Below are 57,671 nucleotides of genomic sequence, written 5' to 3' on the forward strand. Positions count from 1 at the left end.
CTTATATCCTGTAAAGTATCACTGTATGGAAACATACCGTCTTTTACTTGGTTGTGCGAATCACCAACGCATTACTCAGTAGTGAGATGACTACTTAAAGAAGAGGTGAAAAACATGGCAATGTCTAAAGAAAAGAAAAACGAAATCATTAAAGAGTATGCTCGTCATGAAGGAGATACTGGTTCACCAGAAGTACAAATCGCTGTATTGACTGCTGACATCAACCACCTTAACGAACATGCACGTGTTCACAAAAAAGATCATCATTCTTACCGTGGACTAATGAAAAAAATTGGACACCGTCGTAACTTGTTAGCTTACTTACGTAAAACTGACATCCAACGTTACCGCGAATTGATCCAACGCTTAGGATTACGTCGTTAATCATTGAGAGGCTGAGCCAGAAGCGTCTAACTCTGAGAAATTAGGAAGGAATTCACGAAAATTTTTACAAATTCTTGTGTAGTTCATTTTATTTTCAAAAGAGTTGCTTCTGACTCGCCATTTTTGGCTTTTTAGTCTATTTAAAAAGGTTCAGTATCCTTGAAAATACTAAAATAATCGGATCTTTGGAAAGGTTACATAAATCTACTAACCAAATAAAAGGACTCAAATTTTTGAATCTTTTCATTTGTTTAGTAGCTGTCTGACTTTTCCAAAGAATAAAGGAGAATCGATACATGTCAGAAAAACAAGTATTCAAAACAACATGGGGCGGACGACCGCTACAAGTCGAGATCGGTCAATTAGCTAAACAAGCGAATGGTGCTGTTTTAGTTCGTTATGGCGACACTGTTGTCTTAACTGCAGCAGTTGCTTCGAAAGACGCAAGAGACTTTGATTTTTTCCCATTAACAGTCAACTATGAAGAGAAAATGTATGCCGTAGGTAAAATCCCTGGCGGCTTTATCAAACGTGAAGGACGTCCAAGTGAACGTGCAACGTTAACTGCTCGTTTGATCGACCGTCCAATTCGTCCAATGTTTGCAGAAGGATTCCGTAATGAAGTACAAATCACGAATACAGTAATGAGCGTAGATCAAGATTGCACCCCTGAAATGGCGGCAATGTTTGGTTCGTCTCTTGCTTTAGCGATTTCGGATATTCCATTTGACGGACCAATCGCAGGTGTTGATGTGGGTCGTGTAGATGGCGAATATATCTTGAATCCAACAGTGGAACAAGCGGAAAAAACAGATATCGAATTAACAGTTGCCGGTACGAAAAAAGCAATCAACATGGTTGAAAGCGGCGCAAAAGAAGTATCAGAAGAAGATATGTTAGGAGCTTTGCTGTTCGGTTTTGACGCAATCAAAGAATTAGTGGCTTTCCAAGAAGAAATCGTTGCTGCTGTCGGCAAAGAAAAAATGGAAATCAAGCTATTACAAGTAAATCCAGAATTAAAAAAAGAAATCTTCGATGCGTATTACGGTACAATGAAAGAAGCCGTAATGACAGAAGAAAAATTAGCGCGTGAAGTCAATATCGATGCGATCAAAGATCAAGTCAAAGAAGCGTATGCAGAGAAATTTGCAGGTCATGACGATGAGGATCAAATCGCTAAAGAAGTGAAGCAAATCGCAGAAGATCTTGAAAAAGATGTTGTACGTGAATTGATCACGATCGATAAAATCCGTCCTGACGGTCGTAAATTAGACGAAATTCGTCCACTGGCTTCAGAAGTCGGTATTTTACCGCGTGTTCATGGTTCAGGTTTATTCACTCGTGGACAAACACAAGCGTTGTCTGTTGTAACCTTGGCGCCGCTTGGTGAACACCAAATCATTGATGGATTAGGTGTAGAGGATAGTAAACGTTTCATTCATCATTATAACTTCCCGCAATTCTCTGTTGGTTCAACAGGACGTGCAGGTTCACCTGGTCGTCGTGAAATCGGTCATGGAGCTTTAGGCGAACGTGCGATGGCGCAAGTTATTCCTGATGAAGTAGATTTCCCATATATGATCCGTGTCGTTTCAGAAGTATTAGAATCAAATGGTTCCTCTTCTCAAGCAAGTATCTGTGCAGGAATCTTAGCATTGATGGATGCAGGTGTGCCGATCAAAGCGCCTGTTGCCGGTATTGCGATGGGACTTGTCAGCGATGGCGAGAACTATACGATTTTAACCGATATTCAAGGATTAGAAGATCACCTTGGTGATATGGACTTTAAAGTAGCCGGTACCGAAAAAGGAATCACAGCTCTACAAATGGACATCAAGATCCAAGGAATCACTGAACAAATCTTAACAGAAGCTTTGACGCAAGCGAAAAAAGCTCGTATGGAAATCTTAGCAGAGTTGACTTCTACTTTAGCTGCACCACGTCCAGAATTAAGCCAATATGCGCCTAAGATCGAAATGATCCAAATCGCTCCTGCTAAAATCAAGGATGTGATCGGTAAAGGTGGAGAAACGATCAATGGCATCATCGACGAAACAGGAGTCAAAATCGATATCGATCAAGAAGGTAATGTAAGCATTGCTTCTGCTGATGCAGACATGATCAAAAAAGCGATCAAAATCATCGAAGAATTAACGAAAGAAGTTGAAGTTGGACAAGTTTACTTAGGTAAAGTAGTTCGTGTTGAAAAATTCGGCGCTTTTGTTAACCTGATCAAAGGAAAAGATGGCTTGATCCATATTTCTCAATTAGCGAATGAACGTGTAAACAATGTCGAAGATGTTGTTAAACTTGGTGATGAAGTACTTGTTAAAGTAACTGAGATCGACAAACAAGGCCGTGTGAACGTGTCACGTAAAGCATTACTAAACGAAGAGAAAAAAGAAAAATAAACAAATCGACAAACAATAAAACAATGATCAAAGCAGAGTGAGGCTTATGCCTGCTCTGTTTTTTTGTCTAAAGCAAGAGATATTTAGTAAAAAAGTGTAAAGTCGTACCACAGCTCTTTTGTTTGTCTGGATTTAGTGGTAAAATTATTGCTATCAGTCTAAAGATTATTCGAGGTGTCGATGTGAAAAAGTTTAATCCAAATAAAAATATAATCATTACGTTGATTGTTGTGATCATCGTAGTAACGATCATCAGTTTGACCGCTGCCAACCGGGCAAATAAAGGGAAAACAAATTTAGGTCAATCTGCTGTGAATGATAGTGTAGGATTTATTGATAAAGTAATCTCTTTTCCCGCGAAAGCAATTGGTGGCGGAATTTCATCAATCAGCACTCTTTTCAACACGTATGATGAGAACGAACGCTTGAAAGAAAGAATCGATAGTTACGGTGAATTGTCGATTCAAAATGATAACTTGAAGAAAGAAAATGAAGCACTGAAAAAAGAGCTAGGGCTAAATGAAACGTTAGGCAACTATGAAAGAGTAACAGCTACAGTTGTCACACGGACACCTGATATGTGGCAGGATATTTTGATCGTTGATCGGGGATCAAAAGACGGAATCGAACCTAATATGGCTGTATTATCTCAAAAAGGATTGATCGGCCGTGTCATCGAAGTTAGTGCAGCTACTTCGAAGGTAGAATTATTGACTTCAAAAAATCAAAATTCAAATCACTTTCCTGTTCAGATCAATTCAGCAAACGGCGACTCATATGGTCTTTTGAAAACGTACGATGATAAAGAAAACACCTTGATCGTAAGCCAGATCGTAGGAGACTTGGATATTAAAGAAGGAGATGTTGTCCAAACATCAGGTTTAGGTCAAAATTCTCCAGCTAATCTACCAGTCGGTGTAGTTGAAAAAGTGAAACCGGACAGCTATGGATTGGATCGGGAAGTATATGTAAAACCTTATGCTGAAATGTATAATATGCCTGTGGTTACGATCATTAAGAGATTAGCAGGAGCGGGGGAGTAACATGCAGATGATCAAAAAAGAAAATGTGAAATACTACGCGCCTGTAGTTTTCTTTTTACTGATGCTGATCGATGGACAGTTGACGCATGGCGTTGAAAATTTGATGGACAACATTTATTTTCCTAGTGCTCATATTTTATTGTTGGCTTTTCTAATGGCCGTACCAAATTTATCTAAACGTTATTTATTGATCACTTCGTTGGTTTTGGGTTTAGTTTGTGATAGCTATTATTTGGGTATCATCGGAATTTATACAGTGGCCTTAGCTGCAACAGTCATGATGATGTTCCGTTTTCAACGTGTGGTACATACAAACTTATTGACTGCATTTTTCGGGATGATCATTTTTGTGACAGCGTATGAATTAATAGCAGTTGGTCTGCAGGTTATTTTTTCAATATCAAAAGTAGCACCAATTTTATTTGTCACAAAAGTGTTAGGGCCAACATTGATTTTTAACATGCTGCTATTTGTTTTACTTTCATATCCATTAAAACGACTATTTGCTAATGAATAGTCGCTTTTTATTGGCACTGTTAGATAATAAAGCAAGATGGTCTTACGGTCATGAAACAATTTTGTAATATCTCTTTTATCTGCATGTCATACAGCTATGATACAATAATGCCATTGACTAAATAAAAATAATTTTGATTTATATAAACGAGTCCAGCACATACCGGAGGAATTAAAACGTGAAAAAAAGTCTATTATCAGCATTGATGGTTTGTTCAGTCACTCTTACAACAGTTGCCTTACCACTTGCAGCAGTTGCCGACGATTATGATACAAAGATCGAACAACAAGATAACATCATCAATGACCTAAAAACAAAAGAATCACAGGCCGCAGCTAAGTTAGCAGAGATCGAGTCAGATATGTTAGAAACGGCGACAAAGATCGATGAACTGACAGCTAAGAAAAAGACCCTTAAAAACGAAATCACAAAATTATATAACGAAATCTCTGATTTGAATGTTCGTATCCAAAAAAGAGAAGTTCAAATGCGTAATCAAGCACGTGATGTTCAGGTCAGCGGATCTAGCACTAGTTATTTTGATGTGATCCTAAACTCAGAATCTATCGGAGATGCGATCAGCCGTGTTCAAGGTATCACGACATTGGTCAATGCAAATAACGATTTATTAGAACAACAAACAAATGATAAAGAAGATGTTGAGAAAAAATCTAAAAAGGTTGAAACTCAAATTTCTGTTTTAGAAACATCGACTAAAGAGTTGAATGCAAAACAGGCATCTTTAGATACGCTAAAATTAGAACAAGAAATCGCTAAAAATGAGTTGGAAGCACAACGTACGACAGAAGAAAATAAAAAATCAGAATACGTTGAACAAAAAGCAGCCGCTCAGAAAAAATTAGAGCAAGAACAAGCAAGAATAGCCAAAGAACAAGAAGCACAAAGAAAAGCAGAGGCAGAAGCAGCTGTTAAGCTAGCGGAAGCACAAGCAGCGAACCCCGGTCTTGTTAAAACCAATGTTGTAGAGAGCAATGGAACAACTACTGCACCATCCACTCCAGTTTCTGAAACGCCAACAGGTAATACAAATAGTATCGGTAGCGGTAAAGTATCAGAAGCGAAGAAAAAAGCAGCACAAATTGCTTTGAGCTCAGTGGGTCAAACAAATCCGACTGGTTGGGGACAAAGCGGTGAATGTATCGTTGCTGTTCAAAACTGGCTGAATGCTGCTGGAATCAGATTTACACCAGGTGGTCCTCACAGTGGATATACACAATCCGGTGCGGTTCAAGTTTCTTGGTCTGATGTTCAGGTAGGTGACGTTGTCCAATATGAAAACGCGCTTAGTCCTGATTCATGGCTAGATGGTGTTCATACAGTCCTAGTAGTAGGAGTCAAAGGAGACCAAGTTCAAATCGTTGAGTCAAACAATCCGGCAGGTTCTGGATATGTTTCAACAACGACAGGCTGGACACCAAGTCCGTACGCTGCAAACTTTAGAGCTGTCGTATGGCGCTTTCCAGGCTAAATAAGTAAATGCTGAATCCCAGAGAAAACCTTCTCTGGGATTTTTTTTGAAGAAAGGACATTATAATAGAGTAGAAACTATAGGTTTTAATTCTTGATGATCATCCTTTTTTGTTGATAGAGCCCCCTGAAATAATTGCTGATATTTTGAAGGATTCTCTAAATAAAAAAGACATTATTAGGAAATGACCAGAAATGTTATTCTACAGCCGTTTCAGGAGCTAAAACAATGTGTTTTCATTTGTTATACGTGCCTTTCAAAAATGAAATACTCCTGTAACATTATTATTATATGTATGACATGTGACTATGATACAATGATTTCGTTGTTAATAAAAGAATGTAAAATACTCATACGATGAAGATTATATTATAAGTAAAATTTCGGAGGAATGAATAGTGAAGAAAAGCTTATTACCATTACTAATGATTTGCTCATTAACCCTTTCAGCTGTAGCATTACCAGCAATTTCTAATGCAGATGAAGTGGATTCAAAGATTCAACAAAAAGACCAAACAATTAGCGGATTAAAATCTCAAGAAGCTGATGCTCAAAATCAATTAGCATCTGTACAAAACGAAGTGGCTTCTATTAATGAAAAAGCACAAACTTTGATTGCTGAACAAGGTAAATTAAGAAGTACATCTACAAAATTAGAAAAAGAAATCACTCAATTGACAAAACGTATCGACAAACGTGAAAAAGCGATCCAAAACCAAGCTCGTGACGTACAAGTTAACGGAAACAGCACAAGCTATATGGATGCAATCTTGAATGCAAAATCAGTTTCAGATGCGATCACTCGTGTAACAGCGATGTCTACGATCGTTAATGCAAACAACGACTTAGTGAAGCAACAACAAGAAGATAAAAAAGCCGTTGAAACAAAGAAAACTGAAAATGAACAAAAATTACAAGATTTACAAGATAACCAAGTAGCTCTTGAAGCTCAAAAAGGTGATTTAGTAAAAGCTGAAGCTGAGTTGAACGTATTACAAACAACTTTAGCCGCAGAAAGAGCAACAGCTGAAGACCAAAAAGCTGGCTTAGAAAAAGAAAAAGCAGATGCGATCGCAGAACGTGCACGTATTGCTGAACAAGAAAAAGTAGTAGCAGCGAATGCGAAGAAAGCAGCTGAAGAAGCAGCTGCAGCAAAAGAAACAGCGCCAAGCACTACAACAGCATCATCAACTGAACAATCTACAACAGGTTCAACAGAAAATCAAACAACACCAAGTACAGATAATGGTAACATTAATAATGGAGAAAATAACGTTACACCTCCAACTCCAGAGCCAGTTACACCTCCTAAAGAAGAAGAGGACAATACTCCAATACCAGAACCAACTGGTGGTTCTGCAATTGCAATCGCAGCTGCACAAGTTGGTAAACCATATGTATGGGGTGCTAAAGGACCAAACAGCTTTGACTGTTCAGGACTTGTCTATTATGCATTTATGCAATCAAGTGGCCGTAATGTCGGTGGATATACTGTAGCACAAGAAAGTGCTGGTACACGCATTTCTGTAGGTGAAGCTCAAGCAGGAGATTTATATTTCTGGGGTAGCCCAGGTGCTTCTTACCACGTAGCGATCGCTACAGGTGGCGGCGGTTATATCCATGCTGGTAACGAAAGTACAGGCGTTGAATACAGCAACGTTGGTTCATTCACACCAAGTTTTGCAGTACGTATGTAATCGTATAAACTTAACTATTTAAGAATCAGACAACTGTCTGATTCTTTTTTTACAAAAAAGGGACTGGGACATAACTCTATGAGTTACAACCCAGTCCCTTTAAGAAACGAATAAACGGTGAGAACAGAAGTAACCCCTTCGGAAATGAGCTGAAGTTCACAAAAATTTGAAGATCAATTTCTATGATTTCCTTCTTATTTCTCGGGGTTGAACACTTCTGTCTCAACCTCCTCTAATCGTTAATTAAAAGAGGGTATTTTTTTATTTATTGACGTATGGTTCAGTTAATGCCATAAACTCATTTACATCTTTTATGACTTGGTCGATTCCTGCTTGCCAGAAATCAGGTTTAGTCAAATCAACGTCGAGATGTTTCTTAGCTAGATCCTCTGATGTCATTGATGCAGTATCACGCAGTAATGCAATATATTGATCTTCAAAGTCACTACCTTGCTGATTCGCATAAGCATAAATACCCATGCTGAATAGGTAGCCGAAAGTATAAGGAAAATTATAAAATGGTACATCATCGATAAAGAAGTGCAGTTTACTTGCCCAAAAATGTGGATGGTAAGTACCAAGACTATTTTGATAGCTTTGTTTTTGTGCTTCAAGCATTAGTTCTGTGATGTCATCTTCACTTAGCAATCCTTCTTTTCGTGCTTCGTAGAAGTTTGTTTCAAAAATAAAACGGGCATGGATATTCATGAACATTGCAATGGCATTTTGCATTTTTGTATCTAGCAAATTAATTTTTTCTTCCGGTGTTTCAGCTTCTTTTAGTGTTGCATCTGCTACGATCAATTCAGCAAAGGTACTTGCCGTTTCAGCTACATTCATTGCGTATTCTCGATCAAGTGTAGGAAGATCCCACATGACACTGCTATGAAAAGCATGGCCTAATTCATGAGCTAAAGTAGCAACTTCATTGATCGAATTGCCAAAGGTCATAAATATTCTAGATTCTTTTGTTTCAGGTAGCTCGGTACAATAGCCGCCAGGACGTTTGCCGGGTCGGTCTTCTGCTTCGATCCAGCTTTTCTCAAACGCGGTCTTAGAGAATTGAGCCATTTTAGGACTAAATGTTTCAAAGTTTTTCAAAATAAATTCAGCGGCTTCGTCAAAGCTGAATGATTTTTCTTTAGAGTCGCCTAGAATGATCGGTGCATCCTGATCTTGCCAGTCCATTTTTTCTTTGCCGAATAGTTGAGCTTTACGTGTTAAATAGTCAATGAAAGGCTGTTTATTTTTCTGGATCGTTGCCCACATAACATCCAAGGTTTCTTTTTGCATACGATTATAATTTAGAGGTTCTTCAAGAAAATCAGTTACACCATGTAAATTGTACTGACTCAAGCGAAAACCATCTAAATGATTCAATGTATCGGCTAGCAAAGGAGCTTTTTCTTTCCACGCTTTTTCCCATGCAATGAATAACTCTTCTCGAACTGCTTTGTCAGGATCACTCATCATACGATTAAATGCTTGTCCAGCTGAAAGAACTGTTTCTTTGAACGGGATAGCAATGCTTGCGACGATCGTATCGTAATGGCTGCTCCAAGCGTTGAGTCCATCGAGTGATAAGGTATTGATGATGTGTTCTTCTTGTTCAGAAAGTAGTTTTTTTCCATCTCGGCGAATCTCATTCAAGCGAAAAGCAATTGCTTCAAATTCAGAAGAAGAAAGAAGTGTCGTCCAAACATCTTCTGAAATTTCTGTTAATTTTTTTGTAAAGATCGTTTCAGCTAATTGGATAGCTGGCAATAAAGCATAAAGATCACCTGAAAGTGTTTTTGCTTTTTTATCTGAAGTATCAGCGGATAAAAGTGCATTGATAAAACTATTGCATTGTCCAAAACCATCTGAGATAATGCCTTGTAATGATAAAATTTGTTTCAATTCTTGATAGTTAGTATCTTTTTCCGGTTCCCAACGGTCAATCAATTGATGGTAGTCGTTGCTTTGATTCTGCAGCTCAAGCATCCGTTGCTCTAATTGAGTCGATTGGCTACCTCCTGGGAAAATACTATCTAAATCCCAAATTAGTGAATATGTCATAAACGTCCCTTCTTTCTTTAAATTACTTCTATAGTATAGCATAAGAAAAAGAGTTGATGATTCGTTATGTTAGGGAAATAGAGCTATATAATAGAAGAAAAGAGGAGATATTTTGAAAAAACAATTAAAAAATAGCAATTTATACATAGCTTTTGCATTTCTGATCATGGCTATCTTGTTTTTTAGCTCATCACAGACTTATGAACAGCAATCTCAGGTTGGGCTATTAGATAATGTATTGAGCAGCAAGCCGTTCGCAGCACAATTAAAAGGAATTTCATTTAGCTATGCTGGCAGTGAAGTTAGTATCAAAGCGATGGGCTATGCTAAATTTATTGAATTCTTTATTCGCAAAGGCGCACATTTTGGGACATACTTTTTGTTGGGTGGAAGCTGGTTTATTGGGTTGAATATGAAGTTAAAACAGCCGCTTCTAGTGGGGGTGGTTTCTTGGTTGGCTGCAACAGGCTATGCTGGGCTAGATGAATATCACCAGATGCTGACAGGAGGGCGCAGCCCGTTGTTTCAGGATGTCATGCTGGATTCCTTTGGTGCGTTGAGTGCGGTATTTTTATGTTTGATCGTTCTTGGAATCAAGCGTTTATCTAAAAAGCGGTGATCATCACAGTGCTGAACAAGTTAGAATTAAAATATATTTATTTTATTGAAGAAAAGTGTATTTATTTTATAAATATGCTTTTCTTTTTTTGATACTTATTATTATTATCTTATTTCAATTTCATGTATGATAGATGCCATAAGAGGGTGGAGCGCATGATTAGAAATAATTTAGGACTGATACTTTTTGATAAAGAAGCAAGAACGAAAGTTCAGCTGATCAGTCACTTTGATCGGTCTAAGCAATGGTGGACGATGGAAGAACTTGTAGAAGAAACAGGTATGACCAAACGGACGATCGAAAAATATTTACTGCTTATACAAGAGGAATTAACAGTGTATGATCCAACAGGTGAGTCGCGATTGATCTATGATAAGCATTTTGGTTGTTCATTGCATTTTAAGGATTCTGGTGAGATAGAGTCATTCTTGTTGTTTATCATGCAAAACACCTTGTGTTACCAATTAACATATGCAATATTTTTTGAAAATATTAGTTCAGCTGTTCAATTTGCGCAGGAAAATTATACAAGTGAATCCACGATTTGGCGAATGATCCGAGATTTCAGAGAAATTCTACAGCAATATGATCTAGATATTCAAAAAGGAAGCTTTCAATTGATCGGTGATGAATACCAAATCAGAAAGTTTGCTCATTCAGTGATTTGGAATCTATTTAAAGGCAAGCAATGGCCATTTTCACAAGTAGCCATTCAGCGAGTAGATCAAATTCTCAATAGTGTTGAAGCTTTTTTTAAAGTCGAATTGTCTACCTTAAAACGTCAGAGTATGGCTTATTTTATCGCAACCTGCCTTACCAGAAATCAAAATGGCCATTCAGTAAAATGGTCTGTTGAGGTTAAGGAAAATACGGAGAATAATGAATTGTTTCAGGAATTTTCTGAATGCCTTAAAGAACATTTTGAAGAAAGCGTGTGGTCAACTGCGGAAGCGGCCTTTATGTTTTCAGCCGTTTTGACAGTAGATGATTGCTACCGTGATCCGGAAATCGAAAAAAGAATTTATGATTTTCATGAAATAAATAATACTGCATTGTATCAATCTATCGTCAGTCTAAGAAAAGTGGCGGAAGAGCATTTGGATAATATCGAACTATCAGAAATCGAAGTGAAGCATTTAACTCCATATGCGTTTAGCTCTCATATATTTTGCCAGATATTTAAAGGATTTGAGTTCAGTAATACCAGATACAATTATTGGAATCGTATACAACTTAAATATCCTGTACTGATCAGTAAATTAGCGAGTTTGATCGATTTACTTGCAGAGCAAACGGGTGAAATTGTATTTTTTCAAAAAAATTTTTTGATTCCACGCTATCTCTTGATGTATGCGTTCATTGGTAGATTATCACAATTTGAAAAGCAAATAAGGGTTGTGTTGATCACGAATTTGCCTGTATTGGAAGAAGAGCGTGTGATTGTTCGCTTAGATGAGACGTATAAAAATGACTACAACTTAGAAGTCATACAGGAATCAGCTCTCAACGATACAGAGTACCAATTGGTGCTATCGACAAGTAAAGTACCAAAAGAAAAAATCGGAGATGTGCCTAACCTTATCTTCAATACTGAACTGACAAAAGTCGACTATGCAGAACTTGATAAAGTATTATGGCAGATCGTTAAAGAAAGATAAGTTTTGGAAAAAGAAATAAAAAAGAAATGAAACTTCAAATTTTAACAAAAAAATAGACAAAAACTGACGGATGTTAAACGCTTTCTACTGCTACTATAAGGAAGCAATTTTAGAAGTGAACTAGGTTTCTAAAATCGATTATGGTTTAGGAGAGGATAAAGATGAAAAAATTTGTTCATGGTTTATTAACGATTGTACTACTATGGCAATTCGTAATGCCGCAAATTGTCATTGCTGAAACGTTGATCAATGGCGAAGAGCTACTTAGTCTTAAAAGTGCAACTCTAGACGCCGCTAGTAAAAAGGAAAGAGCTATCGTATCTTTAAAAGTAGGGGTAAAAACAGATGCTGAACAAAAAGCAGTGATTCAAGTATCCTCTGGACTAACTCTAACGCCTTCTTCTACCAAGGAACTAGTAGATGCAGCCGGAGATGTTAAAGGAACGTATCAAATCATTGATAATACTGTTCAATTAACGATAAATGGTGGAGTGAATGAAGAGTTATCATTGGTGGCAGAAGGTCAAGTGCCTGAAGCTAGTAGTGAACAGCAAGTGCAATTTTCTTTAGAAAATACTAGTCAAGTCGTTTCCTTACCTGAACAATGGTTTGTTGCGGAGGACACATCGCTTGAATCAACAACAAAAGAATCAAGTGAGCCAACTGAAACGACCTCCTCTTCTATAACAGAAACGATCCCTTCATCAGAAAATGAAGCGGTAAAAGATGTCAGTGCAAGAAGAGATCCAGCAAATATCCAAGATTTCTATGATGAGCTTGGATTGACAGAGGATTTTTTGACAAATATGAAACTGACTTATACAGATCAAGATGGTAACCCAGTCGAGAAACCAACGATCGATGATTTGATAAATTTTCATTTTGATTTCAAATTAGATGAAGCTGTTCGAGAAAAAATGCAGGCAGGGGACTATTATGAATTTGACCTTCCTGATTCAGTAAAAGTCACACAAAATCAAACATATCCCCTAAATGATGCTGAGGGTAATCATTATGCAGATGTAACGATCGGGACAGATGGTAAAGTCAAAATCGTTTTTACAGAAGAAATTGAACATGCTTCTGATATTGAAGGGGATTTTCATTTTACAGGAGAATTTGATAAAGACAATATTGACGGACCCGGAGAAATCGTGATCGTTCCTCCTGGTCACGAGGATATTGGCGAAACAGTGACGATCAAACCAAATTATACAGGCGATAATATCGATAAAAATGGGCATTTCGATAAAGAGCATAATCCAGATAAAATCATTTGGAATGTTGATGTCAATAAAGCTTTGGATACATTGGAAAATGCAACTGTGAAAGAGAATTTTCCCGCTGGCACAACATATGAGAGTGTCAAAGTATATCAAGTAAAAGTAGATTTTGAAGGAAATGTTGTGGAAGGTTCAGAAACATTAGCGGATCCTAGTACGTATACAGTAGATCCAGATGGAACGGTTCATTTCAACGAGACGATCGATGGTGCTTACCGTTTAGAATATACGACCAAAATCAATGAAGAGGCGAAGCCGGATGAAGGGGGGCTTACTTCTTTTCAAAATCAAGCAGTTTTATCTTCAAAAGGACTCGAAGATGCAACTGCAGAAGCATCTGTTTCAACAAAATATGGTATGAAGATCGAAAAAACAAGAGGAGATTATGACCCAGAAGATCAAACGATCAACTGGAAGATCCATTACAATTACGGAGAAAAAGATATTACGAACGGTTCGATAACAGATACCTTCCAAGATGAGCATATGTTTTTAGTGGATGGCTCTGTAAAATTATATGAAGTAAGCTTTGACACAAATGGACAACCGGTTCGCGGTAGAGAGTTAGTTGAGGGTGAAGATTATATACTAGACACTTCTTCTGAGCATGGGTTCCAAATCAAGTTCATCGGCACGATTGATACAGCAGTCGATGTATTATACCAAACAGGATATGATGGAATCATTGATGAAAATACAACGATCAAAAATGCAGTAAAAACAGAAACTGGAGAAGGTGACAGCGGGACAGGAATATTGACACCGCAAAATGTTATCAAGAAGCTAGGTAAGGTCGATTACACAAATCATACCGTCGGCTGGAATGTTGATGTCAATTTGAATCATTATAGTATGAATAACTGGCAAATGACAGATACTTTAAGTGAAGGATTAACATTGCTTGAGGACACTGTTGTCATCTATGATAAAGATGCGAAGAAAAACTTAGTCTTGGGTACAGATTATACATTGGATTATGATGAAGCGACCAATAAATTTAGAATCGTTTTTATTGGTGAATACGAAAAAACAAGTCACGCATTCAAAATCAGTTATACGACAACTTACGATCCAGAATTAGTGCCGGAAAATGATCCAGATAAATATTTCCGCAATACAGCTGAGGTCACTTGGACAACAGATGATGGTAAAACGATCACAGATGAAGACGATGCTACCTTTAAGCCGAATGAACCTACAAAGTATAATGGAGCAAAAGCTGGAACTTACAATGCACAGGAAAAAGAGATCACTTGGAGAATTGCCGTAAACTATGGTGATAAGGATATGGAAAATGCTCAGCTGACTGACCCTATTCCTTCTGATCAAAAGTATATTTTGAATTCGCTAAAAATCTATCATTACACAGTAGCGAGTGACGGAAGTGTGATCAAAGGATCAGAATTGACGCGTGCAGAATACCGGGAATTAGGAATCGAGCAACCGTCTACTGCGAATAATCAAACATTGATCGTTGAATTTCCTGATCATGAAGCAGGGCAATATTTGATCGAATTTAAAACAGATGTCACGAATGAACAAATCCATGCAGAATATACAAATGATGCCGTTTTTAGTAATGATAAATATGAAGATCACACATTACATGGGAAAGTGACTGTTAATCATGGAGATGAATTTGGTTCTAAAAGTGGAAAACAGGATGAAGACGGCTTTGTAAACTGGTCTGTCACGCTGAATGGCAGTCAGTCTAAATTATATGATGTAACTGTAGAAGATATCCCGTCAGCCAACCAGTCGATCGATTTAGACAGCTTGCATATTTTCGGTACCACTGTTGCGGTGGACGGGACGATCACGATCGATCGGACGAACGAGTTAGTCAAAGAACAGGACTATACGGTTGAATTAACGACAGATAATCAAACAGGACAACAAAAAATGACGCTTCACTTCATTAATGATTATCTAGAGTTTGATACTCCGCTGATCATGGAATACAAGAGCATGGTCTTTCTTGAAGGCAATAAAGGAACAGTTTCTAATCAAGTTCATATTACCAGTGAAGGAAAAACCGAAGTAGATGATACGTCTGACGGTAAAACCGATGTTACGGTAAGTGAAGGCGGCGGCTCCAGCTCAGGAAAACGGGGTCAGATGATTTTAAAAAAAGAAGACAGCAATGGCAACATCCTGCCTAAAGGAGCGACTTTTGAATTATGGGATAAAAATAAAACACAAATTCTACGTTCAGGGACAGTTGATGAAAATGGGTTGCTCACATTTGGCAGCTTACCGTTTGGCACATACATCTTAAAAGAAACGGGGACTTTGACAGATCAAGGCTATACGATCGATCAAAGTTTAGTAGATGGAAAAAAAGTAGAGATCACTCAGGAAACAACAGATGGTGAACCAATCGTGATCAAAAATCAGCTTGGAACGGTTCAGCTAGTGAAAAAAGGGGAACAAGGACAATTATTGTCTGGTGCGGAATTTAGGTTAGAAGTCTATGATGATGAAACAGGAATTTGGCTGCCTAAGTCTGTGAATCAGAACTTGATCACTGACAATAAGGGTGTATTGACGATTCAAGGCTTAGTTCCAGGAAAATACCGACTGATCGAAACAAAAGCACCAACAGGCTATATTCTAAATACAAATCCAGTACCATTTGAAGTCGCTGAAAATAGTGATCATCAACTGATACAGGTGGGGATGACAGATGCCTTTATCAATTATCAAGCAGCTATCCGTTTCATGAAGCTTGATGAAGCAGGCAATCCTCTAGCAGGTGCAGTCTTTGGCTTATATAGAAAAGGGAATGAAACAACTCCGATAGCAACAGCTACATCTAAATCGGACGGACGTGTCGAGTTTTCAAATGTTGGACCAGGCACATACGTGATCAAAGAAATCAGCAATCCCAATGATTATGTCTTAAATACGCAGGTTCTTGACAATATCGTAGTTCCGGAAAGCTCTAATAAGCCGTTAGATCCAATTGTTTTGGCTGATGACTTCATTAACTACAAAGGGAGCGCAGAAATCACAAAATATGGCGAAACACCAACAGAAACAAAACTTTTAGCAGGTGTTGGATTTGTTTTGGAAGATGCGAATGGCAAGACGGTTGCCCAAGGAACGACTGATCAAAATGGACGTTATTTTGTAGATGGATTAGCACCAGGTACCTATTACTTCAGAGAAGTAAGTACGGGGCCTAATGAGGAATTTTTGATCAATACTGAAAAGGTCAAAGTGGTCATTGAACCAAATACAGTAGGAAAGCCTGAAACAGTTCAAGTAACCTTAACTGATTATCAAGGTTCGTTCAAGATAAAAAAAGTCGACAGTAAAGGCAATCCATTGGCAGGAGCAGAGTTTAGCTTATTTAAAATCAACAGAGAGCTAGTTGCTAGCGGTCTGACATCTGATTCAAATGGCATTGTTAGTTACGAAGGTCTAGCGCCTGGTCGCTACTATTTAACAGAAACAAAAGCGCCATTAGATGAAGATGGACAGGAATACGTCAAGGACGAATATCCAATCTGGCTGACTATTGAAGATGAAGCCAAAGGGAAACCTGCAACGATCGATCTAGGGGAGTTCCAAAACTTCAAAGGGAAAATCGGTTTGACTAAAACAGGTGCAGGGCATTTATCTATTGCTGGTGCAAAGTTTGCCTTATACAAAGCTAGCGGTGAAAATGGAACAGAAGAAAAACTGGTTAAAATCGACGGAAAAGAGTACATTGAAGTTGGTGAAGATGGACACATCAATATTGATAGCTTAGGTCCGGGCTATTACAAGCTGATCGAAATTGAAGCTCCGGCAGGTTATGTAATCAATACACAGCCGATCTACTTTACTGTTCGCGAAGGAGAAGAAACAGATCCGCCAGTGGAAGAAGTGTCGATCGTCAACTATGAAGCATCGATCACAGCCCGGAAAGTTTCTGATGATGAATCATTAGAAACACCACCTCTCTTAAGAACTGGACTAAGCGGTGCTGAATTCCAAATCCTTGATGACAAGGGCGAGGCTGTGACTGTTTTTGACAGTAAAGGAAACGAAACGAAGACATTGATCGCTAATCAAGAGGGGATAATTTCAGCTAGCGGACTTCATGCAGGAAGGTATACATTAGTTGAAACGAAAGCACCAGATGGTTATATTTTAGAAAAAGAAGGTGTGCCGTTCACGATTACAGATCAGTCCGGGGCAACAACACCGATCAACTTAGGCGATATTGAAAATCATCACGGCAGTATCGAGATTGAAAAGAAAAATGAACATGGCGATCTTTTAAATGGCGGAAGCTTTGAAATTAGAGACGAAGACGGACAAGTCGTTACTGTCACGAATGCGTTAGGATTGAAAACAAAGACATTGACTGCGCTTGATGGTAAAATCGAAGCAACAGGCTTGGTTCCAGGAAAGTATTCTCTAATTGAAACGAAAGCGCCAGATGGCTATATTTTAGAAACAAATCAAAAAATCATGCCCATTGAGATTGCTAGATCTGAAAATGGACATCAGAAGGTGTCATTCAAAGGTACACTAACAAACTATCAAGGATCGGTCGAGTTAAACAAAATCGATAACGACAGTAAAAAAGTGTTGACAGGGGCTGAATTCAATTTATATACAAGTGAAGGAAAATTAGTTAAAAAACAACTGATCACCGATCAAAATGGACAATTATCAGTTGGCGATCTAGCACCGGGTTCTTACTATTTTGTTGAACAAAAAGCGCCGACTGGGTATCAATTATCCAAGGATAAGCAACCATTTACGATTGAAGACAAGGCGAATGGCAAGCCAACACAAATCCATTTGACCGTGACGAATTCAAAACAACCAGTAAAAGATCATGATAAAAAGCCAGCAACACCAACTTCTCAAGTAAATATAAGCGGAAAACTTGCGAACCTAGGCGAGCAGTCAGGAACAAGTTTGATCATTATAGGAGTACTAGTCTTAGTTGGATTGGGCGGATATATTGCTTATCGTAAAAAGAAAAATAAGTAATGTGTGTAAATAGTGAATTTAGAGGTTGAGAAAAAGTTGAAGAAACTGATTTTTGGCCGTTATTCGTTAAATTTTAGAGTGCGAAGCAAAACTGATTTTGGTTTTGTTTCGCACTTTTTTAGATATCAGTCTTAGGTTTGATGGAAAATAAGGATAGAAAGGGTATTATAAAGTAGACAGAAAATGAACTAAGAAGGATTTTGATCAAGATGATAAAAAAGACTATCAAGAAAATAATGAGCATCGCTATATTGCTGCTTGTCAGTGCTTTTGGTTTTCGTTTATATACATACAATAATACATCAGATGCAGCCGCTCTTATAGATCAGCTCAATCCTTTAGTTCAGACTGAGACTTTGTATGTAAAAACAACAGATAAATATGCGTATAAATTTCCGGATGCAGTGAGCAAAATAGATAATTTCACATATATCCAGAATTGTTTTGATAAAAATGGTCATACACGTAAGTTGTCCTATACTTCCTTTGGACGACCGCTTACCCCCAAGAGATTTTTGAAAGTGACGACAAAAGGACAGAGTATTCAGACTTGGGAAGAGATCGACGAGCAAGAAATCCCTCAGAAAATCATTTCACTGCTATAATGATGATTATCAGCAGCAAGGGGTGATGGATGATGGAACAATTGATCATTAATAAAAATAAGCTGAGAGATACAGCGACAATTACAGGCTTAGGAATGTTGGCCTACCGTATTTTTCCAGAAACTGGTCGAATCAATATTCAACTGCTTTCAGGTGAACAAGAAGAATGTACGATCGTTTGTAAAGATGGAGAGGAATTTTCTCTGCGTGGAGAAACTATTCGTTTGGTCGTCAAATAATCGAGGCTGAGACAGAAGTGTTCAGCTCTTAGGAATTAGAATTATACTAGCTTTACTTTGTTCTTTGAATAATAGTGAAACTGTCTGTGTTAGCTGAGAAGAGCGAAGCATAGCGTAGTAGTTGCTTCTGCTTCTATTGATTCTCACGTTTTAGAGACCGAAACAAAAGTGATTTTTACTTTTGTTTCGGTCTCTATTTTATTGTTTTAAATAGTCAATACTTACTTTAAGCCGTTTAAGACCATCAAGTAGTTTTTCTTTGGAGCAGCCAATATTCAAGCGTAAGAATTTTTTTTCGGTTTCACCGTAAGTCGATCCATCCATGATCGCTACTTTTCCTTGATGGATCAGAACGGATTGCAGCTGTTCCATTGTAAAGGGAAGCTTAGAACAATCGATCCAAAGTAAATAAGTTGCCTGAGCATCTACCACTGTTAATTCCGGCAGTTGCTCTTGAATAAATTTTTTGACCAGTAGAATATTTTTATCAAGATACTGATTTAACTGGTCAAGCCAATCATGGCAGTGATCATAGGCTGTTATAGTGCTGTCCAAACCTAAAATACTTGTAGAAGAAAGTCCATCTCGATTTTTTAAGATGTGTATAAATTGTTCTCGTAGGTCCATATCTGGAATCATCAAATATGAAGCAATCAACCCAGGTGTGTTAAAGGTTTTGCTTGCTGATGTGCAAAGGGCGATCTGTTGTGAGTCAGCTGCCCACTTGAATATGGGAGAATGCTGTTCTCCTTTACGTAAGATGTCCATATGGATTTCGTCTGAAATCAAGAAGACCCCGTACTTTTGACATAACTGAATCATTTGGCTAAGCTCTTCCTTTGTCCAAACTCGTCCAGTAGGATTATGAGGACTGCACAAAAGGAAAATAGTACAGTCAGGCTGCTTCAATTTATTTTCTAAATCAATAAAATCAATCGTATATTGCTGGTTTTCATAGTGAAGCTTTGTTTCAAGGACAATTCGATCTTGAGCTTTGATCACTTTGAAAAAAGCGTCATAAGCGGGTGTCTGGATCAACACTTGCTCACCTGGTGCTGACTTTAATTCGATCAGCTTAGAGATCGAATAGATGACAGATGGACTGTATATGAGCCAATCCTCATCGAATGTATAGTCAAAGCGTGAGCGGTACCAGTTTTGAATACTAGCCTTGAATACTTTGTGATTCCAGCGCGTATAGCCGAATATAGGATGGCTGATGCGCTTTTGCAGGGAAGTGATGATTTCCTTCGGTACTGCAAAATCAGTGTCTGATACAGTGAACGGCAGTAAATCGGCTTCACCAAAACGGTCAGCGACATAATCCCATTGTGTGCAAAAGGTTCCTTTTCTATCTATTATCGTATCAAAATCTATTGTATCTATCATATGTGACCTTCCTACTCCATTAAGTTTTCCAGTTCATTTTTGACAGTAGCGACCTGTGTACCAATGATGACCTGAAGATTATTACTATCTAATTTGATAACTCCTAACGCACCTAGATCTTTCAGTTCTTGCTCATCGACCGCAGTCATATCATCCACAACTAAACGTAAACGGGTGATACAATTATCCAAGGAGACGATATTGGCACTTCCGCCTAGAGCATCAAGAATCAGAGGACCGTCGTATTTTCCGCTTTTCGTATAGCTTCGTTCTTTTTCAGTCACATCTTCTGTTGACAGTTCACGTCCGGGTGTCTTCAAATTGAATTTTTGAATCGCAAATTTGAAAACAAAGTAGTAAACGGCAAACCATAAGGCACCGACGATCAAAACGAGATACCATTTTGTATACGTTCCTTGTAAAACACCAAAAATCAAAAAGTCTAAAACGCCGCCGTCAGTATTACCGATCACAACTTGAAGTAAAGCCATGAGCATAAAACCTAACCCCGTCATGATGACGTGGAAACCATATAAAACAGGTGCAATAAATAAGAAAAGAAACTCGATCGGTTCAGTGATCCCTGTAACAAAGGTTGCAATCACACCGGAAATCAATAAACCTTTGATCTTATGACGATTTTCAGGCAGCGCAGTTCGATACATTGCCAAGGCTGCTGCTGGTAAGCCGAACATGAAGGTCGGCATTTTTCCTTGAGATAAGAAGGCTGTAGCCGCTGGACTGATCGGTGAACCACTTTGAAGCTGAGCGTAGAAAATATTCAGCGCACCGGAAACACTTTGTCCATCGACGATTTGAGTTCCGCCGGCTTCGGTAAAACGAATCATTGAAACTAAGATGTGATGTAAGCCAAACGGTAAAAGCAAACGCTCGCCAGCACCGAATAAAAATGGACCAAAAATACCTGCTTTTTGAATCGCAAACCCCACACTATTGATACCAAGAGCAAAAATCGGCCAGATAATTGGGATCAGTACCCCAACGATAGACATCACAAGCGAAGTAATGATCGGAATAAATCGTACGCCGCCGAAAAAGGCGAAAGCATCTGGTAATTGAATCGTATAAAACTTATTATGAAGTAAATAAACGATGATCCCAACAATAATTCCGCCTAATACCCCCATTTCGACGGACTGCATTCCTAAAACCATTCCCTGACCTGCTTCACGCAAATGATCTGCATCTGCTAGTTTTCCTGTTTCAGTCAGGTAAAAATTGATGGATAAGTTCATAACTACATAGCCGACTAGTCCAGAAAAAGCAGCAACTCCTTTTTCACTGCGGGCTAGTCCTAAAGGGATCGCCATCGCAAATAATAAGGGCAAATACGTAAAAGCAAAACCACCGACCGTTGACATAAAACGGAAGGCAACCTGCAGCCACGGCTGATCTAAAAATGGCAGTAATTCAAGGGTTGAAGGACTGGAAAATGAACTGCCGATCCCTAAGATCAATCCCATAAAAGCCAATAATGCAACGGGCAGCATAAATGTTTTACCGATCCCCTGGAAGAATTCCCAAAAACTAAATTTCTTTTTCATTCTGTTTCTCCTTTCGTAGTAAAAAGATAGATAAAATTTGTTTTTCTTGCATTCAGTTTACGTGGAAGGGAGTATATAAACAAGCGCTTACACAATCGTTGTAAGAGCTTACATATAAAGTAAGAGGATTCATTTTTCGGCATAGGATTCGATATAACGGAGAATCAAAAGTTCCAATACTACATGCATAGGAATCCGGGAACTCATATCTATCTCTCCATAGTAGCCATTAGTCACTTCTACATGAAAGACGATAGACGCAAGCTGCTCTAAAGGGCTATTTTTAGTTCCAATGACAGCAATGATCGGTACATTGTTTTCTTTGAGAAGTGCTGCATATTCAAGTGCCAGCATCGTTTCACCACTGTAACTGACAAGAACGGCGGTATCCTTAGATGTTAAATGATTTGCGACGATCCTCAGCTCATCCCAATCTTCTCGCGCATCCGCGATTCTACCAGCAAAAGTCAGCTTTCTAGCAGCCTCAAAACAGCAAGAAAACGAGCTTCCTACACCAAAAAATTCCACACGCTGTCCTTCTGCTAATAATTTAGCACCCGTTTCCAAGGAATCTTCTTCTATAGCTTTTAGGGTTTGGTCAAGTTCAAATTGGACACGAGCTGTTAGTTGTGTCAGGTCTTTTGAGGGATGATAGATTTGACGCTGCTCATCTTCCATATGACGAATCAGAGCATATTTCATTTCCTGAAAACCCGAGTAACCTAAAGCTTGGCTAGTACGGCTGATCGTAGCTGTTGAAACATAGATTTTTTCCGCAATATCATTGATCCGACTTTGTGTGATCTCATCTGGATGTTCAATGATATATGCCAAAACTTGTTGTTCCAAAGGACTTAGCAGTGCTTGCTTTTTTTGAAATTTTTTTAGTAGGATGTTCATTGACGTTCCTCTTTTCATTAAAGGCTAGTTTATTTGCTTTTAGTATAACAAAGGAAGCGTTCTACTGCTATGGTGAGTGACATGATAGAAAGGTTGCAACAATCAGGAACAATAGTACAATAGAAGGAAAGAATGACAGGGAGGAATTTTCATGGCGGGTCATAGTAAATGGAAAAATATTCAAGGTCGTAAAAATGCGCAGGATGCAAAGAGAGGAAAGATTTTTCAAAAGCTTTCAAGGGAAATCTATGTTGCAGCTAAAGCTGGAGGACCAGATCCTGCAACGAACGCAGCATTACGTTTGGTGATGGACAAGGCAAAGGCGGCCAATATGCCGAATGACAATATCGATCGAGCCTTGAAAAAGGCTAGTAGTTCTGGAGATAATGAGCATTATGATGAAATTACTTATGAAGGATATGGTCCTGGCGGCACAGCGATTTTAGTTTATGCATTGACCGATAATCGAAATCGAACAGCGACGAATGTGCGTGTTGCATTCACAAGAAATGGTGGTTCTCTAGGGGAGACAGGATCTGTTAGTTATATGTTTGACCGTAAAGGCTATATTGCAATCGAGCGTGAGGGATTGTCGATCGATGAAGAAGGCATGTTTGAACAAGTCCTTGAAGCTGGCGCTGACGATTTGGAAACGTCAGAAGAAGTATTTGAAATATATACAGCACCAGAAGATTTTGTTTCTGTTCGTGATACGCTGGAAACAAATGGATTTACATTAGCACAAGCAGAGTTGACGATGATTCCGCAAACGGAGACTAGTTTAACTAAAGAGCAGCAGGAGCAACTCCAAGTGCTTGTTGATAAGCTAGAAGAAGATGACGATGTTTCAGAAGTGTTTACTTCTGCTGGTGAGTAGGAGAAATTTGCTGAATTATTTCAGAGTTAAAGAATATAAAAAGCACTTACAGATTTAGTGACTAAATCTGTAAGTGTTTTTTTTTTGAGGCACCTATTGTTTGGGAGGATTAAATAGATAGTCGTCATAACGTAAAAGACCGCTGACTCTTTAGAACAAGGAGGTCAAGGGAATTCAAGTGATGAAAGGCCTTAGCAGATGAACGTGATCTCAGTTCCAACTAGCGAAAGATAGATAAACATTCATAGTAGGTGCACTTCTCTTACTCATTCAATCCTATATTGAGCGAAAGTCGGGTATTATTTAATTCATTTTAATGAAAATAACGCTTTTAAAATGAAAAAAATGCTGTTAGATTACAGAAAATCTCCATGTTATCAACGCATCAAAGATATTTAAACCAATTTCATTAAACTTTTTTTCCATTTTTGTGGTGGATTAATAGATAGTGAGCCACTACAATCTATTTATAAATAACGATCGTATTTTTAAGCGGATTGGCACAGGAGGTCAGGTTATCAAGCTAAACTATATGTTTTGAAAGGTCTCATACAAAGTTACTTTTAATAATATTGATTATATGGTACTTGTTAAAACTTTTTAAGGCCTCCTTGCTTCAACTTCATTTTCAATAACAGTAATGATATTGAAGAGGTCTTTTGTGCTAAAGCCAGGGTTGATATAGACAACAGGAGTATCTCGTGCACGTTTTTTCAGTAATGAAGAGGTTGTAGATGCGATGATCAAATCGATCGTCACTTCATCAGGAGAAGCAGTGGAAGGTACAAAAGAAATATTATAAAAAGGCTGCAAAAATGACTCCATTTGTTGTGCGATGATTCTTTCCATGATTATGGGCAAATCTGTTTCCATTTGTATGTAGACTGCTGGTGAAAACTTGGTTGGACTTTCAATAAGAGCATGCGCCTCACAAAAACGAGCAACAAGCATATCTTCGTTTTTAAAGGATACACCAGTCCCGATAGCGCGTTTTTGTAGTTCCTGAAATTTAACGACCATGGCAGACCTTAGGAACGGATAGTTTTGTTTTAAATATCTAGTATAGTCATAGCCAGATAATGATGTTGTGAAATTCGGAAATAAGAGATCAGTCAAAAAACTTACATAAAGCACACTGTGGTAAGCAATTTTTGTTTGTTCATCAGCGGAAGATAAGTCTGGCTGGAGAACTTCCAAATATAGTTGATACATCTGGTGAACTGGGGTATTCAAAGATTCATGAACGGCCATTAGACGTTTTGAAATGACGGGCATCAAAAGAAATCCAGATCGCATTTGAAACAATAAGCAAAGGAAGTCTGCTTCTGAAATAGATACATGAAAATTTTGCTGAATAGATGTCAGTATCGAATCATGTATTCCAGCTTTTGTAAGAGCTTCTTGATTCAATTGGTGGGAAAAGTTAGGCAAATCTTCTTCGGTAACTTCTTTTTTTTGGTTATAACGATAGAGGTTGATTGCAATCATATAACTCCAGTTTGCAGTAGAGACGTCTTTAAGATAAGAATAAGTTTTCATTTCTGTTTCAATGAAAGTCAGAATCTTTTGCTGGTCAATAGTTGGAAACGGCCAGGACATTCCACGATAAACGTTCCAAAATACAATGTAGCTGAGATAGCGAAATTGTAATTCACTTCCCTCAATACTTAACTCTCGATTAACTGATTTAATTTTCAATTCGTATTTTTTAATAATACTGTTGAAATGTGTAACCTTCCTTCGAATCGTACTTTCACTTACAAAATATTTCTGTAAAAAGTAATCTAAAGATAAATTTGGCTGAAAAAATAATTCCTTCATCAAAGACAATGAGACCGACTGTTCGGAGATAAATGGGATTGCTTTAAGGTATCCTAATTGTCCTCCTATAAATCGTACCCCTCTACCTTTTGAAAAATTTATTTGTATAGGAACATGCGTAGATTCGATTTTTAATAAATCTTCTGCTAAGTCCTTTGTATACTTAAGAACAGATTTCCGCTCTAAGTGACTATCAAATACTAATTCGTCAATAGAATACCAACCTTCTTTTTTATAAAGTAAATAAAGTAGCTGCAATTTTTTTCCTGTTTCTGCATCGAAAATATCGAAGTTAAGCATGAATATCCCTCGCTTTCATTGCTGACATTCTAAGCTAGAATCATATTTTTCTCAACAAATATGAACTAAAAAAGAAGCACCTATCTTTAAAGGAAGATAGATGCTTTTATGTCATAAAACGGATTTTGATAATACTGTTTATGGATATTCCGCAGTAGACAATCATGATAAATTTAATTTAGTGAAAAAAACAAATAATAAATATTTATTTCTTATTTCTGATACAAATAAGATTTAAATAAAATCGATTTATTAGAAAAAAACATTCTTTTTTGTTTGTGAATTAATCGTAGATTCATGTTAACTGAGCTTAGTTTTAAAGTCAATAGAATTTTATCTCATTTTTTTCGGAAAAGTTCAAAAATTTTGAGATAAATGAAACATATATATTTAATTTGTTTGAAAAAACCTTTAAATATCATATGTATATAAACTTCCGCCGTCAAAAAATTGTTATTATTTTTGGAATTCTTAGGAAAGGATAGATGAGCTATGGTAAAAAAAGGAGAAAATATTTATAAACGTAAGGATGGGCGTTGGGAAGGACGATACATCAAAGAACGGACGCCTCAAAATAAAATTGTGTATGGCTACATATATGGAAGACAGTATTCTGAAGTGAAAGAAAAACTAACAGTAGTGAAGGCAAAGTACCTTACGACAGACTATACCATCACTAGTTACAGCGGAACAATTGAACAATTCATCGGCAATTGGATGATGACAACCATGAAGTACACGGTCAAACCGACAACATATTCTAACTACGTTCGCTTGATCAAACGCCATATTCTGCCGTCAATCGGTTCTATTCGACTCCAGAAAATCAAACAAGAAGAGATACAAAGTTTGGTCTATCAATTGGCAAAGGAACAATTTGCTTCTGGAACGATCAGAAATGTCTTCAATATATTAAAAAATGCACTGAATGTCGCTGTTAAACAAAATTATCTGCACGAAAATCCTTGTAAAAATGTGATTTTACCTAAAACGACGACAAAAAAAATCACCGCACTTTCTTTATCTGATCAACGGAGGATCGAACTACTGGCACTAAAGGAAATGGAATGTTCTCCTATTTTATTAGCATTATATTCAGGAATGAGGATTGGAGAGATCAGTGGATTGAAATGGGAAGATATCGATTTTGAAAAAAATGTCATTCATGTCAGGCGAACCATTACACGAATCACCAATGAGCATACTTCTTTATCGAAAACTGAAATAGTTGCCGGGACACCTAAGTCAAACAACTCCGAACGAGTGATTCCCTTAGCAGCTAACTTATCTAACTACCTGTTAAACAAAAAGAACGAGACATCAACGGCTTATGTTATTTCATGTAATGGAGGATTAGCAGAACCTAGAACAATTAATTATCGCTTCAAAAAAATTACGAATGCCTTAGGTCTATCAGATATTCGCTTCCATACATTGCGGCACACATTTGCCACACGTTGCTTAGAACAAGGTGTAGACATTGCCAGTCTGAGTCAAATACTGGGACATCATTCAACAAAACTGACACTAGATACGTATACCGATTCATTGCTAGAAAACCGCCAAGCTGCGATTGCTACGATCGATCACTTATTCTTGAATGCTCAATAGCTGAGCATTTCATTTTTTGCACAAATAAGCCGTCACCAGTGTGGTCACGAATTTTCTAAAGCTATGCTATACGTGGTGAAAAAACACCTGTTTCTTATTTGTATCAGAAATAAGAAATGAAATATGAGAAAAAAGATTCTTTGATTATAGAAACCATTATAAATTGTTCAACAAATTAATGCCAAATATACGTATCGTAAATCAATAGAAAGGAAGTGTCATCTAAACGATCGCTCGATGCATGGAAGGAAATCAAAATAATAGGAGGAAAATATGTATAACATAGGAATTATCAACACTGGACTTTCGGAAGAAGAAATCAATTCGTACATAGAAGAGGGTAGTTTTGACTCTTTTAAAGCTTTCAACATAGATCCGGAAAATTTGTCCAATGACCTTGAAGAAAAAGATGCAGTATTGATTTTCACAGACAATGTTGATTCAGCTGTGACAGAAATTTGTCAAATCATCATTGAGATCAAAATGACTTCTGAGACATTTGTTTGGGTAGTATCACAAAGACATGACGAAAAAAAACGTGTTGTCTACTTACAGTTGGGTGCTGATGGAAACATCAGTACAGAATGCTCCCCTAAAGAACTGCAATTGATCGTGAACAACGCTTTGAACCGAAAGAAAATGTATGAAGTTCAATTGACAGAAAATGAAAAAGCAATCGAAGAAAAAGAAACAGTAGCTGAATTAAATGAGAAAAACCTAAGTTTTGTATCTTTAGGTGAAGAAGTTCCTTTGACTCGAACAGAGTATAAATTGTTCAAACTGTTATTAAGTAATCCCGGTATCGCCTTTTCATATGAAGAGTTATACAGAAAAGTTTGGGGCAAGCCTTACAATAATGAAAAATACCGCGTATCAAATGTTGTTTTTCATATTCGGGAAAAGCTTGAAGAATATTCGTTAAACCCAAATCATATCAAAACAGTCCGTTCTGTGGGCTACATGATTTGTGAATAACTCCTTTTGAGTGAGGGTCAATACAATTTGAAAGGAGGTGAAAATAAAGATGAAAAGGAAAGTTAGAATGAAACGATTCAAAATAGTTTTTTCGCTTGTTATGAGTACTGTGATGATTTTGGGGATTCTTCAATATGGACTAACGGCCAAGCAAGAACCTGTAAAAGCAGCAGCTGATATCACTACGTCAAACTACAAAACGTGGACAGCTTCAACTTTAGCAGAGGCTAGAGATTCAGTAAACAAGTTGCTATCTCCAATAAAAGGATCAGATACATCGCGTCCTTATAAAGAGAATAGAACGTGGCAAGAAGGATCTTTAGCAGCATTAGATAAAGTGTATTATGCATCCATTAGCCCTGCATCAGGTATTAGTTCGGAGTTAGCGAGACAACAGTTGATTCAGACGGTCAGAGGATTGGAGTTATATGATAATACTAAAACTTATAGTGCTAGAAATTTGGCTCTAAATGATTATCCTAATGAAAATTTAGATTATAACTTGGCGCATGTGATAAAAGATCAGGAAACTGGTTATGTTTCAAGTGCATCTGCTGAGGTAATTCATTTTACTGACTTAGCTGGAACGATGGGTTATCCTTTTCCAGGTATGTCTACAGCTAGTGTATTGCCCTATGTTAAAGATTCTTTGATTCAGCAATATAACGCAATGAAAATGCCAATTATGTCTGGATATCTTGGGATAAATAATTATGGTTTTTATTCTGGCCATTCTACAGGAGCTATAAATACTCAAGGTAAATCTCCTAACATGAACGGACCAGCAGGATCTAGTACAGAAATAATGGTGTGGTTTAGTAAAAGTAACCCTACTACGACCAATGCAAGTCTTATATCAGACCCAGCAAAATATGTCAAATATGCGACATCGATTTTTGACCGAACTTTAGTGAATCCTAACATAAATAGTGGTTGGGGTGATGGCGCTTATGCTTTTACTACTAGAAATTCTATGGTCAGAATAATACTGTATTCAACTCATGAAAATTTAACTGAGGCTCAAAAACAAAGCTATTTAGATAGTCTAGAAGCTTTTGAGAATAGTAAAGAGATTAGAAAGTATAGTGATACTGCTCCTGCTTTCATTCAAGTAAGCTTCAAGCGGGATGGAGCAACTAACTACGATCCTATGGTTGACAAAATATTTACACCTGATCGTATTGCAAAAGGTTGGAGACACATTGAGGTAAACAGCTCGAATGCTGGTACGCCTGAAACACTGTCAAAACGAATTCTAGATCCAAATGTTAACCCTACTCGTGTTGTTAATGGAGTTTTGGATTATCCAGGTGTGACTGGAACTAGAACTTTTATTCCTAGTGGAACTGCTTTAGTAGAAAAGGTTCCATGGAATGCAACCTTGTCTACCAATTTATTCAACTTCATTACAGGAACGTTTGCTGGGGGAATGTACTCATTTGAAGATTCTATGACCCCGGGGGAATTAAAATTTAGTGGTGCAGTAAGCGGAGGTATGTCTCGGTTCGATGTAACAGCTACTAATAATAATTATACTGGCTATAAAATGGGGGACAAAGCTCCAGTCTATAACAGCAATCGTATTTCTATGACTAATTCGGTTGGCGGTTCATTGCAGCAAGGGACTTATAATGCTTCACCAAACCTATATGTACCTTTATCTGACGCAGCTGTAGAGCTTTATACTTACAACGGTACAGGTTCTGAATCATCAGCAAGCAGTTATACACTGAAAGACACGATCGTAAGCAACACGTATGACAACTATGGTGGGACTTCATATTCACTGAAAAGCAGTCAGCTAGCATCTAAAAAATACGGCACCGTCTTATCTCAAGCAGATTTGAAAAATGCCGTGAAGGATGCAATGGGTGATGCTACTTATAATGCGCTTAATTTCACGAATAGTAACGCATTAAATGCAGCTTCGCTAACTGTCAGCTTCGATGCGAGTAAAAACGTCTATAAATTATATGCGAAAGAAGCACCAACACAAGGTACGATTACGGTTGAGCACTGGATCAAGGGTGGAGCAAAAATTGCTACAAGCACACAAGCAGATATTTCAAAAACTGGAGCGATTGGTGCTTTAGCAAATATCACACCAACAGCAATCTCAGGCTATGCCTATGTGGATTCAGATTCTGATCCGTTATCTAATGTAACATTTGGTAGTGCGAATAAAACAGTAAAACTGTATTACACGCAAAATTCAAAAATTAGTAAGATGACGATCTACTATTTGTATACAGTAGGTGCAGTAAACATCATTCCGCCGGTAACAATTGAAGGACCTACTGGTACAGTCCCAACTAGTGAGCAAATAAATATTGGTATAGTTGGAGATAAATATGAGCTTAGCTTACAGGAACCACTAAATCCTGAATTTGGCAAAAATACTGATATGGTTCTAATTTATTCACTCAAGAAGGGAAAAATAAAGGTTGAGTACTGGGATAAAGATAAAAACCAGTTGATACCTGGTCAAACCACTAACGAAAGTACTGGTGAAATAGATTCATCACCGAATCCTGCTATCACACCTAAGACTATTTCTGGCTACACGTATGATTCATCTTCTGTTAATTTGGCAACACTAAAATATACAGTCGCAGATCAAACGGTGAGGCTGTACTATACGGAAGATGTGAAAACGAGTCAGATGAAAGTGAAATATGTCAACAGTTTAACAAGTGCAGTAATTATTCCTGAAAAAACAATAGTAGGGACAATTGGAGTGTCAGCGACAGATGCTCAGTTAGACAAAAAGGCAGTCGGAGACGATTATATGTTTATCGGACAAACCCCTAACTCGGCGATATTTGGAACGAATGCAGAAGTAACGTTGTACTATATGCCTAAGAACAAAGTGACGATTGAATACTGGGATAGTGATACAAACTCGAAAATGAGTGATCAATCAGATGAAGTTCTCAAAGGTTACAATGGTACTAGTGTGAACTATACGCAAAAGGAAATTTCTGGTTATATATTTGACAGTGATAAATCTGATGCAGTTCCAAGTAAATTTACTCAAAACGATGTAACGGTAAGACAATATTATTCAAAAGTTTATACGGTAACGATTGAATATTGGGATTCTGGGACAAACAGTAAAATTACTACAGAAGCAAATACTGTGATTACTGGTAAAAAAGATGCTGCTTTGAGCTACTCACCAAAAGAAATCGATGGGTACATCTATGATTCAGTTAGATCTGACAAAGTGCCTACAACGATTACGGGGGATGCGACATACCGAGCGTACTATAACAAGGCTGGTTCTGTAACGATCGAATATTGGAGTTCAGATACAAATCAAAAACTATCTGGACAACAAAGCGAAGTCTTGAAAGGCATTATCGGTGCAAAAGCAGAAATCACACCAAAAGAAATCTCAGGTTACAAATTTGATGCGTCTAGATCAGATGCTATTGACAATGTAACGTATCAAGCTGGATCGAATACGATTCGACTTTACTATACACAATACATCAACTTAACAATTCTTTTTGAGAAGGTCAGTCCTAAAGAAGAATTAGGGAGAATTGTGGAAAAAGTGAAAATCGGAGATAAGATTCATTTAGAAAATGATCTTACAAAAGTGAAGGCAAAAGTAGTTGAGCTTGAGAATTCATATCGACTAGATAAACGACCAGATAATTATGCTGCTTATACAGTGCCTAATGCCGATGCTACAGTGACGTATTTATTTGATGGAACATTGTTCTTGTCATCAGCACCTAACTTGTTAGAATTTGGTAGCAATCATAAGATCATGCACTTGGGTGAATATGAATCTGAACGACCTACGTATGACCAGCCGTTGACAGTCACTGATACACGTGCAAACTTGACGAGCTGGGAAATTACAGCGAAGCTAACAACTGAAATGCATTCTAGAAAAGATCCATCATTCATATTAACGAATGTTTTGTATTATAGAAATGGATCAACCACAACAGCAGTGAGTTCAGAAGGCAACACACCCATTGTTAAAAGTAAACATACGCAAATGGGTGATTTAGATGTAAGCAAAGTAGAATGGGAAAACAAATCTAATGGGTTTATCTTTAAACTATCTAAAGATCAATTCAGACAAATCGATGACTACGATGGAATAATCCAATATACATTAACAGAAGCACCATAACAAGGAGGTAATAGTAATGAAGCAAAAACTCAAATATCTACTATTAGCTACCTTCGTTATCGTGACTGTAGGTGTATGTAGTAGTAGAGAAGTCTTCGCGGAAGCAGGTGCTGTCCAGACGAACGGAAGAGTGACCTTCTATGATGAAACAAGTACGACCCCGTCGGGAACTACTGAACCATCAGGAACAACGGACCAAACTTATCCTAAAACATCTGGAAATGAAGAGGTGCCTGTAGCCAAACCAGTTGGGAAATTACCGTCAACTGGTGAGCTGATAGCAAAGAGTTTGACGATCAGCGGTAGTATTTTACTCGCAGTGGCGATCCTCTTTGTCCTGTTGAAGAAGAAAAGGAAGGCGGAGTAGCAATGAAAAAGAGTATATTTAGACTTACCTTTTTAGCTCTGTCAAGCTTACTTTGTCTTACGCTAGAAGATCAACAGGTATTTGCGGAAGCAGATGCAACTGGTTCTGGTCATATCAGTTTTTCTAATGATAGTGATAAGACGGGTGGGATTCAAGACCCTGAACATCCTGAAACGATTGTTGATCCAGGACCAAGCCCTAGTACGAGTGGAGATCTGCGAATCGATTTTGTTCCGCAGCTAGATTTTTCAGCAAATAAAATTTCTGATAAAAATATGAGTTTACCAGTAAACGCACAATTATTTCTTGACAATACTCCAGCACGAGGGAATTTCATTCAAGTAACGGATGAACGACCAAAAGCATTAGGCTGGTCATTGCAAATGCGCCAAGAAACACAATTTCAAAACATGAGCACTGCGAACAATGAATTAAAAGGGGCTTTCCTGTCGTTCGATAAATCATGGGCAAATTCAGTTTCTGATTTAGCATATGCACCTGTCGTTTCAAAAGAAGTTATTGAAGTAAGCAATATTGGTGAGACACACACACTTGCGACTGCAAAGTCTGGTAATGGTTCAGGAAGTTGGTCGATTTCATTTGGCGCATCAGAGTATAACCCGCTCCAATTGGATAACACACTAACACCAAGAGTCGACCAAAAAGGCGAAGCAGTCCTTGATCCCAATTTTGGTAATCAACAAATTTATCAAAATAATGCAATAACTTTAAACATCCCAGCGGCGACAAAAATTGACGCTGTAGAGTACACAACGGTGATAACTTGGATTTTATCCGAGCTACCATAAATTATTACACACAATATTAGGAGGAAATACAAATGAAATTAACACACAAATTATGCGGAGCAGCTTTAGTAGCAGTAGCAGGAGTTGCCTTAGCAGTACCAAACACAACGAAAGCAAACTCAATTGAAGGCGCAGGTCACATTGGTTTCACTAACAACACTGGAATCCCAACTATCACAGATAACAGCTCCTCAGGAGATTCAAGTGGCGATACTGGTACAGGTTCAACAATCACAAGTAACGAAACATTCGAACCAACTGATCCAGGAACATTCGGAGTATTCGCTGTAACACCATTAGAATTTGGTAGCGGTCATTCTACATTAACAGCGTCATCAAAAACATATAATGCAGATCTATATGATAACGGAAACAACGTTAAATCAGCAAACTTTGTATCATTCTATGATGTTCGTGAAGCGTCACGCGATTATAAATTGAGTGCACAAATCACAAGCGAATTCCAAACAACTGGAGGAGCTAAATTAAATGGCGCAACTCTAGAATACAAAAACACTTGGGTGAACGACTATGCAAACTCAGTAGCACCAAAAGGACTAAAAGCATCAGCAACAGTTACAAAAGATGCGTCTACTCCATTGATCGAAAATAGTGCAGCAGGAACAACTGCTGGATATGGTCAACATGATTTAGTATTTGGTGAAAGAAAAGCGGACAACACTGGTAACGCAAAAGAATCTGTTATCTTAACAATTCCTACTGCAGATAACGCTGTTGTTGTAGCTGGTGATTACAATGCTGTAATTACTTGGACATTATCAGAAACATTATAATCTAAAGATTTAAAGTAAGCGTCATAAGTTCACTAGCCTTTAAGGTTAGTGAACTTATATCATGAAAAAAAGAAATGAGGCTATATCGTATGAAAAATATAAAGAAAATAATAGCAATCGCATTTTTATACATAATAGGAGTTTGTTCGTTTAGTCTAACAACAGAAGCAGCAGTAGGCTATACATATAAGGTAAATAAACCTGAGAATCAAAGAAATGAGGAAGTGGGTTATTTCGATCTACGAATGACTCCTTCACAAAAACAGACTGTAACGATCGATTTAACAAATGAATCTGATAAAGAAGTCGTAGCGGTTGTTTCTTTGAATGGTGCCAAAACCAGTGGAAACGGCGTTATCGAATACGGTCCTATCGCGATCGACAATGATAAATCATTAAAATATGATTTCAAGGATATTGTAAAGGGACCAGAAAAAGTTGTATTACCAGCCAAAACGACGGTCCCTTTAAAATTGGATATCACAATGCCGGAAGCAACGTTTGATGGGGTGATCTCTGGCGGAATTGAATTGAAAACAGAAGCAGACGAAAAAGAACGTGCCAAACAAAAAGGGGTTATCAATGATTATGCGTACGTGATCGGCATGCTTCTTTCTGAAACGGATACAGTTGTTAAACCAGAATTAGAATTGAATAGCGTGGGTGCGGGATTAAGCAATTACCGTAATAGTATCTTTGTCAATTTTTCTAATACGAAAGCAGCGTACTTGGAAGAGTTGACAATGGATGTACAAATTACTCAAAAAGGTTCAGAAGCTGTTTTGTATGATGCGAAAAAAGCCAATATGCGTGTAGCACCAAATAGTATGGTCGATTTTCCAGTTTCACTAAATGGTGAAAAAATGGTTCCGGGAGATTATAAAGCATACATCGTAGCAAGTACAAAAGATAAGAAATGGACTTGGGAAGAAGACTTCACGATTACAGATGAAGAAGCAGATAAATACAATGACCAAGATGTAAACTTAGTTCAAGAACAAGGGATAAACTGGAAGCTGATTGCAGTTATTGCTGGAAGTGTGATTGTGGTAGCGATTATTATTTTTGTTGTTGTTAGATTGGTTTTAAGTAGCAAAAAGAATAAAAAGAAGAAGAACAGAAAGAAAAAATAACAAAAAATAGGAGATGAGATAAAATGAGTACTTTAGATTGGTCATTTGTTGCCCTTGCATCTGGGGTACTTCTCTTCAGCTTTTTTGGACTGGTATTACTTTTTAGTTCATTAAAAAATAAGAAAAAATATAAAATGCTAAGAAAAAAGAGACCGCCCAAAAACAAGAAAAAACGGAAACGATTCATGGCTGCTAAAAGAAGGCTGGAATCTAAGCTGAAAAAGCAATTCATCTGGTCGATCATATTGTTATTATTTGCTGGTGGTTCTTCGTTCGGAGCGATGTATTCAAGATATTATCAACAACATCGATTAAACGGAAAAGAATCAGAGGCTATCGTTCAAGGCTATTATTTAATAGATGAGCTGTCTCTTCAACTAGAGAACATCAAAAAGAACGAAAATCCTCAAAAGGCAATCAAAAACATTAGTAATCTATCTTCTAAGATGGTCAGCTTCGGTTTTACTAAAGCGTCAATGGCATTAAAAGAAGATAAGCAAGTTCTATTAAATCGATATTTTAATACAATGAAACAATTAGGAACAAATTTACATGAGCAGTCTTTAGAGACCTTGCAAAATGAAGAAGCGTTGGCTGGCTATGTAAATGATATAAATAAGCTGGAGATGTCTCAAAAGGAAGTATTCAAACAATTTAAAATCAATGAAGCCGCTTTGAAGAAAAAACAGTAAATGAAGCTGAGGTGGGCTTTATGGAAGAAAGAAAAAAGCGAAAAAATGTAACGGCTAAATCGAAAAAGAAAAAGAAACATTCAAATAACAAGAAGCCAGAGACATTGAAAAGGAATAAAAAGCATAGAAATAAGAAGAGAAAACAACTGTTAGCTCGGAAAAAAAAGCAGGAAAAAAGAAAAAGATTGTTGATTGAGTTGTTGATTACACTAGGAATTTCAATTTTTTTGCTGACCGCATTAAGTATATTTTTACTAGCCTTTCCTAAAATCGAAGGGTATTCTATGGTACCAACATTAAATGATCAGGAAATATTTATTGTGTATAAACCAGCAAAAATAAAGCGATTTGATCTAGTCTATTTAAAAAATAGCTCCGGAGAAAAAAGTATTCGTAGAGTAATCGGTCTTCCTGGTGAAGAGATTCAATACAAAGATGATGATTTGTATGTGAATAATGAGCTGAAGGCAGAGCGTTTTCTCTCTCATAGTCAGGAGGAAAATCAAGAACCAGTTGTTTCTGATTTTAAACTTTACGACTTATTTGAAGTTGAAGCTATACCAGAAAAAAAATATTTTGTTCTTGGCGATAATCGAGAATATGCAACAGATAGCAGGTATTACGGATTTGTTGATGAAAAAGAAATTATTGGTGTGGTAAAGGCCAGAATTTTTCCTCTCCATGCTATGACACAGTTTTAACAAATGGAAGGGAACTAAATATGGTAAATAAAAACGAACAGACACAACCTCAGAAGAAAAAACCCCCCCGTACTTCTAAAAATTTGAAATCATCCAAGCAAGGAAAACGTAATAAAAAAAGAAGACCGCTGCAAAAAAAAGACTCATCTACTGTACCTGTAAAAAAAATTCTAAATCCAAGTATGGTTGTGTTTATTCTTTTGCTTATCGGATGCGTCTTTCTTTTTTTCAATTTCTCGGCGCATAGAGTCAGTGGTCAATCAATGGAGCCAACTTTTGAAGATAAGGATCGGATATTGATAAAAAAAGGAAGATCTGTTCAAAGGTATGAAATCATTACTTTCGAGCCAAAAGATAAAAAAGATGATTCATACATTAAACGGGTGATAGGAATACCGGGAGATGATATTTGGGTCAGCGGAAATAATCTGTTTCTACTACCAAATGGAAGTGCTCAACGAAGTACGAAGGCGCCAGCTAAAATAGAAGAAATTCCAGATGGAATGATTAAAATTGCATTGACTCCCAATGTGGCAAAGGAGTTGGCACAATACAAGTCGATTCCGAGGGATCATTATTTTGTTCAAGGGGATAACCGAAAACATTCCAATGATAGTCGAGATTTTGGGCTAGTGAATAAAAACCAGATAGAAGGAACAGTTTCGTATCGTTATTTTCCATTTACAAAAATCGGTGTGCCCTACTAAACAGAAAGAAAGTGAGTAATGATATATGCAAAAAGAAAAAATCAATTATTTTTTCAAGAAAAATAGTTTATTCATGGGTCTGAGTGTATTAGTCCCGATATTAGTTATGGTTATCGCTTATTATATAGCAGGTATTTATCCTGGAAGCAATGTTTCTATTTTGGCATCGGATGCATTTGCCCAATATTCTAACTTTCATGCTAGTTTTAAACAGGTTCTCGAAGGAAAGCAAAGTATCTTCTATAGTTGGTCAGGCTCTTTAGGACTGAATTATTGGGCATTAGCTGCGTATTATTTGAATGGTATTTTTACACCACTCGTTATATTTTTCGACAACGTAAATATGCCAGATACACTTTATTACTTAACACTAATTAAATTTGGTGCTAGTGGCTTATCCTTCTGGATTTTTGCACATAATACATATAAATTGAACCGTTGGATCATTACAGCTTTAAGTATTAGCTATTCATTAATGTCCTATGCACTTGCTTATTCGGAAGTGATCATGTGGTTAGATACCTTTGTTTATCTTCCGTTGATCATTCTAGGGATTCATCGTTTAATGGATAAAAATAAGCCGGTTTTGTTATTTATTAGCTATCTACTGCTATTTTTATCTAACTTTTATATGGCATTTATGGTTGGTGTGTTCTCTTTTCTATACTTTTTTGCCCGGACATTTACCAACTGGCATATACACAAGAAATCAATCTTCACTTATTTTATTACATCAATATTAGCGGGTGGAGCATCAATGGTCGTAATTTTACCTACAGTGCTTGATTTGTCTGCAAATGGTGAAAGTCTAACCCAAATTCAAAGTTTTCTGACCAAAGATACAGGTGCTTGGGATTTTGTTGCAAAGAATTTGGTAGGTATTTATGATACGAGTAAATACAATAGCATGCCGTTTATCTATATTGGATTGATTCCGCTTTTACTGTGTCTTTATTATTTTGTGTCTAAGAAGTTTGCTCTTAAAAACAAATTGATTTATGGCTCATTGTTTTTAATTTTAATTGCGAGTGTGTATATCAGTGCGTTAAATCTATTTTGGCATGGTATGCATTCACCAAACATGTTCTTGTTTAGATTCAGTTTCTTGATTTCATTTCTTGTGATTTTGCTTGCCGGATACAGTTTAGAAGCTTTAACAAAAGAAGACAGTAACACAGTGATCAATATTATTTTATCTGTTGGTGCAATCTTTCTTATATTTATATTGCTGTCAAACAAAAAAAGATATGGTGTTGTTACAACAGAATCATTAGTAGGAACGCTTCTGTTGCTAGCAGTATACTTACTTATCTGGCTGATTTATGTGAACAAAGCTAAATTTAGACAAGCAGCACTCGTCTTGCTTTTTGTTGTTATGGTGGGTGAAGCTGCATTTAATGCACAGCAAATGATTGCAGGCATTAGCCGAGATTGGGGCTATACGTATAGAAAATTTTACCAAGAACCATTTAAGGATGTAGAAAAGTTAGTCTCGCAAGTAGAGAAAAATGAGTCATTCTATAGACTTGAAAATATCGAACCTACATCAGCAAATGATAGTTTCAGATATGGTTATCATGGGGTATCGATGTTTTCTTCTATACGTAACAGACACTCTTCTCAGTATCTAAATACTTTAGGATACCGTTCTTTAGGGACAAACCTTCAAATTCAGTATATGAATAACACCTTGTTGGCAGATACACTTGTAGGAATGAAGTATAATTTATCAAAAAACGAGAAATTTAATAAGTTTGGTTATGAGGAAATTGGAAAAAGTGGTAAATATACGTTATATGAAAATAAATATGCGTTACCTCTAGGAATCATGACAGATGATGCAATTTTCGACGAAGGAGCTGTTCGAAACCAAACAGAGTTGTTTAATCATTTATCTGATAATGAAGGCGAAATATTTTCATTTGGTGATGCGCCGATTGTCGATTCAAAAGATGTTGCAATCACTGAATCTGGCGAGACGATCGTACTGGGAGAGCAAGAAATTTCGCATCCTAGAAATATAAAGTTGTTAGTGACTGTTCCAGAAAAAACACAAGGATACGTGAGCATTGTTCCGACTGATTTTTCTAAATCTGGTGATGCATATGTTAAAGCAACGATCAATGGAAACACAACGTCAGCTAAAATCTCTGATTATGGTCAATATTATGATATTGGTTATCATGATGAGACAACGGCAGTGGAAATAGAACTTTCATTTGATGGAGAAGCAAAAAATATCGAAATTTTTAGACCGAATGCTGTCTTTCTAGATACAGAGAAATTTAGGAAAGATGTAGAGAAGATGCAGAAAAATGGTGTAGACTTCATTACCGATGGACGCAAAGCAAAAGCGGAGGTTCAAGCGGAAAAGGATGAGGTACTCTTAACAACTATTCCGTATGATAAAGGCTGGTCTGTTTATATTGACGGTCAAAAAGAAAACATCGAGTCTTTTAAGGACGCATTTCTTGCTGTTTCTATTCCAAAAGGACAGCACACAGTTGAATTTATTTATCTTCCTCAAGGATTTAAAATAGGAATCAGTTTATTTGCAGGATGTATCATCAGTTTTGCTTTGTATGTATACTGGCTGCGTCGTAAAGGAAAAAAATTGACTACTATGGAAGACCAAGGAGACGCTAACATATGAATATGAAAAAGACCCTATTTTTCCTCATGAGTCTGCTCATTCTAGCAGGCTGTCAGAATACAACTTTACAAAAGGAATCAGAAGAATTTTCTGCTAATCAAAGTGATTATACACTTTACTTGCCAACAGGATGGGAAAGAGAAGCGAATCCCAAAGAAGAGATAAATGCCAATGCGATTTTTGGAGGAAATGACACAAAGAGCAACTCAATGTTTTATATGAGAGCTGAGTCAGCAGAAAACTTATCAAAAGAACAATTAGAGACGTATACAAAAAAATACTTAAAAAAGTATTATGATATCAAAAATAATAAAGGTGACTATTTTTCGTTAAATGATAGGTCTGTTTTTCATTATTCTTTTGAAGGAACCTATGAAAAGAAGCCTTCTTGGCTGGATATATATTATATATCTATGGAGAATTCCGTTGTTCAGTTCTTTTTTTACAGCCCTCAGGACAATTCACATGAAACCAGACAGAAGACCTTTGTTGCTTTGATAGAATCGCTAAAAGAAACAAAAGCAAAAACAACAACGATGGAGTCGTCAGAAGAATTAGCTAATAAAGTGACAAATAACAATTTTACTCTGCAAGTCAGCACGTATGAAATAGATGAAGTAGAAGATGATCAGGTTTTAGTGATCAGGTTTTTATATACCAACAAAGAAAAAACTAAAAATATTCCAATAGAGATATGGAATAAATATGTGACTGTCTATCAAAAGGAACAACAATTGGTACAAAGTAAAGAGACCACACTATCCGATCACACGTTACTCTATTTGCAGGAAAATGCTACAAAAGCATTAGAAAAAGATGAAGTCATCGAATCAGTTGTGGTGTACCCCTTACAAAAAGGAAATGCGAGTGACGTACAAATTAAATTTGACTCAGCAGCGTTTCCAAACAAACAACCATTGACTATAAAAACAAATTAACAGGAGAAGTCTATGAGAAAAAAATGAAATACGTTGTGTTCCTTCTGGCACTGATCATTGTATCAGCTTGCTCTGCTGAAAAATCTACCAGAGACGTAGAACTTCCGAAAGAAGATTCTCCTTTTACGTGGTGGGGAGATCGTACGAAAAACTTTGGAAATTCCAGTTACTCCATTTCAGAGAATGAAATAATAGAAACTGTCGAGGACAAATACGGATTAAAAGTGCTGCCTTTTTTCTCTGAAGTAAGAGAGCTGATCAAGGAAGAATATAGTATAGAAGGACTAGAGGTAACTGAAAATATTGATATTATCGCACAAGAAAATAGTTTTCGATTAACAGCTGTGAGTATGTTTAGCAACAAAGACAATGAAAATATTGTCAGCGCTAGAACGATCATCGAGTACGAATATTATTCTAAGATCGGCAAAGTGAAACTAACAAATCAAAATGTTGATATCCGAACGGCAGTCAGTGATGAAAAGTATGTAGGAAAAAACTTTGAAGCTTTTTCCAAACAACTTACAGAATTACTAAAGATCGATCGTTCTGATAAATCAGTACAGAAATTTGAACAGAAAAATAAAGAGAGTAAAAAGGAACTTTCTGGTCAAGAGATCACCATTTATAATAGTAAATTAAAAGGAGAAAAAGATCGTACATTTGGGAAGAATATCTCTGTTCAATACGACGGAAATGGCATTCCACAAAATATTTTTATTGGGACCAAAGATTACCGGTATTAAAATGACTAAAAAAACAGCGTAGAGAATATATTTCTCGTACGTTGTTTTTTATAGTAGTAGAGTATTTTGACAGCTGTTATGAGTGTCCTAATGCTGGATAAAGTCAAAAAAGGCTTTTGTTTTTTCAACTTTGTCTGTAAACAACAGCCCAAACGCCTTCTCCCCACAAAGATCCAAATGATGATCCATAGTCGGAAATTTCAACAACTGACTAGACAAAAGATTTTCTGCTCCGATCACATTCACTTTATCCAACGATAGCTTCTGCAAGATCCCCGCAGCAACATCATCGCCATTTGTAACGATCACTTCAAGATTTTCAACTTTTGAAAAGTACTCACCAGCTTTGATCCCATCTTCATAAGTCCGGCAATCCCTAAAAATGAAGGAAGCATCTTTTAAGCCGGTGATTCTGTGATAAGCATCTAAAACGATCGCTGTACTAGCACTGTCTTTTTCTGGACGGCCGACAGTCAATCCTATTTTTTTATACCCTTGTTTTATCAGCAGTGTAAACAAATCATGGTAAGACTTTCCCCGATCGATCGAAACACAAGAAATCGGATAGTCTCCTGTATCTTCGCAACAAACGATCGGCGCATATTTTAAATACTTAGAAATGATGTCAAATGAACTTTTTTTTGAAGTAATAATCATCCCATCCCAAGCTTTGGCAGCCAACTCATCTAAATAACGCTTTTCAATCGTTAAATCATAATTTGTCGGCAATAACGTAACCTTATATCCAGATTTGAAGGCAGCTTTTAAAATACCGCTGACGATTTTATCTGTATAAGGATGATCAGAAAATGGAATCATTACGGCAATATGCTTTGAATGCCCACTACTTAAATTTCTGGCCTTTATATTCGGAATATAGTCTAGCTCTTCCATGATGCTTAAAATTTTTTTACGCTTTTCTTCTGTCACGTAAGGATGGTTATTCAATACTCTGGAAACGGTAGAAACAGAATAGCCGGATAATTTAGCGATATCACGAATAGTCGTCATGAGCGGCTCCTTTCAAGGCTATAGATGAAGTGAAGTAGAGAACAAAAGGGTCTTAAAGAATGCTAGAACCCGATTCCCATAGTCGACAAAATGGTAATGCTCATCATCAAAATCAAAGCAAATGTACCCCAATCCATCAGATTCTTCTATAGATAGTCCTTCTATTTTCGTTAATTCTACTGTTTTACTGATCGGTTTGCAATAATTATTCAAACTGCGAACGAAAAGCTTCCCTTCTTTGAATTCGAGGGAAACAAAGTAATAATCCATCCCTAACTGATCCGTTAATTCAAGCATTGCATTGATCATAAATAAACGCCTCCTGTCTTTTTTTAAACTATAAAGTATGAAACGCGTATCAGGTCAAGGCGAATCGTTGAAAAAATGAATGGATAGCATTTTCATAGGAAAAGTGTTTCTTTTTGTCTTAATAAATACGAGAGAGTATACTCAAAGTAAGAGAGGAATTTCCTCAAAAATACTTAAAGGAGCTGCTACTATGATCAAAATCAGCCAGGCAAAAATGGATGCTCTGAACCGTCTGTCAAATGAAAAAGGTTTAATTGAAGCGTTGGCGATCGATCAGCGCGGATCGCTAAAAAAAATGATTTCAGACGCTGCTACAACAGCAACAGGGGAAGAAATCATTGATTTCAAAAAAGTTGCTTCAGAAGAATTGACTCCTTATTCATCTGCGATACTGTTAGACCCGGATTATGGATTGCCAGCAACAAAGGTACGTGATAAATCTTGCGGATTACTTTTAGCGTATGAAAAAACTGGTTATGATGCGTCCACTCCAGGAAGGATGCCGGATCTATTGGAAGATTGGTCAGTTTCACGTTTGAAAGAAGCTGGCGCAGATGCGATCAAGTTTTTACTCTATTATGATCCTGATGAACCTAGAGCGATCAATCATTTAAAGCATGTCTTTGTGGAACGACTTGGTAGTGAATGCTTGGGGGAAGATATTCCGTTTTTTGTGGAGATCGTTACGTATGATACAGAAGTCTTAGATGCTGGATCAGCAGCTTTTGCCCGAATAAAACCACATAAAGTATTGGAGTCGATGGTCGAATTTTCTAAAACGCAATATCATATCGATGTACTAAAAATGGAAGTGCCTGTAAATATGAAATACGTTGAAGGATTCACTGAAAATGAAGTTGTCTATAGCCGTAAAGAAGCACTGGCTTATTTTAAGAAACAAAGTGAATTGACAGAGTTGCCGTTTATCTTTTTGAGTGCTGGGGTTTCGACAGAATTATTCCAGGAAACATTAAAATTTGCGAAAGAAGCTGGCTCAAAATTTAGTGGTGTCTTATGCGGCAGAGCTACTTGGCGTGAAGGGGTGAAACCATTTGCGTCAAAAGGAGAAGACGCAGGTCGAGATTGGTTTGCCACTCAAGGTAAAGCTAATATTGAGACGCTCAATGAAATCGTAGATGATTGCGGAACCTCATGGCGTTCTAAAGTGGAAGTGGGCTGATGATCGATAAAATAGAGATTGAGCCGAAAATCGCTTGAGTTTGAATTCTACTATATAATAACTCATAAAAAATAACCTCCAAATAATAACTCATAAAAAATAACCTCCAAAAATTGTATTTTCACGTACAACTTTTGGGGGGCACATCAAAACTAAAAAACAGTGTTGATTCGCTCTCCAAATCTGATGAAACAGCGAAAAAAATAGCTCCTATGCTATACTTCGATCTCCTCAGCTAACGCATACAATGTCACTATTTTTTGATGAACAAGTGAAGCTAGTAAAATTCTAAGTGCCTATAAAAAGATTCGCATTATTGGGTGGCTTTTTTGCTACACTGAAAGGAATAGAATAAATTAAGAGGATATAGGAAAATAGTTGTAGTGTCCACAAAAAGATATTTTTTGTGGACACTACATTTTTGTTGAGTCGCATTTTTCCTTACAAACGGATACTATTAAATAATAGAGAGTTGGATACTGTGAAATTACTTTCACTGGCTACAGTAGAAAATATGGTTGAATTGGTATTCGAAAAATATTTTAGGGGTCCTAACAAAGATCTATAGGTTAAATATAGCAATAATAGTAAAATAGGAGGTGCAGGTGTGAATCATTGCTAAAAAGAGGTTGATTAGAATTTTTCACATAGCGGTCAATAAGAGTGATCTGGGCAAAATATTATTAGTGAACGAATAGATTTTGTTAAAGAACTAGATAAACCATTAAAAAAATTGTTGAAATAGATAGTGATGCTGTAGGATTTTATCAAAAATATGGATTTGAGTTTAATCATTTAGGTTTAAAATATCCGAATGTGTAACGTTTTAGATGTATGTTTATGAGCAATTATATTCCCAATAGGTAAAGCCAATTTTACCGTAAAATTCGGCTATGTAAAATAGATTAGTCTTATCAAATAATCATTTGAAAAGTACGATTAGAATACAAGTGGAGGGATGTATATGAAAATAAGTGAGAAATTGAAAGAAAAAAGAGTAGAGCTTCAACTCTCTCAAATTGAAGTGGCTGAAAAATTATTAGTTTCAAGGCAAACAATTTCAAATTGGGAAAATAATAGAAGTTATCCTGATTTAGAAAATTTGGTTTTACTGAGCCAACTATATCAGTTTTCATTAGATGAACTATTTCTTTTGAACAAAGATGAACCCGCAGCGATGGAAAAAGCAAACCTTGAGCAATATGCTTGGGGGCAAATATTAAAAGTTTTATTAACAATAGCTTTAGGAGGAATAGTTCTATTTGGTGTGATGAGTGTGATAAAAGGAGATGAACATATGAAAATTATTGAATATGGAAGAGAGCTTGTCTTTATAATTACAATTGTAGGTTTTAGCTATTTTGTTAGTTTGCTAGAAAAGTATAAAATTCAAATTCCTAAAAAAATGAAGATAGTTGCTAATGTTGTTTTTGGATGTATGCTTTCTCAAATTTTCATAGAATTCATGATAGGAATAGTTGACGGTTTTTTTAGTTAGCAGTTCTTATCAAAGAAATGAAAATTTTTACTATATTATTATATACATTATTTGACTTGGTGAGTCCGGAACAAAACTATTTTCTAGTGTTGATTTCTGGGCTTATTTTTTATTGGCAATCAGATGAAAGTTTAAAGAGAAAATAAATCTTTTTTTTTCTACGTATTGCAGATAAACTTTCATTAAATTATAATCATTAAGTGGACTAAAAAGTAATAGGAAGAACAAGAGAGGAGCTTGAGTGATGAATATTGGGATACCGAAAGAAATAAAAAATGGTGAGAATCGGGTGGCATTGCCGGCAGCCGGCGTTTTAGACCTGATCAAACATGGGCATACTGTTTACGTTGAAACAAACGCTGGACTTGGAGCGTCGATTCATGATGAAGAGTATGCAGCAGTAGGAGCGACCATTGTTAAGACAGCAGAAGAAGCTTGGGCTCAAGAATTAGTGTTGAAAGTAAAAGAACCATTAGAAGAAGAATATCCATATTTAAGAGAAGATCTAACGTTATTTACGTACCTTCATTTAGCAGCGAATAAACCATTAGCTGAGGAATTGATGAAGCGTAAAGTGAAAACGATTGCCTATGAAAGTGTTCAGCTGGCGAACGGGGAATTGCCATTATTGGCACCAATGAGTGAAATCGCTGGTCGCTTAGCGACACAAATCGGTGCTCAATTTTTAGAAAAAGTGCCAGAAGGAAAAGGGATTTTACTTGGCGGCGTACCGGGCGTAAAAAAAGGGAAGGTAACGATCATCGGTGGCGGTATTTCAGGCTGTAACGCAGCAAAGATCGCATTAGGCTTAGGTGCAGATGTTACGATCCTTGATGTAAATATCAAGAGACTTCAGGAAATCGATAATCAGTTTGCTGGTGCCGTGAAGACACTTGTATCAAACCACTTCAATATTCAAGAAGAAGTAAAACAAGCAGATCTTGTGATTGGCGCCGTATTACTTCCAGGACATAAAGCACCTGTATTAGTCACAGAAGAAATGGTGGCATCAATGCCGGAACATTCTGTGATCATCGATATTGCGATTGATCAAGGCGGAATTTTCGAAACGATCGATGCAGTCACAACACATGAACATCCAACATATACAAAACACGGCGTGATCCATTATGCCGTAGCAAATATGCCGGGAGCTGTTCCGCAAACAGCGACATTTGCTTTAGCGAACGCTACTCTGCAATATGTTTTAGAGTTAGCGAATAAAGGATTTGCACAAGCGATCGAGCAAAATCCAGCACTTTTAGTTGGTGTCAATACATTGAATGGTGCATTGACAAATCCCGCGGTTGCCGCAGATTTAGATTTAACGTATACATCAGTGGAATCTGTTTTATAATAAATCGAAGAAGTTGAGAGGAGAATCGTGTAAGTGACAAAGCAAGAATCGTTAGATTTAATAGAAAAATTATCCAATGCTTCAGGTGTGTCAGGCTTTGAAGATGATGTTGTAGCGATTGCTAAAGAATTTTCGGCGCCTTTTGCACAAGTAGAAGAAGACCATATTCGTAATGTGTATATGAAGGTCGGCGAACAAAAAGCGGATCGACCAACTATTTTGTTTGATGCTCATAGTGATGAAGTCGGCTTTATCGTGCAAGCGATCAAACCGAATGGCACGCTGCGCTTTTTACCGCTAGGCGGTTGGGTACCAAATACGATCCCTGCACATCGAGTACGGATCAAGACAGCAGATGGCACCGAGATTCCAGGGATCATTGCCAGTAAACCACCGCATTTTATGACCGATGCAGAGCGTAAAGAGACACAAACGATCGATGATATGGTGATCGATGTCGGCTGTATCAGCGCGGAAGAAGTAACAGAAAAATTAAATATCGCGATCGGCGATCCTGTGATCCCGGACGTTACTTTTGAGTATTTAGAGAGCACCGATGTAATGATCGGAAAGGCATTTGATTGCCGTATCGGTTGTGCCTGTTTGTTGGAAACATTGCAGGAACTTTCTAAAAAGGAGTCACCTTTCAACCTGATCGGAACAATGACTGCTCAAGAGGAAGTCGGCGAACGCGGAGCAACGGTTGCAATGAATAATGTTCAGCCGGATTTGGCGATCGTTTTTGAAGGCTGTCCGGCAGATGATACTTTTTCAGAAGAATATATGATTCAATCCGGGCTGAAGCGCGGTCCAATGCTTAGAAATTTTGATGTATCGATGATAACGAATCCGCGCTTCCAACGATTTGCCAAAGAAACTGCTGAAAAATATGGACTGCCGATGCAAAGCTCTGTTCGAAAAGGCGGCGGTACAAACGGTGCGATCATCAATCTGACAAATAAAGGCGTGCCGGCAATCGTGATCGGTGTACCTGTCCGTTATGCACATACACATTACGGATATGTGGCCTATCAGGATTACCAAGCAGCTTATCAATTAGCAGTCGCGATCGTCAATGATTTAGATCAAGCCATGATCGACAGCTTTTGATCATAAATAGAAAATAGGGGGAAAACAATGATGAACATGAAAAAGTGGGCACTGACAACAGTAGCTGCCAGCGCATTGGTTTTAGCATTAGCAGCTTGCGCTTCAGGAAGTAAAAAAGAAGACGCAGCAGATGATAAAAAACAAGTCTTAAAAGTGTTGGAAAGCGCTGAGTTACCAACAATGGACATCTCTCAAGCAACAGATGTGGTCAGTTTTTCTGCTATCAGCCAAGTGATGGAAGGCTTATATGAGTTTGCAGACGATAGTACTTCAGCTCCTGCAATCGCTGAAGAAGTGGTAGAACCAACAAATGACGGAAAAACATATACGATCAAGTTACGCGAAGATGCAAGATGGAGTAACGGTGAGCCTGTAACAGCGAATGATTTTGTTTACTCATGGAAACGTACAGTCGATCCAAAAACAGGTTCAGAGTATGCGTATCTGTTTGACGGATTTGAAAACTACACAGCAATTTCTAAAGGAGAAAAACCAGCGTCTGATTTAGGTGTAAAAGCCCTAGATGATTATACACTGGAAATCAACTTAGAATATCCGATTCCATATTTATCTTCTCTTTTAGCCAAACCAACATTCTATCCACTGAATGAAAAGTTTGTTGAAGAAAAAGGAAAAGATTATGGAACCAATAGTGACAATATGATCTATAATGGCCCATTCACATTAGCAGATTGGGATGGCACTAGCATCACATGGAACTATATTAAAAATGATAAATACCATGAAGCAGACAAAGTCAAATTAGATGAAGTCAACGTTCAAGTAAGTAAAGAAATCGGTACAAACGTGAACTTATTCAAAGCAGGCGAAACAGATATTGCACCGATCAAAGGTGAATATGTAGATCAAGAAAAAGACAATCCAGAATTAGTCACTCGTATTTACCCATCGACTTCATACTTACAGTACAACACTGAAAATAAAGTATTTGCGAATAAGAATGCTAGAAATGCTATTACGAAATTGATCGATTCCGACCAAATCGCGAAAAATATCCTAAAAGATGGCTCAATGGCGATCGAAGCATTTGTTCCTAAAGGAATCGCAAACCAAGAAACAGGGAAAGACTTTGCTGAAGAAGCGGGTACCTTGATGAAGACAGATGTCGAAGGTGGTAAGAAACTTTGGGAAGATGCCAAGAAAGAGTTAGGCATTGATTCTGCCTCTATTACATTATTGACATCAGATACAGATTCAGCGAAAAAATTATCTGAATATATCCAAGGATTGTTGACTGAAAATTTAAGTGGTTTGAAAGTAACGATCTCAAGTGTACCGTTCAAAAACCGTTTAGACCAAATGAGCAGTGGTGATTTTGATGTTGTATTAGCAGGATGGGCAGCAACTTATGCGGACCCGTATGACTTCTTACAATTATTCAGAACTGGCGGCGAGCAAAATTACGGTAAATTCAGCAACGAAGAATTTGACAAATTACTGCAAGAATCAGCAACAACTTACGCAACAGAGAATGAAAAACGCTGGGACACTTTATTAGATGCGCAAAAAGTATTGATGGATAACTCACCTGTAACGCCATTATACCAAGCATCAGAGGCTTTCCTAGTCAATGAACGAGTAGAAGGTTTAGTCTATCGTGCAATTGGTGCACCGTACTACAAAAACGTTTCAGTGAAATAAGTATTCATAAAAAGAAAACAGACCGAAAAACGTGACAGCTGGCGTTTTTTGGTCTGTTTTTATAGAAGAAATGAATACTCTTTGGAGAACGACTTATAGTGTAATGAAAAAAGGACTATCATACAGCTACATGGGAGTGAATAAAATGGATATGGTTGAACTGACGATTGAACAAGCTAATCGTTTGTTGATTACAAAGTGTATTTCACCAGAAGAATTGATCAGCGAATACTATAAATGGATCTCAAAAATTGAACCTGAGATTTTAGCTTGGGCGCTTTTAAGAGAGGAAGAATTGGTGCTAAAAGATATCGAGACGATAAGGAAAAATAAAAGAGTAACACCTCTGTCGTTTCTTCCATATGGAGTAAAAGATATCTTCTTTACTAAAGGAATAGCTACAGAAGCGGGTTCTCAAACACTAAAGGGATTTGTGCCGGATAAAAATGCAACGGTCATTGATAAATTAGTCAGCTCAGGCGCATTATTAATAGGTAAGACTACCACAGCTGAATTTGCCAGCGGCGGAGGTGCTCCTGCGACAAGAAATCCATGGAATCTTTTGCATACACCAGGAGGTTCTAGTACGGGTTCTGCAGCAGCTGTTGCAAGTGGCATGTCATTATTTTCACTAGGAACTCAAACCTCAGGCTCTGTTATGCGACCTGCATCATATAATGGGTTGACCGCATTAAAACCTACTTTTGGCATTATCAGTAAAGCTGGCATTTTTCCAGCTAGCTGGAGTATTGATACTGTAGGAATATTTACAAAAAACGTTAAAGATATTACATTTGTCTTTAACGAGATCAAAGGCTATGATAACCATGATCCATACTCGATCAAACAGGTGATACAAAAGTTGAATCTCAGTAAAGAGACGAGTGATAAGAGATTTAGGATCGGCATGATCAAAGACGCATATTTTACAGGAGCAGAGGAAGTCATGGCTCGTTTTGAAGAAGCAATAAAAATAATAGAAAAGCAAGGCCATACTATTTTGCCTTGTATGTTGCCTAAAGATTTTGAATTGGCAAATCGAGCACATGCTATTGTTGTAGATTCTGAAACTGCAGCTTTTCATCAAGAACATTTAGATCAGAACTATCCTATGTTTAGTGAAGAATTAAAACAGGATATCCAAACTGGCATGTCTTATACTGCCCTTGATTATATAAAGGCACAACAGCTAAGAGAGACTTATAAAGGAGCAATCAGAGAGTTATTTAAAGAGGTTGATCTCTTGATTACGCCAACTACACCAGAAACTGCTCCAGAAGGGCTAAAAAAGACAGGTTCGCCTAAATTTAATGTTCCGTTTTCTAATGCAGGATTGCCAACGCTCACATTGCCAATAGGGTTATCAGAAAAGGGCCTACCCATAGGAATGCAAATTATCGCAGATGATTTTTGTGAACAAAAATTAATGGATCTAGGTATAAAATTTCAACAAGAAACCGACTTTCATTTAAATAAACCGATGTATATATAAATAATCAAAAGAATAATCTAAAAGTTATTGAATAGGAGAATCATCATGAAATTAGAAAAAATGCCTCAAGATAAATTTAAAGAGTACCTCGACATCGCTATTTCAGAATATGCAGAAGATAAAATCAAGGCAGGGACTTGGGCTGAATCAGAAGCTTTAGGTTTAGCAGAAAAGAGTTTTACGGATTTACTTCCAGATGGACCAGACACAAAAGACAATTATCTCTTCTCAATATTCATTCCTGAATCAGCAGAAGATATCGGTGTTATTTGGATAAATGTCACTGAACAAAAAGGATTTATTTATGATTTTCTGATCAATGCTGAGTATCGAGGGAAAGGATATGGCAAGCAAACGCTGCTTTTGATCGAAGAATGGGGACGAAAACATGGGTTAGAAGAAATTGGCTTACATGTTTTTGCGCATAATCAGTCGGCGTATCAGTTGTATAAAAAGATGGGATATTTGGAGACGGACATTACGATGGTTAGACAGCTAAAATGACAATATGAATAAAGAGCATTGAACGCCTAAAACTTCAAGCTAATTTGTTAAGAACATTATCAAAAGAAGCTAGTTACCTAACTTTCTTTGATAATGTTCGATTTTTTTTATTATTTTTTCTTTTGAAGCATTCAAATCATCTATCTGCTGGTTGATCAATGTTCTTTGTTTATCTAAGATTTCTATTCGCTCAGAGAACAAAGGCTGTCCATTCGTTTGTAAATGAATGAAGTCTCTAATTCTATTTATGGATAGACCTGTTTTTCTCAAGCAAATAATAATCTCTAAATATTCTATATCACTTTCTTTATAGTTTCGTTTTCCGGAAGATGATTTAGCAATAGGTGGTAATAGACCAACTTTTTCATAATATCTTAAGCTCGATGTTGAGAGCGAGAATTTGTTGGCTACTTCAGTTATCGTGTACATGGCGTTTTCTCCTTTATTGATAAGAATAGCATAAACAACTCTTGACTTAAACCACAGTTTAACTTGTAAACTGAAACTACTTTTAAAGAAGAGAGGTTGTTTAGTTATGGAAAAAGTACTTTTGGGATCAACAGGGGAAAAGGTTAGTGTGTTTTGTTTGGGATGTATGAATTTTGGTACAAAAATAAACGAAGTTGATTCGTTTGCTTTATTAGATAAATATGTCGAGCGTGGAGGGGATTTTCTGGATACGTCTAATAATTATGCTTTCTGGAATGAAGGAGGCAAGGGCGGTGAAAGTGAAGCGGTGATCGGCAAGTGGATGCAGCAAAGAAAAAATAGAAAGCAACTATTTTTAGCAACTAAAATAGGCGCACTACCTAAGACAATAGGCGCAGGCTTTGAGGATATTGAAGGTCTTTCAAGAAATGCGATCATCAGAGCTGTAGAGGCAAGCTTACAGAGACTGCATACAGATTATTTGGATCTGTGTTATGCCCACATAGATGATAAGATGACGAGCTTAAAAGAAACTTTGGAGGCATTCAGTTACTTGATTAGAACCAAGAAGATCAGATTTATCGGTTGTAGCAACTATACGTATGAGAGGTTAAAAGAGGCCAATGAAATAAGCCAGTCCTTTGATTTGGAGCGGTATTGCTGCATTCAAAATCGTTACAGTTATTTGCAGCCAAAAAAAGAGGCTGATTTTGGCGTACAGAAAGTTCTGACGCAAGAAATAATCGATTATGCAGAGCGAGAAAGTATTACTTTGTTAGCATATTCTCCATTGCTACACGGTTTTTATAATGATAAAAAAGAGTTGAAAGAAGCTTACGTTACAGAAGCAAACAGAAATAGAATGTCTATATTACTGGAGATAAGTGAAGAGCTGAAGATAGAGCCTAATCAATTAGTTCTTGCGTGGATGCTGAAAAAATCATCTAAAGTGCTACCTTTAATTGGTGTAAGCAACCTTTTACAATTAGAGAATAATTTGGACGCATTGACAATTTCCATTGATAATGAGCAGATGAATCGATTATCGTTTCTTAAGTGATACTAAAATTGCCTGATTAAATAAAGCAAGTTTATAGTATTGTACATCACACATAGGTTTAGTTTTATGATGTGAAAAATTATAGATGTAGATAAGCTATTGATCAATAAGGAGATAGTAGCTTTTTTACGATTAAACTTGATGGTATTGGAAAACCTACTATAGAAAAAGATTAAGACTTATTCTGCCGAAAGAATCATCTTTGGATGGTTCTTTTCATTTATTAAAAGAATCCAGCTAAAATCCTAAACAAATTAATGCATTCTCCAAAAGAAACCTTTATACTAAAGAGACGAAGAAACAGTTTCTGGAGGGAAAGCATGAATAATAATGATATACTGATTCGACTGCGTTATGCATTAGATATCAAAGATACAGATATGATCAAGATTTTTAAATTAGGCGGTCTTGATGTTACAAAAGAGGAACTACGTGTGTTGCTAACGAAGCAAGAGGAAGCGGATGACCTGCCGCGGGATGCTGTTTGTGATGATCGTACACTAGAAATTTTCTTGAATGGATTGATCACATACAAAAGAGGAACACCGCCTGTTAAAAATGGCGTTGCACCTAAACCGACATTTTTGATCACAAGCCAGCGTAATGTGAATAATGTGATGCTGAAAAAAGTCAAAATTGCTTTGGCATTGACCAGTGATGATATGCTGGATGTTTTGCGTTTGGCTGGAGTTTACGCTTCTGATAGTGAATTGAGTGCGATCCTCAGAAAAGAAGGGCACCGAAACTATAAAGAATGTAAAGACCGTTATGCCAGAAATTTCCTAAAAGGTTTGGCGATCAAGTATCGTGATTTATAATAAGGTATTAAGGATAGAACTGGTCATCAACAGCTGGTTTTATCTTTTTTTCTACAATAGTTAATGTGAGGAGGACACGATGAAAAAGATCGAACGAATCTTAGCGATCATCGTATTGCTGTTAGAAAATGAACGTATTTCAACGGCTCAACTGGCAGAGCGTTTTAGCGTAACAAAGCGAACGATTTTCAGAGATATTGAAACGATCGAGCTAGCTGGCTTTCCTATTATTTCTCATTCGGGTCGCAACGGCGGTTTTTCATTGATGGAGTCATTCAAGCTGCGGACATATACCTACAGCGGTGAAGAAAAGCAAGCAATCTTAGAAGCTTTGGATGTCAAAGAAGGTCTATTTGGGATTTTTGATCAGCAAACGACGATCAAAGAAAAAATCGAACTCGTTCAAAAAACAGCGAATACGGATAAAGTAATACCGCATTTTTCCTTTGAATCTCCAACGATGCACCGTCCAGAAATCGAGCTTGAGACGAAACAAAAAATCAATCAAATCAATTTGGCTCTGAAAAACAAACAGAAGTTATTGGTCGATTATATAGACAATAAAGGAGAACACACGAAGCGGCTCATTCATCCTTATGAAGTGATATTGAATAATGGTAGTTGGTATGTCTATTCTTTTTGTGAAAAACGAGGGGCGTTCAGGTATTTTAAAATCACTCGAATTCGACAGTTGGTTCTTCAAAAAGAGCTGTTTACTTTAGTTGATTCTTCAAGAGAAAAGCAAAAAGAACATCCAGGCAGCGCTATTCGATTACAGTTTCCAAAAGAAGATCTAGGGAAGTTATATGATTATTATACAGAGGCTGAAATCCAAATAGTAGATACACATATAGAAGTGAGCATATATGCCAATCAACAAAAAACGATTCTGCCATTTTTATTGATGTTTGGTCATGGGGTGAAGGTGCTTGCACCCAAAGAATTACGATTACTACATCAACAGGAAATCGCTAAGTTGGCGCAAACCTACGATGATTGAGTTAGGAGGAAGTGATATCAATGGAGATCGATAATCTATTACCAGTGACAACGAGACAAGAGTTAAGGGCGTGGCTGCAAGAAAACAGCACTACTCAAAAATATTGCTGGGTGATCGTAAGTGTCAAACCTGAACCCAATAAAATCCAGTATTTAGATGCGGTAGAGGAAGCATTATGCTTCGGCTGGATCGATGGGATCAAAAAGAAAGCATCTGAGACTCAAACAGCTCAGCGTTTGTCACCTAGAGGACCTAAAAGTTCGTGGACCGAATTAAATAAAGAAAGGGTCCGCCGTCTGGAACGTTTGGGCCAGATGACGGAACAAGGACGAAAAGTTTTGCCGAACATGGCTCCTGCTTCGTTTAAAATCGATGAAGAAGTTGAAATGCGTTTAAAAGAAGAGGCGATCGTCTATCAGAATTTTTTGGCTTTCCCTGAATTGTATCGCCGTATTCGGATCGACACGCTTCAAGGGTATAAAGAAGTACAGCCAGAAATATTCGAAAAGCGTTTAACTAAATTGATCGAAAATACTCGAGCGAACAGGATGTATGGTGCTTGGCATGATGAGGGCCGTTTGTTGGAATAAAGTGTTTGAATTAAACTGCCATTCAACAGTTATGCAAAAGAGCATCTAATTGTCGAATAGAAGAACTGCTTTTTCTATGGACATGTTACTCCGATAGATGAAGCAGTTCATAAACTGTCTCGCTATCTGTGAAGTCTTCTGGAGTCTGTGCAAAGAAATAAAATTCAACATACCTCCATTTATCTGGGTTATACACTAGAACTTTTCCTAAGCAATCCTCAGCTTCGAGAGAAAAGTCTGGCGCTATCATGTGTTCTGCTGGTTGAATCGGATGCTCAATTTCAAGTACATATGCGGCTTGAGCAAACATTGCTGATCGTTCGATTTTAAGTGGAACAGCGACAGCGATGTGTTGCCAGCCAAATGAAGCTAAAATATTATCGTAGAATCCCTCAAAAATGAACTGATTCATTCCCTTAGCGTCATTCCAAATATAAAAAGGAGTGTATTCCTTTTTGGTTGGTGTATCGATGATCAGGTAGGCTTTAAATAATAAGCCAGGAAAGTGATCTGTTTTGTGACCATTATCGGTGATTCTTTGTCTGATGATCTTCATATCGTAATCGTTTGGTAAGGTGATTTTATATTGCATAGCATTCATAGATTTGCACGTCCTTTCTGTGTGAGTTCATTATACAAAGGGAAACCCTAAGTGTATAATGGTAAAATAGCATCGTGGTTATTCCATATTGGAATAGACATATGGATGGGGGATATCATGGAGACAAATGACCTTAAAATCTTTAACGAAGTTGCGCAATTAAAATCAACGATCAAAGCTGCAGAAAAGCTGAATTATGTGCAATCAACAGTGAGCAAAAGAATGGTTCGCTTGGAGAATCAGCTTGGAAGAAAATTGTTTCATAGGACAAATCGCGGGATGGCGTTGACTGAAGATGGTGAACGATTTTTGGACTATACGACACGAATTTTAGCAACGGTTTCAGAAATGGAAGAAGCCTTTTGCTTGGATAAAAGACAGGTACGAGTCGGCGGCACACAGGCGGTCGCTCAGAATTATTTACAGCGCTATATTTTTGATGAGAGCCTCTCGATTTTTACGAAACCAACGGCTGATTTGGTTCAAAAATTAAAAGCAAGTATGATCGATTTCATACTCGTAAATAAAAAGATAAACGATCAGAAACTAAAGGAAGTTCAGAGAATCAAAGAAAAGTTAGTATGGACGCAAGCGAAGAGGAATAATACGGAACTGTTTGAAAATAAAATTCTTATTAGCAGAGAAAAAGATTGCCCATATAGAAACGCAACCTTGGAGATCCTGAAAAAACAGAACAAAATAGAAGCATCTGTTATTGAAATCGATACCTTGGATATTATGGTAACGATGCTTGAAACGAATAAAGCAGCTGCGATTTTACCGAAAAAACTAGTGGATTCGAATGAAAAGCTCCAGGTATTACCGAATCAAGTGCAGAAACAAGGCATAATTTACGTGTATACTACGCAAGAAATGCCGTTAAATAAAGGGTTTAAACTTTTATAGACAGAAAAAAAGGTT

General features: G+C 37.2%; 46 protein-coding genes. 37 read left to right on the forward strand and 9 right to left on the reverse strand.

Annotated features, from left to right (window positions below):
- The first annotated feature begins 114 nt into the window (after nucleotides 1-114).
- The 6 genes from rpsO to H3T55_RS11575 all read left to right on the forward strand — a co-directional run bounded on the left by rpsO (nucleotide 115) and on the right by H3T55_RS11575 (nucleotide 7,541).
- Nucleotides 115-384, forward strand: coding sequence for a 30S ribosomal protein S15 (rpsO, locus tag H3T55_RS11550; RefSeq protein WP_069663025.1), 270 nt, complete (start codon nucleotides 115-117; stop codon nucleotides 382-384).
- A 296-nt stretch (nucleotides 385-680) separates the two neighbouring features.
- Nucleotides 681-2,795 (forward strand): polyribonucleotide nucleotidyltransferase, encoded by a 2,115-nt coding sequence (gene pnp / locus H3T55_RS11555; protein ID WP_225534582.1) that lies wholly within the window; start codon nucleotides 681-683, stop codon nucleotides 2,793-2,795.
- A gap of 182 nt (nucleotides 2,796-2,977) precedes the next feature.
- A complete protein-coding gene (mreC, locus tag H3T55_RS11560) occupies nucleotides 2,978-3,838 on the forward strand; it encodes a rod shape-determining protein MreC (protein WP_225534583.1) in 861 nt (286 codons plus the stop codon).
- A 7-nt stretch (nucleotides 3,839-3,845) separates the two neighbouring features.
- Nucleotides 3,846-4,355 carry a rod shape-determining protein MreD gene (gene mreD, locus H3T55_RS11565; protein WP_088271702.1) on the forward strand — a complete coding sequence of 170 codons (510 nt, stop codon included), beginning with the start codon at nucleotides 3,846-3,848 and terminating at the stop codon, nucleotides 4,353-4,355.
- Nucleotides 4,356-4,533: 178 nt separating this feature from the next.
- The gene (locus H3T55_RS11570) at nucleotides 4,534-5,844 is read left to right on the forward strand and encodes a coiled-coil domain-containing protein (RefSeq protein ID WP_225534584.1); all 1,311 of its coding nucleotides are present in this window, start codon (nucleotides 4,534-4,536) and stop codon (nucleotides 5,842-5,844) included.
- Between the two features lie 398 nt (nucleotides 5,845-6,242).
- Nucleotides 6,243-7,541: a coiled-coil domain-containing protein gene (locus H3T55_RS11575; protein ID WP_225534585.1), complete on the forward strand. Its 1,299-nt coding sequence runs from the start codon at nucleotides 6,243-6,245 to the stop codon at nucleotides 7,539-7,541.
- Nucleotides 7,542-7,802: 261 nt separating this feature from the next.
- Here the strand turns inward: H3T55_RS11575 and H3T55_RS11580 are convergent, their stop codons facing one another.
- Complete coding sequence (locus H3T55_RS11580) at nucleotides 7,803-9,599, reverse strand: M3 family oligoendopeptidase (RefSeq protein ID WP_225534586.1); 1,797 nt, start codon at nucleotides 9,597-9,599, stop codon at nucleotides 7,803-7,805.
- 112 nt (nucleotides 9,600-9,711) lie between these two features.
- Between H3T55_RS11580 and H3T55_RS11585 the strand changes: the two genes are divergently transcribed.
- From H3T55_RS11585 to H3T55_RS11605, 5 genes are all read left to right on the forward strand, one after another.
- Nucleotides 9,712-10,218, forward strand: a complete 507-nt coding sequence (locus H3T55_RS11585) for a VanZ family protein (RefSeq protein WP_087641895.1) — start codon at nucleotides 9,712-9,714, stop codon at nucleotides 10,216-10,218.
- 155 nt (nucleotides 10,219-10,373) lie between these two features.
- The gene (locus tag H3T55_RS11590) at nucleotides 10,374-11,876 is read left to right on the forward strand and encodes a helix-turn-helix domain-containing protein (protein ID WP_225534587.1); all 1,503 of its coding nucleotides are present in this window, start codon (nucleotides 10,374-10,376) and stop codon (nucleotides 11,874-11,876) included.
- A 161-nt stretch (nucleotides 11,877-12,037) separates the two neighbouring features.
- A complete protein-coding gene (locus H3T55_RS11595) occupies nucleotides 12,038-18,154 on the forward strand; it encodes a SpaA isopeptide-forming pilin-related protein (protein WP_225534588.1) in 6,117 nt (2,038 codons plus the stop codon).
- Between the two features lie 236 nt (nucleotides 18,155-18,390).
- A complete protein-coding gene (locus tag H3T55_RS11600) occupies nucleotides 18,391-18,759 on the forward strand; it encodes a YxeA family protein (protein WP_225550182.1) in 369 nt (122 codons plus the stop codon).
- Nucleotides 18,760-18,791: 32 nt separating this feature from the next.
- Complete coding sequence (locus H3T55_RS11605; protein WP_225534590.1) at nucleotides 18,792-18,998, forward strand: hypothetical protein; 207 nt, start codon at nucleotides 18,792-18,794, stop codon at nucleotides 18,996-18,998.
- Between the two features lie 198 nt (nucleotides 18,999-19,196).
- Here H3T55_RS11605 and H3T55_RS11610 read toward each other — a convergent pair whose 3' ends face one another.
- The 3 genes from H3T55_RS11610 to H3T55_RS11620 form a co-directional block, all read right to left on the reverse strand.
- The gene (locus tag H3T55_RS11610) at nucleotides 19,197-20,387 is read right to left on the reverse strand and encodes a MalY/PatB family protein (protein WP_225534591.1); all 1,191 of its coding nucleotides are present in this window, start codon (nucleotides 20,385-20,387) and stop codon (nucleotides 19,197-19,199) included.
- 11 nt (nucleotides 20,388-20,398) lie between these two features.
- A complete protein-coding gene (gene malX / locus H3T55_RS11615) occupies nucleotides 20,399-21,952 on the reverse strand; it encodes a maltose/glucose-specific PTS transporter subunit IIBC (protein ID WP_225534592.1) in 1,554 nt (517 codons plus the stop codon).
- A 129-nt stretch (nucleotides 21,953-22,081) separates the two neighbouring features.
- Nucleotides 22,082-22,852 (reverse strand): MurR/RpiR family transcriptional regulator, encoded by a 771-nt coding sequence (locus tag H3T55_RS11620; RefSeq protein WP_225534593.1) that lies wholly within the window; start codon nucleotides 22,850-22,852, stop codon nucleotides 22,082-22,084.
- Nucleotides 22,853-23,003: 151 nt separating this feature from the next.
- On the opposite strand from H3T55_RS11620, the gene H3T55_RS11625 reads away from it, so the two are divergent.
- Entirely contained in the window at nucleotides 23,004-23,729 is a 726-nt protein-coding gene (locus H3T55_RS11625) for a YebC/PmpR family DNA-binding transcriptional regulator (RefSeq protein WP_225534594.1), read from the forward strand.
- A gap of 600 nt (nucleotides 23,730-24,329) precedes the next feature.
- Here H3T55_RS11625 and H3T55_RS11630 read toward each other — a convergent pair.
- On the reverse strand, nucleotides 24,330-25,850 hold the full coding sequence (locus tag H3T55_RS11630) for a helix-turn-helix domain-containing protein (RefSeq protein WP_225534595.1): 1,521 nt from the start codon (nucleotides 25,848-25,850) through the stop codon (nucleotides 24,330-24,332).
- 492 nt (nucleotides 25,851-26,342) lie between these two features.
- Here H3T55_RS11630 and H3T55_RS11635 point away from each other — a divergent pair, with 492 nt between their 5' ends.
- From H3T55_RS11635 to H3T55_RS11695, 13 genes are all read left to right on the forward strand, one after another.
- A complete protein-coding gene (locus H3T55_RS11635) occupies nucleotides 26,343-27,461 on the forward strand; it encodes a tyrosine-type recombinase/integrase (RefSeq protein WP_225534596.1) in 1,119 nt (372 codons plus the stop codon).
- A 273-nt stretch (nucleotides 27,462-27,734) separates the two neighbouring features.
- Nucleotides 27,735-28,436 (forward strand): response regulator transcription factor, encoded by a 702-nt coding sequence (locus tag H3T55_RS11640; protein WP_225534597.1) that lies wholly within the window; start codon nucleotides 27,735-27,737, stop codon nucleotides 28,434-28,436.
- 100 nt (nucleotides 28,437-28,536) lie between these two features.
- Nucleotides 28,537-32,589, forward strand: a complete 4,053-nt coding sequence (locus H3T55_RS11645) for a MucBP domain-containing protein (RefSeq protein ID WP_225550183.1) — start codon at nucleotides 28,537-28,539, stop codon at nucleotides 32,587-32,589.
- A 16-nt stretch (nucleotides 32,590-32,605) separates the two neighbouring features.
- Nucleotides 32,606-32,956, forward strand: coding sequence for an LPXTG cell wall anchor domain-containing protein (locus H3T55_RS11650; RefSeq protein WP_225534599.1), 351 nt, complete (start codon nucleotides 32,606-32,608; stop codon nucleotides 32,954-32,956).
- Nucleotides 32,957-32,958: 2 nt separating this feature from the next.
- A complete protein-coding gene (locus tag H3T55_RS11655) occupies nucleotides 32,959-33,765 on the forward strand; it encodes a WxL domain-containing protein (RefSeq protein WP_225534600.1) in 807 nt (268 codons plus the stop codon).
- A gap of 32 nt (nucleotides 33,766-33,797) precedes the next feature.
- Nucleotides 33,798-34,559: a WxL domain-containing protein gene (locus H3T55_RS11660; RefSeq protein WP_225534601.1), complete on the forward strand. Its 762-nt coding sequence runs from the start codon at nucleotides 33,798-33,800 to the stop codon at nucleotides 34,557-34,559.
- A gap of 89 nt (nucleotides 34,560-34,648) precedes the next feature.
- The gene (locus H3T55_RS11665; protein WP_225534602.1) at nucleotides 34,649-35,692 is read left to right on the forward strand and encodes a DUF916 and DUF3324 domain-containing protein; all 1,044 of its coding nucleotides are present in this window, start codon (nucleotides 34,649-34,651) and stop codon (nucleotides 35,690-35,692) included.
- 23 nt (nucleotides 35,693-35,715) lie between these two features.
- The gene (locus H3T55_RS11670; RefSeq protein ID WP_225534603.1) at nucleotides 35,716-36,384 is read left to right on the forward strand and encodes a hypothetical protein; all 669 of its coding nucleotides are present in this window, start codon (nucleotides 35,716-35,718) and stop codon (nucleotides 36,382-36,384) included.
- 20 nt (nucleotides 36,385-36,404) lie between these two features.
- Nucleotides 36,405-37,085, forward strand: coding sequence for a signal peptidase I (gene lepB / locus H3T55_RS11675; protein ID WP_225534604.1), 681 nt, complete (start codon nucleotides 36,405-36,407; stop codon nucleotides 37,083-37,085).
- Nucleotides 37,086-37,267: 182 nt separating this feature from the next.
- The gene (lepB, locus tag H3T55_RS11680; RefSeq protein ID WP_225534742.1) at nucleotides 37,268-37,792 is read left to right on the forward strand and encodes a signal peptidase I; all 525 of its coding nucleotides are present in this window, start codon (nucleotides 37,268-37,270) and stop codon (nucleotides 37,790-37,792) included.
- A 73-nt stretch (nucleotides 37,793-37,865) separates the two neighbouring features.
- Nucleotides 37,866-40,445, forward strand: coding sequence for a YfhO family protein (locus tag H3T55_RS11685; RefSeq protein WP_225550184.1), 2,580 nt, complete (start codon nucleotides 37,866-37,868; stop codon nucleotides 40,443-40,445).
- Nucleotides 40,442-41,383 carry a DUF5067 domain-containing protein gene (locus H3T55_RS11690; protein ID WP_225534606.1) on the forward strand — a complete coding sequence of 314 codons (942 nt, stop codon included), beginning with the start codon at nucleotides 40,442-40,444 and terminating at the stop codon, nucleotides 41,381-41,383. Before H3T55_RS11685 ends, H3T55_RS11690 begins: the two co-directional genes overlap by 4 nt.
- A gap of 23 nt (nucleotides 41,384-41,406) precedes the next feature.
- The gene (locus tag H3T55_RS11695; RefSeq protein WP_225534607.1) at nucleotides 41,407-42,129 is read left to right on the forward strand and encodes a hypothetical protein; all 723 of its coding nucleotides are present in this window, start codon (nucleotides 41,407-41,409) and stop codon (nucleotides 42,127-42,129) included.
- 87 nt (nucleotides 42,130-42,216) lie between these two features.
- Here H3T55_RS11695 and H3T55_RS11700 read toward each other — a convergent pair whose 3' ends face one another.
- Together H3T55_RS11700 and H3T55_RS11705 are read right to left on the reverse strand one after the other, a co-directional pair.
- On the reverse strand, nucleotides 42,217-43,140 hold the full coding sequence (locus tag H3T55_RS11700) for a LacI family DNA-binding transcriptional regulator (protein ID WP_225534608.1): 924 nt from the start codon (nucleotides 43,138-43,140) through the stop codon (nucleotides 42,217-42,219).
- 18 nt (nucleotides 43,141-43,158) lie between these two features.
- Complete coding sequence (locus H3T55_RS11705) at nucleotides 43,159-43,449, reverse strand: hypothetical protein (RefSeq protein ID WP_225534609.1); 291 nt, start codon at nucleotides 43,447-43,449, stop codon at nucleotides 43,159-43,161.
- Nucleotides 43,450-43,639: 190 nt separating this feature from the next.
- Between H3T55_RS11705 and lacD the strand changes: the two genes are divergently transcribed.
- The 7 genes from lacD (at nucleotide 43,640) to H3T55_RS11740 (ending at nucleotide 52,252) form a co-directional block, all read left to right on the forward strand.
- Nucleotides 43,640-44,629, forward strand: a complete 990-nt coding sequence (gene lacD, locus H3T55_RS11710; protein ID WP_225534610.1) for a tagatose-bisphosphate aldolase — start codon at nucleotides 43,640-43,642, stop codon at nucleotides 44,627-44,629.
- A gap of 964 nt (nucleotides 44,630-45,593) precedes the next feature.
- Nucleotides 45,594-46,127 carry a helix-turn-helix transcriptional regulator gene (locus H3T55_RS11715; RefSeq protein ID WP_225534611.1) on the forward strand — a complete coding sequence of 178 codons (534 nt, stop codon included), beginning with the start codon at nucleotides 45,594-45,596 and terminating at the stop codon, nucleotides 46,125-46,127.
- Nucleotides 46,128-46,371: 244 nt separating this feature from the next.
- Nucleotides 46,372-47,484: an alanine dehydrogenase gene (gene ald / locus H3T55_RS11720; RefSeq protein ID WP_225534612.1), complete on the forward strand. Its 1,113-nt coding sequence runs from the start codon at nucleotides 46,372-46,374 to the stop codon at nucleotides 47,482-47,484.
- A gap of 33 nt (nucleotides 47,485-47,517) precedes the next feature.
- Complete coding sequence (locus H3T55_RS11725) at nucleotides 47,518-48,594, forward strand: M42 family metallopeptidase (protein WP_225534613.1); 1,077 nt, start codon at nucleotides 47,518-47,520, stop codon at nucleotides 48,592-48,594.
- Nucleotides 48,595-48,624: 30 nt separating this feature from the next.
- A complete protein-coding gene (locus tag H3T55_RS11730; protein ID WP_225534614.1) occupies nucleotides 48,625-50,256 on the forward strand; it encodes a peptide ABC transporter substrate-binding protein in 1,632 nt (543 codons plus the stop codon).
- Between the two features lie 145 nt (nucleotides 50,257-50,401).
- Nucleotides 50,402-51,748, forward strand: coding sequence for an amidase (locus H3T55_RS11735; RefSeq protein WP_225534616.1), 1,347 nt, complete (start codon nucleotides 50,402-50,404; stop codon nucleotides 51,746-51,748).
- Nucleotides 51,749-51,793: 45 nt separating this feature from the next.
- Nucleotides 51,794-52,252 (forward strand): GNAT family N-acetyltransferase, encoded by a 459-nt coding sequence (locus H3T55_RS11740; RefSeq protein ID WP_225534618.1) that lies wholly within the window; start codon nucleotides 51,794-51,796, stop codon nucleotides 52,250-52,252.
- Between the two features lie 69 nt (nucleotides 52,253-52,321).
- Here H3T55_RS11740 and H3T55_RS11745 read toward each other — a convergent pair whose 3' ends face one another.
- On the reverse strand, nucleotides 52,322-52,681 hold the full coding sequence (locus H3T55_RS11745) for a MerR family transcriptional regulator (RefSeq protein ID WP_225534619.1): 360 nt from the start codon (nucleotides 52,679-52,681) through the stop codon (nucleotides 52,322-52,324).
- A 106-nt stretch (nucleotides 52,682-52,787) separates the two neighbouring features.
- Here H3T55_RS11745 and H3T55_RS11750 point away from each other — a divergent pair, with 106 nt between their 5' ends.
- The 4 genes from H3T55_RS11750 to H3T55_RS11765 all read left to right on the forward strand — a co-directional run bounded on the left by H3T55_RS11750 (nucleotide 52,788) and on the right by H3T55_RS11765 (nucleotide 56,149).
- Nucleotides 52,788-53,741 (forward strand): aldo/keto reductase, encoded by a 954-nt coding sequence (locus H3T55_RS11750; protein WP_225534621.1) that lies wholly within the window; start codon nucleotides 52,788-52,790, stop codon nucleotides 53,739-53,741.
- Between the two features lie 320 nt (nucleotides 53,742-54,061).
- Nucleotides 54,062-54,559 (forward strand): DUF1456 family protein, encoded by a 498-nt coding sequence (locus H3T55_RS11755; RefSeq protein ID WP_225534622.1) that lies wholly within the window; start codon nucleotides 54,062-54,064, stop codon nucleotides 54,557-54,559.
- 79 nt (nucleotides 54,560-54,638) lie between these two features.
- Nucleotides 54,639-55,559 carry a helix-turn-helix transcriptional regulator gene (locus H3T55_RS11760; RefSeq protein WP_225534623.1) on the forward strand — a complete coding sequence of 307 codons (921 nt, stop codon included), beginning with the start codon at nucleotides 54,639-54,641 and terminating at the stop codon, nucleotides 55,557-55,559.
- 20 nt (nucleotides 55,560-55,579) lie between these two features.
- Nucleotides 55,580-56,149 (forward strand): YdeI/OmpD-associated family protein, encoded by a 570-nt coding sequence (locus tag H3T55_RS11765; protein ID WP_225534624.1) that lies wholly within the window; start codon nucleotides 55,580-55,582, stop codon nucleotides 56,147-56,149.
- Between the two features lie 85 nt (nucleotides 56,150-56,234).
- Here H3T55_RS11765 and H3T55_RS11770 read toward each other — a convergent pair whose 3' ends face one another.
- Entirely contained in the window at nucleotides 56,235-56,750 is a 516-nt protein-coding gene (locus H3T55_RS11770; RefSeq protein ID WP_225534625.1) for a DUF4865 family protein, read from the reverse strand.
- 117 nt (nucleotides 56,751-56,867) lie between these two features.
- On the opposite strand from H3T55_RS11770, the gene H3T55_RS11775 reads away from it, so the two are divergent.
- The gene (locus tag H3T55_RS11775) at nucleotides 56,868-57,656 is read left to right on the forward strand and encodes a LysR family transcriptional regulator (RefSeq protein ID WP_225534626.1); all 789 of its coding nucleotides are present in this window, start codon (nucleotides 56,868-56,870) and stop codon (nucleotides 57,654-57,656) included.
- The last annotated feature ends 15 nt before the right edge of the window (nucleotides 57,657-57,671 follow it).

This window comes from Enterococcus sp. S22(2020) (genome assembly GCF_020295385.1).
GTDB lineage: Bacteria > Bacillota > Bacilli > Lactobacillales > Enterococcaceae > Enterococcus_L > Enterococcus_L dunnyi.

What these genes read in the sequence shown, in the direction of transcription:
- rpsO (WP_069663025.1), top strand. Translation starts at nt 115, where the DNA reads ATGGCAATGTCTAAAGAAAAGAAAAACGAAATCATTAAAGAGTATGCT.
- pnp (WP_225534582.1), top strand. Translation starts at nt 681, where the DNA reads ATGTCAGAAAAACAAGTATTCAAAACAACATGGGGCGGACGACCGCTA.
- mreD (WP_088271702.1), top strand. Translation starts at nt 3,846, where the DNA reads ATGATCAAAAAAGAAAATGTGAAATACTACGCGCCTGTAGTTTTCTTT.
- H3T55_RS11580 (WP_225534586.1), bottom strand. Translation starts at nt 9,599, where the DNA reads ATGACATATTCACTAATTTGGGATTTAGATAGTATTTTCCCAGGAGGT.
- H3T55_RS11590 (WP_225534587.1), top strand. Translation starts at nt 10,374, where the DNA reads ATGATTAGAAATAATTTAGGACTGATACTTTTTGATAAAGAAGCAAGA.
- H3T55_RS11595 (WP_225534588.1), top strand. Translation starts at nt 12,038, where the DNA reads ATGAAAAAATTTGTTCATGGTTTATTAACGATTGTACTACTATGGCAA.
- H3T55_RS11600 (WP_225550182.1), top strand. Translation starts at nt 18,391, where the DNA reads ATGAGCATCGCTATATTGCTGCTTGTCAGTGCTTTTGGTTTTCGTTTA.
- H3T55_RS11605 (WP_225534590.1), top strand. Translation starts at nt 18,792, where the DNA reads ATGGAACAATTGATCATTAATAAAAATAAGCTGAGAGATACAGCGACA.
- H3T55_RS11610 (WP_225534591.1), bottom strand. Translation starts at nt 20,387, where the DNA reads ATGATAGATACAATAGATTTTGATACGATAATAGATAGAAAAGGAACC.
- malX (WP_225534592.1), bottom strand. Translation starts at nt 21,952, where the DNA reads ATGAAAAAGAAATTTAGTTTTTGGGAATTCTTCCAGGGGATCGGTAAA.
- H3T55_RS11620 (WP_225534593.1), bottom strand. Translation starts at nt 22,852, where the DNA reads ATGAACATCCTACTAAAAAAATTTCAAAAAAAGCAAGCACTGCTAAGT.
- H3T55_RS11625 (WP_225534594.1), top strand. Translation starts at nt 23,004, where the DNA reads ATGGCGGGTCATAGTAAATGGAAAAATATTCAAGGTCGTAAAAATGCG.
- H3T55_RS11630 (WP_225534595.1), bottom strand. Translation starts at nt 25,850, where the DNA reads ATGCTTAACTTCGATATTTTCGATGCAGAAACAGGAAAAAAATTGCAG.
- H3T55_RS11635 (WP_225534596.1), top strand. Translation starts at nt 26,343, where the DNA reads ATGGTAAAAAAAGGAGAAAATATTTATAAACGTAAGGATGGGCGTTGG.
- H3T55_RS11640 (WP_225534597.1), top strand. Translation starts at nt 27,735, where the DNA reads ATGTATAACATAGGAATTATCAACACTGGACTTTCGGAAGAAGAAATC.
- H3T55_RS11645 (WP_225550183.1), top strand. Translation starts at nt 28,537, where the DNA reads ATGAGTACTGTGATGATTTTGGGGATTCTTCAATATGGACTAACGGCC.
- H3T55_RS11650 (WP_225534599.1), top strand. Translation starts at nt 32,606, where the DNA reads ATGAAGCAAAAACTCAAATATCTACTATTAGCTACCTTCGTTATCGTG.
- H3T55_RS11655 (WP_225534600.1), top strand. Translation starts at nt 32,959, where the DNA reads ATGAAAAAGAGTATATTTAGACTTACCTTTTTAGCTCTGTCAAGCTTA.
- H3T55_RS11660 (WP_225534601.1), top strand. Translation starts at nt 33,798, where the DNA reads ATGAAATTAACACACAAATTATGCGGAGCAGCTTTAGTAGCAGTAGCA.
- H3T55_RS11665 (WP_225534602.1), top strand. Translation starts at nt 34,649, where the DNA reads ATGAAAAATATAAAGAAAATAATAGCAATCGCATTTTTATACATAATA.
- H3T55_RS11670 (WP_225534603.1), top strand. Translation starts at nt 35,716, where the DNA reads ATGAGTACTTTAGATTGGTCATTTGTTGCCCTTGCATCTGGGGTACTT.
- lepB (WP_225534604.1), top strand. Translation starts at nt 36,405, where the DNA reads ATGGAAGAAAGAAAAAAGCGAAAAAATGTAACGGCTAAATCGAAAAAG.
- lepB (WP_225534742.1), top strand. Translation starts at nt 37,268, where the DNA reads ATGGTTGTGTTTATTCTTTTGCTTATCGGATGCGTCTTTCTTTTTTTC.
- H3T55_RS11685 (WP_225550184.1), top strand. Translation starts at nt 37,866, where the DNA reads ATGGGTCTGAGTGTATTAGTCCCGATATTAGTTATGGTTATCGCTTAT.
- H3T55_RS11690 (WP_225534606.1), top strand. Translation starts at nt 40,442, where the DNA reads ATGAATATGAAAAAGACCCTATTTTTCCTCATGAGTCTGCTCATTCTA.
- H3T55_RS11695 (WP_225534607.1), top strand. Translation starts at nt 41,407, where the DNA reads ATGAAATACGTTGTGTTCCTTCTGGCACTGATCATTGTATCAGCTTGC.
- H3T55_RS11700 (WP_225534608.1), bottom strand. Translation starts at nt 43,140, where the DNA reads ATGACGACTATTCGTGATATCGCTAAATTATCCGGCTATTCTGTTTCT.
- H3T55_RS11705 (WP_225534609.1), bottom strand. Translation starts at nt 43,449, where the DNA reads ATGATCAATGCAATGCTTGAATTAACGGATCAGTTAGGGATGGATTAT.
- lacD (WP_225534610.1), top strand. Translation starts at nt 43,640, where the DNA reads ATGATCAAAATCAGCCAGGCAAAAATGGATGCTCTGAACCGTCTGTCA.
- H3T55_RS11715 (WP_225534611.1), top strand. Translation starts at nt 45,594, where the DNA reads ATGAAAATAAGTGAGAAATTGAAAGAAAAAAGAGTAGAGCTTCAACTC.
- ald (WP_225534612.1), top strand. Translation starts at nt 46,372, where the DNA reads ATGAATATTGGGATACCGAAAGAAATAAAAAATGGTGAGAATCGGGTG.
- H3T55_RS11730 (WP_225534614.1), top strand. Translation starts at nt 48,625, where the DNA reads ATGAACATGAAAAAGTGGGCACTGACAACAGTAGCTGCCAGCGCATTG.
- H3T55_RS11735 (WP_225534616.1), top strand. Translation starts at nt 50,402, where the DNA reads ATGGATATGGTTGAACTGACGATTGAACAAGCTAATCGTTTGTTGATT.
- H3T55_RS11740 (WP_225534618.1), top strand. Translation starts at nt 51,794, where the DNA reads ATGAAATTAGAAAAAATGCCTCAAGATAAATTTAAAGAGTACCTCGAC.
- H3T55_RS11745 (WP_225534619.1), bottom strand. Translation starts at nt 52,681, where the DNA reads ATGTACACGATAACTGAAGTAGCCAACAAATTCTCGCTCTCAACATCG.
- H3T55_RS11750 (WP_225534621.1), top strand. Translation starts at nt 52,788, where the DNA reads ATGGAAAAAGTACTTTTGGGATCAACAGGGGAAAAGGTTAGTGTGTTT.
- H3T55_RS11755 (WP_225534622.1), top strand. Translation starts at nt 54,062, where the DNA reads ATGAATAATAATGATATACTGATTCGACTGCGTTATGCATTAGATATC.
- H3T55_RS11760 (WP_225534623.1), top strand. Translation starts at nt 54,639, where the DNA reads ATGAAAAAGATCGAACGAATCTTAGCGATCATCGTATTGCTGTTAGAA.
- H3T55_RS11765 (WP_225534624.1), top strand. Translation starts at nt 55,580, where the DNA reads ATGGAGATCGATAATCTATTACCAGTGACAACGAGACAAGAGTTAAGG.
- H3T55_RS11770 (WP_225534625.1), bottom strand. Translation starts at nt 56,750, where the DNA reads ATGAATGCTATGCAATATAAAATCACCTTACCAAACGATTACGATATG.
- H3T55_RS11775 (WP_225534626.1), top strand. Translation starts at nt 56,868, where the DNA reads ATGGAGACAAATGACCTTAAAATCTTTAACGAAGTTGCGCAATTAAAA.